Raw genomic sequence first — 57,671 nt, 5'->3', positions numbered from 1 at the left:
CACCCGCCGTACGAGCACCGTGTACGCGTCCATGTCCGGCTTCAGGCCCACCGCCGCGAGCAGCAGGAGCAGTCGATCCGCGGCTCCCACCTCGGCCTCGCGGCCGTACAGTCCTGCTCCCTGGCCGTCTCCGTCCCACAGCGGGCCCCCGGCGAACGCCTCCTCGCGCGCCTCCACGGGCGGGACGAGCAGGTGGCGGAAGAGCTCGGGCACCTCCTCGTCGTTGGCCGCCGCCGTGATCTGGGCGAGCGGGCCGATCATGTCGACCGCCTTCTCGATCTCGTTCTCGTGCCGGGCCAGCCACCACACCACCGCGCTGCCCGTGCTCTTGAGCACGTCGTCACCGAGATAGCGCCGCTTGTTGCGCTCGTACTGGCGCTCGTACTCCCAGATCTCCTCGTCCTTGCGGAGATCGTTCAGCTTCCGCAGGCGCTCGCGGTCGGCGGGGGCGAGGGTCAGCGTCACATCGGCGGCCATGGCCCGCACCCGCCCGCTCCGGTCCAGGAGCGGGACGCCCAGCTCTCCCTCCAGGAGGTACCGCGCGAAGCTCGCCCGGCCCGGCTCCTCGCCGTGGACGACCTCCAGCGCCCGGCTGACGACCGAGGACACGGCGAGGGCCGCGAAGGCGCCGTCGGGCCGCTCGGCGTGGTCGTGGCCCGGCTGCCACCACACGGTGGCGGAGAAGAGGAAGTCGTAGCCGTCCACCGCGCTCGGCAGCCCCGCGTCGACCACCCGGGTCTCCTGGTACGGCGGCTCCGCCGGTGCCTCGGGCGGCTCGGATTCCCCGGCCTCGTACGGATCGGCCGTCGCACGGCCACCGCTGAGGAGCGTCATCACGAGCAGCAGGGAGCCCGAGGCGGTGACCATGGACATGAAGCCCCACAGCCACGGCGACCAGCCCTGGAGGTTTCCGATCACAGCCGGGACGAGGCCGCAGAGGGCGACGAACAGCAGGCTGGGAAAGCGGTGTCGGTGTCTCATCGTGCCTCTTCCGTGGTCCGTGGGCCGCCGCCCGCACGCCTCGTGCGGGCGTACTGCGCGTGGTCGATGTGCTGCCAGAAGTGGGCGGCGACGGCCGCCCCGGACGGATCGCGCGTGGACCGCGCCCAGTCGCTGGCGATGACGTAGACGCGGTGGAGGGCCACCGTGCGGCCGAGGGTGGCGCGGACCATCACATCCAGCGCCAGCTCCCGCGTGCGGTCGGCCGCCACGGCGTCCAGCCAGCCGCGCACCAGGGGGTTCCAGAGCTCCGTCGGCGGCTGGGAGAAGACCGCCGTCCAGCCCTGGAAGAGATCCGGCCACGGCGGCGGGTCCGGTGCCCGGTCGCTCGCCAGTAGTTCGGTGAGGAGCCGGAGTCGAGCCTCCTCTCCCCGCGGCTCCCGGGGCGCCCGGCTCCGCAAGAGGCCGATCAGCAGCCGGTAGCGCCGACGGTCGTGGCGGGCGAGTTCGAGAAGCGCCTCCCGGGCCTCGCGCGCCGCCTCCCCGTCCCGTACGGCGAGGTGGCGGAGCCGTACCAGCGCCTGATCCGGGTGCGTCGCGCCGAGGCTGTGGAGACAGGCGGCGGTCAGGACGCGGACGAGACCGTCCGGTAAGCGGTCCGTTCTCACGCACTCGTCCATCCGCTCGCGGAACCATCCCCCGAACCTCTCGTGGCCGAGACCGAGTTCGAGGGCCGCCAGGGCCCGCGGATCGCAGGACGCCCCGGTCGCGCCGTCCGCCCAGCGGACCACGAGGTCGAAGAGGTGGTCGGGCCGTCCGGCGGCCAGGGACCGCTCGCCGAAGCGGACGACGACGTTCACCCGGTCGTCGGTGGTCAGACCGCCGAGCCCGGCGGCCCACCCGATCCAGTTCCTGAGGTCGTCGCGCATTCCGGGGAAGTTCGCCCAGAAGTACGTCCGTACCGCGTCGGCGTGGGCCGAATGCCCGAAACGGAGCCGCCCTTCGGGGTCCCGCTCGATCCCGAGCCCCGCCAGCCGCTCCCCGAAATCCGTCCGCGCGAGTTCGGTCGTCCCCTCCTCCTCGTACCCCACCGTTCTCATCAGGCCGCGCCACGCCTCGTGGACGGTGTCGGCGTGGGCCTCCTCGAACATCGCCGTCGCGAGCAGCAGCGCCCGCTCGGGCGCGGTACGGACCGTGGCCACCTGCCGGCCCACCTCACCGGCACGGTCGGTCACCGCGCGCATCGCCCGGTCGAGCCATTCCGCGAAGCCGCTGCCGGACCGGCCGCTGTCGCGGGCGGTCCTCACCAGCCCCGCGAGCCGCGCCAGTTCCCGCATCGGGGAGCGGTCGAACAGGAGCCGGAGGCCGACGCCCTCCAGGTCCGAGGGGCTGAAGACCATCCGGTCCATGCGGAGGTACCGGGTGACGACGGTGACGCCCCGGGGGCGCCCCAGCGTCACCGTGTGCGGTTCGAGCTCCGGCGCGTGGGCGTGCTCCATGCCGGACGGCAAGACGACGACCATGTGGGCCGCCGCCTCCTGGACCTGTGACCGGCGCACGGCCAGGAGGCGCTGGGCCTCGACGTACGCCTCCTCGTCGGCGATCCCGGAGAGGTCGAGGAGGAAGCGGTCGCCCTCGCCGGGGGCCAGGGGGGCCGCTTCTCCGCCGGTCGGGGGAAGGTCCTCGAACCGGACCTTCCCCTCGGTCGACTCCTCTTCACCGAGTCCGTGGAGCAGCATGATCGCCGCGGCGCGGCGACCGCTGCCGGGCCGGGCCCTCAGCAGCACCGTCGATCCCGGCTTCTCCAACAGGTCCGCGGCGACACGGTAGTTCTCGGGCGGAACGAACCGGTCGGCCAGGCGCAGCCGGTCCTCGCGGCCGATCCGGAGGGACCCGGCTCCTCTGCGGATCGGCCGGTCCGCGCCGACGCCGTAGGAGACGTACTGGGGCCCCGCGCCACTGTTCACCGGACCACGCGGATCGTTGACCGTGACGCAGACCTGTTCCGTTGTCCCCATCTCTGTCCCTGTCCCTGTCCCTGTCTCCGTCTCCGTTTCCGTCATCGTTCGCCGTCCGAACGCCGGTGCTCGCACTCGAAGCGTTCGAAGCGCTCGTGGACCGTGCCGCTGTCGTCGCCCTCGCGGTGGGGCGCGTTGTACTGGTGGCCCCGACCGGTGTTCACGGGCCCTCGCGGCTCGTTGAGGAAGGCACCGAGATCTCCGTTGAGGTTTCCGATGCCGCCGCGCACACGCTGCTCGACATCGCGCGCCCGCATCCGGGTGTGCCCGGCGTCCCGGGCCGACCTCTCACGGGGCTCCTCCTCCGCGCGGTCCCGCGCCGCACGGGCATCACGGTCCGTCGAGGCCAGCTCGGGCAACAGCCGGGCGAGTGTGTCGCCGAGCGCCGTCAGGTCCGACTCGGCGTTGCGGTGGTCGAACCGCTTGTACTGGCGGTCCGCCAGTTCCCGAAGGCCGTCGGGGAGGACCGTACGGTCGATCCGCGCGGCCTTTCCGACGAGCACGGGAATCACCAGGGCTCCGCGGTCGAGCGCGGTCCGGATCTCCCGACGGGTCCAGTCCTGCTCGGCTTCGAGGGCGGGACGGCCGTCGACCCCCCGTATCTCCGCCCAGCGCGGCCCGATCACGGCGAGGAGCGCCCCGCACTCCTCCACTGCCTTGACCAGCTCCACCGGGAAGTGGTGTCCGGGCTCGATCGAGCTGCTGGCGAAGAAGATCCGCTCGTCACCGAACCGCCGGGCGAGCTCCCGGGCGATCATGGTCGCTGCGGATTCCTCGTCGCCTGTGCGGTAGTTGACGAAGACGTCGGGCATGAAGGTTCCCTTCGTGGAAGGAGGACGGGGTGCGCGGGTACGAGTGTCGGGGTGCTGCTGTCCGGAGCCCCGAGGCCCGTCCCCCGAGGCCACGAGGTCCTGACCGTGCCGACGGCCCGGCGGGTGCACGAAGGGGTACGGACGGAGGCGCCGCCCGGCGCGGCACCTCCGTCGAGAACGGCTCCGGGGTACGGGAGAGCGCGCTGTGCCGCGTCAGACGGGGAACGGAAGGCCCGTCGGCGGCGCTGGGAGTGCGAGGGCCGGAGGGATCCGATGGTCCCTGCGAGCCGGGCGGCTCGATCCGTCGTCGCTCGTGAGTGCGTGCCCCTGCGCCTTCCGCTGGGCGGCGGGCCCCCGGATCCGCGAGGGAAGTCCGCTGCTCCGGGCCTCCTGGGTCATCCAGCCGGTGAACTCCGTGGACCGGGAGGCGGGCAGGGGCGCGGAGGCCCGCGTGGTGGACGGGGTATCGGCGGTCGGAGCGTCACCGTGCGCGTCTGCGCCTCCGGGAGGGTGGGCAGGGCCTTCGGTGCGGTGACCGTACGAGCCCGCTCATGCGGTGGACCGTACGAGCCCGCTCGACTGTCGGACCGGGGTCGGAAGGAGAGGAGGGGCAGGGGCGGAGGGGGAAGGAGAGGGGGAGGGGGAGGGGCGGCGTGTGGAGTGGCGCCTGCCCGCCGAGTTCCAGGCCGGGATGGACCAGCGGCCCTCCACGTGTTCTCCGGTCGGTGCGGGACCGGGGGCCCTGTGGGTCGTTCCGTTTCCGGAGCCCGTCCGGAGCCCGTCCGGAGCCCGTCCGGAGCCCGTCCGGAGCCCGTCCGGAGCCCGTCCGGAGCCCTTCCGGGGGCTGGCCGGGGGCTGTCGGTGGTGGGTGGGAGGATGCGCGGGACGTCGGAGGGGGCGGTGTGGGGCGCAAGGAGCGGGAGGTCGTCGTTCGGGCGGTGCGGCTGGGGGAGGGGGCGCGGGCGGTCGTCGGGGATCACGGGCGGGCCGTCGAGGTCGTACGGGAGGCGCTCCGGCCCCTCCGTGACGCCGCCGTCCGGCGGGAGCTGGACGCCATCCCCCTCGCCCGGCTCCAGGACGCCACCGGGGGGCGCCTCCGGGTGGGGAACGTCGAGAAGAGCGGTCTCCGCACGGTCGGTGACCTCCTCGACGAGCCGCCCCACCGGCTCCGGCGGATCCCCGGTGTCGGGCAGCGGACCGCCGACCAACTGGCAGCCGCCGCACGCCAGTTCTCCGACGCCGTGCACGAGACGGTCACCGTCCACATCGACGTGGACCGGCCCGGCCCCGGCACCACCGCGCTCGTCGCCGCCCTGCACGTCCTGGTCGAGGCCGGTCCCGACGCCCGGCGGGCGGTGGACCGGGCCGCCGCCCTGACCGGCCGTCTCGAACCCCTCCTCACCGCCGCCCGGCCCGTCGCCGGACCGTTCCGGATGCTCCTGGCCGGCCGGGAGGGGCGGGCCCGCGCGCTGGAGGCCGTAGCCGAGCTGCGTGTCCTGGCGGACGAGGCCGAGGAGTCCGGCCTGCCCGGTCTCTTCGCCCAGGCGTCCGTGGACCTGCTGCGCGGGCTCCCCTCCGACGCCGCCGCCCTGGTCGACTTCGAGCTGCGTTCCGCCGAGTACTACGGGCTCCTCGCGGAGGTCTCCAGCCGTCTGCCCGACCCGGCCGCCGCCGAGGGGTTCCTGCCGGAGGCGGTCGCCGGGCGGGTACGGGCCCAGCGGCTCGACGACACCCACCTCCGGGTCTCGCTGCGCGGCTACCAGTCCTTCGGCGCCCGCTTCGTCCTCGCCCAGCGCAAGGTGCTGCTCGGCGACGAGATGGGCCTCGGGAAGACCGTCCAGGCCATCGCCGTCCTCGCCCATCTGGCCGCCGAGGGGCAGAGCCACTTCATGGTCGTCTGCCCGGTCGGCGTCCTGGTGAACTGGACCCGGGAGATCGAGGCCCGCAGCACCCTGCGCGTCACGCTCCTCCACGGCCCCGACCGCCACCTGGCCTTCGCCGACTGGAAGGGGCGCGGCGGGGTCGGCGTGACCACCTTCGACGCGCTCCGGGGCTTCCCCGCCCCGGGTGGCGGCGAGGTCGGGCTGTTCGTCGTCGACGAGGCCCACTCCGTGAAGAACCCCGAGGCCAAACGCTCCCAGGCGGTCGCCCTGTGGACCGCGCGCTGCGAACGCGTCCTCTTCATGACGGGCACCCCGATGGAGAACCGCGTCGACGAGTTCCGCAGCCTCGTCCGGATGCTCGACGCGGAGGTCGCCGACTCCCTCGGCGGGCGCGACCCTCTCGGCAGGCAGGCCCCTCTTGGTAGGCGGGACCCTCTCGGCGGGCGGGACCCTCTGGGCGAGCAGGCCCCTCCGGGTGGGCGCGACGCCCTCGCCGACTCGGTCGCCTTCCGCCGGACCGTCGCCCCGGTCTATCTGCGGCGCAACCAGAAGGACGTGCTCACCGAACTGCCCAGCCTCCAGCGGACCGACGAGTGGGAGCGGCTGAGCGGCCCCGACGAGGAGGCCTACCGCGAGGCCGTCCGCGCGGGCGGCTTCATGGCCATGCGCCGGGCCGCGTACGCCCGTCCCGCGACCTCGGCCAAGCTGGACCGGCTCCGCGAGATCGTGCGGGAGGCCGGGGGGAACGGGCGGAAGACGGTGGTCTTCTCCTGCTTCAAGGACGTGCTCGACGCGGTCGGCGGGGTCCTCGCGGACGGCTCCGCCGACGGCTGCGGCGGTGGTCCCGGCGATGCTTCCGCCAGCGGCTCCGTCGACTGTTCCGCCGGTCGTTCCGCCCGTGGCGCCTCGGTGTCCGGTCCCGTGTTCGGTCCGCTCGACGGGAGCGTCTCCGGCACCCGGCGGCAGCGGCTCGTCGACGACTTCTCCGCCGTCCGGGGCCCCGCGGTGCTCCTCGCCCAGATCCAGGCGGGCGGTGTCGGCCTCAACCTCCAGGCCGCGTCCGTCGTCGTCCTCTGCGAGCCGCAGATCAAGCCGACCCTGGAGCACCAGGCGGTGGCCAGGGCCCATCGCATGGGGCAGGTCCGGCCCGTACGGGTGCACCGGCTGCTCGCCCTCGGGGGAGTCGACGAGCACATGGTGCGGATGCTGGAGGACAAGACCCGGCTGTTCGACGCGTACGCCCGGCGTTCCGCCGTGGCCGAGGCCACCCCGGACGCGCTCGACATCACCGACGTCGAGCTGGCCCGCCGGATCGTCGAGGACGAACAGGCCCGGCTGAGCGCGGAGACCGGCACCCCGGGAGCCTGAGGGCTGGAGCCCCGGGCCCGGTCTCCTCCCGTGCCCGGCCTCCTCCTCCCGGGCCTTCGGCTACCTCCGGGCCTTCGGCTCCTCCGGCCTCCGGCCTCCCAGAACCTCCGGCCTCCCCGGGCCTCCAACTTCCCCGGACCTCCGTCCTCCGGACCCTTGGCCCTGAGCACGCGAGTCCCTGAGTACTCCGGGACTCCGGGACTCCGGGCCCCTGACTCCGGGCCCCCGAATCCCCTGAATCCCGGAACCCTCAGCCCCTCGCCCCTCGCCCCTCAGCCTCCCCGCCCGTCCGCCGCGCCCCCGACTTCCCAGACTCTCGGGAACTCGGCCCCGGTCCCACCCCGGTCCCCGGGCCACCGGGACCCGTCCCCGCTCCCCTCCTCCAGAAGGCTCAAATCCCCCCGTACCGCCCCCATGTCGGCCCCCGTCCCCCACCCCGACCCCGGGCCGTGACCGTCCGGGAACGCAGCGGTACCGGGCGGGTCCGGCCGCTTCTTCCCGCCTTCGTTGTCTTTCGGCCGACGCGGGTCCGCCGGGGTCACCGGGGCGCGGGCGGGGCCCCTGTCCCACGTATCCTCGACTGCTGGGGAAGGGGACGGGGGAAAGACCGCGGAGGTGTATTGGTGGAGTTCCGGCTGCTCGGCTCCGTTGCGCTGGTGACGGAGGGCGGGGACGTGGCCCTGGGGCCCGCCAAGCGGTCCAGCCTCCTCGTGATGCTTCTGCTGCGCCCCAACAGTGCTGTGAACACACAGCAGTTGATCGACGCGCTGTGGGAGGAGGAGCCGCCCACCCACGCCAAGACCGTGCTCCAGGGGCATGTCTCGCGGCTGCGGGCACTGCTCGCCGAGCACGGCGCGGAGGCGTACGGGGTCGAGCTGGCCACCCAGGGTTCGGCGTACGTGCTGCGGATGCCTGAGTCGCTCGTCGACGCCCACCGGTTCGAGGAGCTCGTCGGGCTCGCCGGGGTGCAGCGCAGACCCGCCGACGCCGTACGGATGCTCCGCGAGGCCCTCTCGTACTGGCAGGGGCCCGCGCTCACCGGGACCGTGCACAGCCGTCCCCTCGAAGCCGCCGCCGGGGGTCTCGAAGAGCTGCGGCTGGCCTCGGTGGAGGCGCTGGCGGCGGCGTACGGGGAACTGGGCGAGCACGCCAGGGCCGCCGCCGTGCTGCGGACCGAGGCCGTCGCGCACCCCCTGCGGGAGTCCCTGGCCGCCGCGCTGATGCTGGCCCTCGGCCGCTCCGGGCGGCAGTCCGACGCGATCGACTGGTACCACAGGACCCGGCGGCTGCTCGCCGAGGAACTGGGCGTGGACCCCGGCGAGACCCTCAGCGAGGCGTACGCGACGCTGCTGAGGTCCGCCGAGCCGGTGCCCGCGCCGGGCCCCGCCGCCCCGGCCGAGGCCCCCGCGCCGGAGGGCCTGCCCCGGGCGCCGCGCGGTTTCACCGGGCGCGGCTCCGAACTGGCCGTGCTCGACCGGACCGTGCGCGGCGGCGACGGTCCGGTCTGCCTGGTCACCGGGCCCGCCGGGGTCGGCAAGACGGCGTTCGCGGTCCACTGGGCGTACGAGCGCCGCTCCGACTACCCCGACGGCCGGCTCTTCGCCGATCTGCGCGGCTTCAGCGACACCCCGGCGCCCGAGACCGCCGCCGTGCTGCGGGAGTTCCTGCTCGCCCTGGGGGTCCCGCCGCGCCGCATCCCGGAGGCCGTGGAGGCGCGGGGCGCGCTGTTCCGGTCCCTGACGGCGGGCCGCAGACTGCTCGTCCTGCTCGACAACGCCCGCTCGTCCGAGCAGGTCAGGCCGCTGCTGCCGGGCGGCGACCACTGCGCGACCCTGGTCACGAGCCGCGACCGGCTCGGCGGGCTCGTCGCCTCCGACGCGGCCCGGCCCGTACCCCTCGGGCTGCTGCCCCCGGCCGACTCCGCCGCGCTCCTGACCACGGTCCTCGGCGGGGAACGGGTCGCGGCCGAACCCGTCGCCGCCGCGCGGCTCGCCGGGCTCTGCGACGGGCTGCCGCTCGCGCTGCGGGTGACGGCGGCCCGGCTGGCCGAGCGACCGCGCTGGACGCTGGACGCGATGGTCGGCGAACTCGCCGACGAGCAGGGCCGGTTGATGCTGCTGGACATCGAGGACCGGGGAGTGTCGGCCGCGCTGCGGCTCACCGTCCAGCAGTTGCCGGAGTCCGCCGCCCGGCTGTTCCGGGCGATCGGTCTGCACACCGGGTCCGATCTGGACCGGTTCGCGGCGGGGGCGCTCGCCGGGACCTCGCCCGCGCAGGCGTCCGCCGATCTGGACCGGCTGGCCGCCGCCCATCTGCTCACCGAGTCGGTGCCCGGCCGCTGGATGCCGCACGACCTGGTGCGCCTGTACGCCCGGCACCTCGCGGGGGACGCCGACCCGGAGGGGCTGCCCCGGCTCTTCGACCACTACCTGTACACCGGGCTCGCGGCGGACGCCGCCGCCGAGCCGGGCTCCCAGCCCTGCTACTCGCTGCCCGCCGACGCCCGTCGGCCCGCCGCCACCCGCGAGTTCGAGGACCGTACGGCGGCCCTCGACTGGTACGTGGCGGAGCGCGTCGCCCTGGAGGGCGCGGTGACCGCCGCCGCGGCCCTCGGCCTGCACGACCGGGCCTGGCGGCTCGCCCTGCTGCAGTGGCCGCTGATGCTGATGCGGATAGGGGACGGCTGGACACCGCTCCTGGAGGCGGGGCTGGCCTCCGCCGAGCGCATCGCCGACCTGGACGCGCAGTCCCGGGTGCGGGCGCTGCTGGGCTGGATCCTGCACGCGGAGGGCCGGGACGCGGAGGCGCTCGTCCATCTGGAGAAGGCGCCCGGTCTCGCCGCCCGGGTCGGCGACACGATCAGCGAGACCATCGCGTACGTCAACTACGCCGCCGTCCTGGACGCGACGGGGGAGCACGAGCGGGCCGGGCTGCTGATGGTGCACGCCGTCTCCCTCGCCGACCGGATCGGGCACCCGTCCACCCAGGTGCTGTCCCTCCAGCACCTGGCGGCGCACTGCCTGAGGGCCGGGGACTTCGAGGCGGCGCTCGCGCACACCCTGCGCGCGGGGGAACTCGTCGCGCCGGAGTCGGTGGTCGTCCAGGCCCAGCTGCAGATCGTCAGGGGCGAGGCGCTGGCGGGCTCCGGCCGTCTCGAAGAGGCCGCCGACCAGTTGGAGCGGGCGATCGTGGCGTCCGAGGCGGCGGGTTTCCCGGAGGGGTCGGCGCGGGCGGCGGCGCATCTCTCGCGGCTGACAGCGGATCGTTAGCACCGCGCAAGCGGGACGGCAGCGCGGCGCCGGAAGCTGGACGAGGCCCGCCACCTGGAGAGGGCCCGTACCGCGTCACGGGGGAGAACCACCATGCGTCACCACCACAAGTCCGCCGTCCTGGCCGTCGCCGCCGCGGCCCTCTCGCTCGGTCTCACGGCCTGCGGCGGCGGGGACGGGGCGACCGGCGCCAAGGACGCGGGCAACGCGTCCGCGCAGGCGCCCGCCGCCACCGGCGACGGGACCGCCGCCGGTGCGACGGACCGGACCGCGGCGAAGAGCGGCGGCTCGGGCTCCACCGGCGCTTCGACGGGCGGCTCCACCGGTACCGGCGGCAGCGGCTCGAAGGACTCCACGGGCGGCTCCACCGGCGGCTCGTCCACCGGCTCGTCCGCCACCGGCTCCTCCACCGGCGGAGGTTCGTCCACCGGCAAGGCTCCCGCCTGCGCCTACGGCGACATCAAGGTCACGGCGGCGAAGGCCGACGAGGTCCCGACCGAGCACCTCGTGCTCACCGCCACCAACGTCTCGGGCCGCGCCTGCACCCTCCTGAAGTACCCGCTGCTCGCCTTCGGCCCGATCCAGACCGCGAAGGACGTTCCGGCGGTCGCCAAGAGCAGGCCCGCCGCCCCGGTCGTCCTGCGGCCCGGCGCCCCCGCGTACGCCAACGTCCGCGTCTCGCTCGGCGGGGTCCACGAGGACAACAAGGTCGTGAAGGAGTTCAACGTGAACCTCTTCGCCGCCGGTGGCCCGGCCGAGGGCAGCGTCGTGGTGAAGGCCCCGGGCGGCGGTGTGGCCGTCGACGAGGCCGCCGCGAAGACGGGTTACTGGACCGAGGAACTGCGCAACGGCGCCGACGAGTTCTGATCCGGCCGTTCTCGTACGGTCGGATCTCGGCCGCCGCGTCCGTACCGGCGTCCGGCCCGCGCGCGCTCCCGGCCCTCGCCCCCTTCTCCTCCCGCTCCTCGCCCCCGGGGCGCCCCAGGGCTCGCCCCCGCCCGCCCCGGATCCGCTTCCGCCCCGCCCAGGACCCCCTTCGGGTCCCGCGCGGGGCGGCGGCGCGTAACGCCCCCGTGAATTACCCCGTGACGCGTGGGACGGGAGGGGCGTCAGGGGGCTCGGTCGTGCCGGGTGTCCTGAGAGCGGTGCTGTCCGGTGAAGCGCCAGGTGAGCGCGTTCCCGATGGGGCCGGTACGGGGGCGGGGGCGCCCGTGGGCGACCGTGCGCAGCGTCATGTCCGGTGTGTGGCACGGGTGTTGCGGAATGCCGGACGCCCTTGTGGGTTTCCTATGGATCAGTCAATCTTTCGGTCATCAGCCGGTCAAGCGAGACGGTGCGAACCTCGCATCGCCTTGTCATGAGCCTGCTAAAAAGTCACCACCATGCCCGTGCGCACCTCTGGTTCCCCCCATCGCACGTCCTCATGGCGACACCCCCACAGAGGCACCCCCACAGCGACACCTCACAGCGACACCCGGCCCCACGCACCACAAGCACCTCCCCCCACAGCACCCCCACAGCGATGCCCCCACGGCAGAGCACCCCCACACGAGGAGGACACCTCACATGTCAGTGACGCGTGACGCACGTCGGAGAACCGCCACCGCAGCGGCCGTGGCAGCCGTGGCCCTCGCGCTCGGCTCGCTCGCCGCCTTCCCGGCCGCCGCCGCCCCGTCGGCCCCCCAGGGCGTCATCGAGAACGCCGGAGCGCCGGGAACGGTCGCGGGCAGCTACATCGTGACCCTCGAAGCGTCGGCACCCGCCGCGAGCGCCGAGGGCCGCGCGGTGGCAGCCAAGTTCGGCGCGAAGATCCAGCGCACGTACACCTCCGCGGTCAACGGGTACGCCGTCGAACTCTCCGAGGCGCAGGCGAAGAAGCTCGCGGCCGACCCGGCGGTGACGTCGGTGGTCCAGAACCGCGTCTTCACGGTCGAGGCCACGCAGCCGTCCCCGCCCTCCTGGGGACTCGACCGGATCGACCAGAAGGCCCTGCCGCTGAACCAGAGCTACAGCTACCCGGACAGCGCGGGCGAGGGCGTCACGGCGTACGTCATCGACACCGGCGTCCGGATCACCCACGCCGACTTCGGTGGGCGCGCCGCCAACGGCTACGACGCCATCGACAACGACAACGTCGCGCAGGACGGGCACGGCCACGGCACCCATGTCGCCGGTACGGTCGCCGGCACGGCGCACGGCGTCGCCAAGAAGGCGAAGATCGTCGGCGTCCGTGTCCTCAACAACTCCGGCTCGGGCACCACCGCCCAGGTCGTCGCGGGCATCGACTGGGTCACGCGGAACGCCGTCAAGCCCGCCGTCGCCAACCTGAGCCTCGGCGGCGGCGTGGACACCGTCCTCGACCAGGCCGTCCGCAACTCGATCGCCTCCGGCGTCACCTACGCGATCGCGGCGGGCAACTCCAACGCCGACGCGATCAACTTCTCGCCCGCCCGGGTCACCGAGGCGATCACGGTCGGCTCCACGACCAACACCGACGCCCGCTCCAGCTTCTCCAACTACGGCTCGGTCCTGGACCTCTTCGCGCCGGGCACCTCCATCACCTCGTCCTGGAACACCAGCGACTCCGCCACCAACACCATCTCCGGTACGTCGATGGCGGCCCCGCACGCGGCCGGTGCCGCCGCCGTCTACCTGGCGGGCAACCCGACCGCGTCCCCGGCGCAGGTCTCGGCCGCCCTCACGAGCGCGGCCACCCCGAACGTGGTCACCAACCCCGGCACCGGTTCCCCGAACCGGCTCCTGTACGTGGGCGGCGGCTCCACCAACCCGCCCACCGGCCCGAAGTTCGAGAACACCGCCGACTACGCGATAGCCGACAACGCGACCGCCGAGTCCCCGGTCACCGTCAGCGGTGTCGCGGGCAACGCCCCGGCCGCCCTCCAGGTCCCGGTGAACATCGTCCACACCTACATCGGTGACCTCCAGGTCCAGCTGATCGCCCCCGACGGCTCGGCGTACACGCTGAAGGCCTTCGGCACCGGCGGCAGCGCGGACAACATCAACACCACGTACACCGTGAACGCCTCCGCCGAGGCCGCGAACGGCACCTGGAAGCTCCAGGTCTCGGACAACGCCGCCGCCGACACCGGAAAGATCGACTCCTGGGCCCTGCAGTTCTGAGCCCGACCGGCTGAGGCTGAACGACGAAGCCTGAAGCCTGAAGCCTGAAGTACGAGGGGCGGTCGCCTACGGGTGGCCGCCCCTTCCGGCCGTCCTCCCCCTCCCCCTCCCTCTCCCCTCCTTTCGCCACCTTAGACCTCGCCCGAATGTCCCACCCGCCCCTTTCGCCCACCCCGCCCGTCCGTGTCCTCCCTCCGGCCGCGTACGATGCGCGCTCGATCGTTTGTTCGCGCCGACCGCCCCGAATCAGGAGCCCGCCCCCGTGGAGCCGACCCAGCCGACCCCACCGCCCCAGCAGCCCCAGCCGCCCAAGGAGGGCCCGCAGCAGGGGGGATGGCCCGCCCCGGCGCCGGGCCCGTACACCTCCCCGGGGATGCCGTACGCGGCGGGGCCCTACGGCGGTCCGCCCGGCACCGGCCCGTACGGGCAGCCCCGCCGGACCACCAACGGGCTCGCCATCGGCTCCCTCGTCTCCGGCATCGTCTGCTGCCTCCCGCCCCTCGGTCTGGTCCTCGGGCTCATCGCCCTCCCGCAGATCAAGAAGCGCGGGCAGGCGGGCAAGGGCCTCGCCGTCGCGGGCATCGCGCTCTCCGTCGTCAGCTGCCTGCTGGTCGTCGTCGGCTTCGCCACCGGCGGTTTCCGTACGGCGTGGGACGGTTTCAAGGAGGGGGTGGACGAGGCCTCCCGCTCGAAGTCGCCGATGGACCTGCGGACCGGACAGTGCTTCGACGACCGGAGCACGGAGACGGCCGAGTACACGACCGGCGTCACGCTGGTCGACTGCGCCCGGCCGCACGAGGGCGAGGTCACCGGTGACTTCAAGGTCACCGGCTTCGAGGCGTGGCCCGGCGAGGACGCCATCGACAAGATCGCGGAGAAGCGCTGCGAGAAGGTCAACGGCGCCTACGCGCTGGACACCTGGGCCGTGCCGCTCGACGCCTGGACGTACTACTACCTGCCGAGCAAGCAGAGCTGGCGGCTCGGCGACCGGACCGTGACCTGCGCGTACTTCGGTGACAAGAAGAAGCTCACCGGCTCGCTGCGCGCCGACGCGACCACGCTCGACGCCGACCAGCTGCACTTCCTGAAGACGGTCAACCCGATCGAGACGGTGTCCTACGCGGAGCCGGAGGCGGACCCGGACAAGGACCTCGCGGCCAACAAGAAGTGGGCCGGGGAGATGCTCGTCGCCATCGACGGGGCGCGGGCCGGTCTGCGGGGGCACGTCTGGCCGGGCACGGCCAGGGCCCAGGTCGACGCCCTCGGCCAGCAGCTCGCGAAGGCGTCCAAGGGGTGGGGCGAGCTGGCGGGCGCCGCCGACTCGGAGACGTACTGGCTGGGGTACGCCGAGGTCTGGGACTCCCTGCCCGAGGATCTGGGCGTGAAGGTGCGCACCGCGCTCCGCCTGACGGACGAGCCCCCGACGGACCCGGGCACGGACACCTCGGTCTGACCACGGGACCCACATACGAGAACGGGGCCGGGGTACGGGAACGGGGCCCGGGTACGGGAACGGGGCCGGGTCTCCTTTCGGAGGCCCGGCCCCGTCGTGCGCGGACCGAGACGGTGTCCCGGTGACGGCGGCCCGTGACCGACCGCCGTTCCGGTGCACCGCGTACGGCGGGACGCCGGTCCGCGGTTCAAGGGTCCGGCCGCCCGCGCGGGGCGGCCGGAGAGGGGGTCAGCGGCGGGTGAGACCCCGGTCGATGGCGGTGATCAGCTCGCCGTTCGCGGTGTCCCCGTCGAGCGACCAGATCATCGCGCCGCCGAGCCCGTTCTGGCGCACGTACTTCGCCTTGGCGCGCAGCACGGTCGGGTCGTCGTACGTCCACAGGGTGGTGCCGTCGAAGAGCCAGGCGTGCCCGTTGCGGTAGCCCCGGTAGATCTTGTACGTGCCCGAGTCGGCGAGGGTCTTCAGGTGCTTGTAGTCCTCCGAACCGGCCGTCCAGGTCGCGGGGGCGGGGCCTGCGGCGGGCTGGCCGAGGCCGTCGCCGCCGCCGGTGACGCCGGTCCAGCCCTGGCCGTAGAACGGCATTCCGACCACCAGCTTGTGGGCGGGGGCGCCGCGCCGGAGCCAGTCGTTGACGGTCTGGTCGACGCTGAAGTCGTTCCTGGCGTAGAGCGCGGACTGGTGGTTGGCGGTCGACTCGCCGGACACGTGGAAGTCGTAGCCCTGGAGGTTCACGAAGTCGAAGTCCCGCATGATCTTGGCGACCTCGAAGCCCGCGTCGATCTTGGCGGGGGCGGTGGGCACGTACGCGCTGAGGTCGTAGTGCTTGCGCTTCGGCAGCGAGCGCCCGTAGGTGTCGAGCTGGGTGCGGAACTCCCGTACGAGCTTGGTGAAGTTGGGCTTGTCCTCGGGACGGATCACGTTCCCGGGGGCGCCGTCGGAGCCCGGCCACTCCCAGTCGAGGTCGACGCCGTCGAAGACCCCGGCGGCGGCACCGGCGCCGCCGCGGGCGCCGTCGACGGGCAGGTTGCCCTTGATGTACGTGTCGATGCAGGAGGCGACGAGCTTCTTGCGTCCGGCGTCGGTGCGGACCGCGTCGGAGAAGTGGGCGGAGCCGCTCCAGCCGCCCAGCGAGATCATGACCTTGAGCCCGGGGTGCTTCGCCTTCAGCTCGCGCAGCTCGTTGAAGCTTCCGGCGAGCCGCTGGTCGGCGGTGTCCCCGACGCCGTCCACCGAGGAGGCGGCGTCGACCGGGCGCACGTAGTCCGCCCACGGGTCGGAGCCGGGGAGGTTGCCCATCTGGCACTTTCCGGCGGCGTCGACCACGCCGAAGGCATAGTTGATGTGGCTGAGCTTGGCGGCGGTGCCGCTCGTCTCCAGGTCCTTGACCTGGAAGTTCCGGCCGTAGATGCCCCACTGGGTGAAGTAGCCGATGCGCTTGAGCGCGGGCTTCTGCGAGGCGGGCTGATGGGCGTCGGCGGCGGGGGCCAGGGTGGCGAGGAGGCCGAGGGCTGCCGCGGCGGCGGTGCCGAGGGTCAGCTTGGTCATGACTCTGGGACGCATGGGCTCGTTCCTGTGCGAGGCGGGCTGGAGCGTGCGGCGTGCTGGCAGGAAAGTATTGGTCTGTACCAATCAGGTCAAGGGGTTCGGCGGCATTCGATCAAGTGGCTACGGCACCGATCGACCGGGCCAAGCCCCTTGAGGGCGGCGGAGGTTCGGCGGAACGGGGGTCGGCCGCGAGGGGCGGACCGGGGTGGACCGGCGGGTCCCGGCGGCGGGACCGGCCCGTGGTCGCGGGCACGTCCGGGCGCCCCGGGGCCGGTGGATTCGGCGCGGTCCGGCGGTGTCTAGCCCGACGGGTCCCCGGGGGCAAGGGGTCGGACCCCTGAGTCATCACTTCGAGTGAAACTCTGGCCCATGCTTGCGGACCGCGACCGACGGTTGCCACTCTGTAGCTGACAGTCAACCTGAGGGGAGCGTCCAGTGACGTTCGGTGAGCAGCCCGCCTATCTGCGCGTGGCGAGCGATCTGCGGGAGAAGATCGCCAACGGCTCGCTCCCGCCGCATACCCGCCTCCCCTCGCAGGCGCGCATCCGCGAGGAGTACGGGGTGTCGGACACCGTCGCGCTGGAGGCGCGCAAGGTGCTCATGGCCGAGGGGCTGGTGGAGGGCCGCTCCGGCTCGGGGACCTATGTGCGCGAGCGGCCGGTGCCGCGCCGGATCTCCCGCTCCGGATACCGCCCCGCGACCGGCGCCAACCCCTTCCGGCAGGAGCAGGCGGACGAGGGGGCCCGGGGCACCTGGGACTCGAACAGCGAGCAGGAGCCCGCCGCCCCCGAGGTGGCCGAGCGGCTCGGCATCGAGCCGGGGGAGCGGGTGATGCGCACGCGGTACGTGTACCGGGACGGCGGCGAGCCCATGATGGTCGCCACCTCCTGGGAGCCCCTCACGGTCACCGGCCGCACCCCGGTGATGCTGCCAGAGGAGGGGCCGCTCGGCGGCTGCGGTGTCGTCGAGCGGATGGCGGCCATCGACGTCGTGGTGGACAACGTGGTGGAGGAGGTCGGCGCCCGGCCGGGGCTCGCCGAGGAACTCCTGGCCCTGGGCGGGGTGCCGGGCCATGTGGTGATGGTCGTGGAGCGCACGTACTACGCCTCCGGGCGCGCCGTCGAGACCGCCGACGTGGTGGTCCCCGCCGACCGCTACCGCCTCTCGTACCACCTGCCGGTCCGATGAGAAGGGGCCCCGGGGCCCGCACGGGGAGCCGCTGACCGCCCGGCGGGCCCGCCCCCTGTGACTGCCGCCGGTGGGGACCTGGCGCCCGGTGGCCGACCGTGTCGTGACCGACCTCGGTCGGGCGCTCCGGCGCTCCGGCGCCTCATGGTCGGCCGGGTCGTGACCGGTCGTCGGCGGTCCGGCCGCCCGGCGACCGGCGCCCTCATGGCTGGCGCCCTCGCCCCCCCGGCGACCGGCGCCCTCGCTGTTGCTGGTCGGCGTCCTCGCGACCGGCGCCCACGCCCGCCCGGTGGCCGGCGTCCTCGCTGTCGCTGGTCGGCTGCCCCGCGACGGCCGGTCGCCTCGTCTCGGCTCGCGTCCGCCCGCCCGGGCGCCTCGCTCGCACTCGTGGGTCACCCGGCCCTGTCGGGGAACGTGCCATCCGTCCTCTCGCGTCCGCCCGCCGGAGGCTCGCTCGCGTCTGTGGGTCACTCGGTTCTGTCGGGAAACTTGCCGTCCGTCCTTTCGCGTCTGCCCGCCGGAGGCTCGCTCGCACCTGTGGGTCACCCGCCCCGTCGGGGAGCGCGCCGTCCGTCCTTTCGCGTCCGCCCGCCGGGCGCCTCGCGGCCCATGGCCACCCGATCCCGTCGGGGAACGCGCCACCCGTCCTTCGTGCGGAGGGTCGGGGCTTGCGTGGGCTTCCGGTGTGGGGGATCGGCTCGTGCGTCCCGGGGTCGGGCCCCGGGGTGGGGCGCTTCCGTGGTGTCATCTGCGGGGACGTCCGCCGTGAGGGGCCGGGGGTGCGGGCGGCGGGCCGTACCGGCTCCGGTGGCGGCGGTTCAGGGGGCGGTGCCCCTCGGCGGCACGGTCGGCCGCCCGCCGTCGGTTCCCGGCCGATCCGTATCTCTTCGTGTAATTCCGTATCCGCTGTGTGAAGGTCAGGCGTAAGCTCCGGCATATGCGGATAGAGGTTTCCCGGAGACCCTTGGCGGCGCCCGGACCGGCGGAGGGAGAAGTCCGATGACCGAAAGCGGCCCCGTCCTCGTCTGGCTCGTCGTCCGACAGGACGACAACGGCAACCGCTACCGGGTGGGGCGGTACGCGACCAAGGACGAAGCACAGAAGATCGCCGACAGCCTCGACGACCGGGGCCACAAGCAGCTCTACTGGGTCGAGCGCATCGGCAGCCCCGCCCTCTGAGCCGCCGGACCCCGCCCGGCCCCGGGACCTGACGGCCCGACCGCCGCGCCCCCGGCGAGCACGCTCCGGACGGGGCGACCGGCCCCGACGGCGCGCGCCGGGCGAGAGCGCCGGTGGCCGCCCGGCCCCGGGTCCCGACGGCCCCGCCGGGTGCCCCGCGGAGCACAGCCGCGCCCCGGGGCCCGGCTACGCTCGCGCCCATGACGGATCACACCTCCCGCCCCACCCCGCCCTCCGGGCCCGTCGTGGTCGTCGCGGGCGCCCTCTACGACCGGGGGCGGCTCCTCGCCGCCCGCCGCAGCGCCCCCGCCGAGCTGGCGGGCCGCTGGGAACTGCCCGGCGGCAAGCTCGAACCGGGCGAGACCCCCGAGGCGGCCCTCGTCCGCGAACTGCGCGAGGAACTCGGCGTCGAGGTCGAACCGGGGGAGCGCATCCCCGGCGAATGGCCGCTCAAACCCGGCTACGTCCTGCGGGTGTGGACCGCCCGGCTGCTCTCCGGCGAACCCCGCCCGCTGGAGGACCACGACGAACTCCGCTGGCTGACCCGGGCCGAACTGGACTCGGTCGACTGGCTCGACCAGGACCGGCCCGCCGTCGCGGAAGCCGCGCGCGGGCTCCCCGCGACCCCCGTGACCGGAGCACACGGCTGAGTCCCTACGCCGTTCGTGCCACCGTGCGCCCGCTGTTGCGCCCAGCGCGATATCTCGTACCAAATTACGGGTATGTCCTGAATGACCCGTTGGAAGAGGACGTGGGCCTTCCTGCTGACGCACGGCTGGGGAAGTGATCGGGTGTGATCGACACCGACGGCGACCGCGCCGAGTGGAACTTCCCGGCGGAGGCGAACGCCGTGCGCACGGCACGCCACGCCGTGCGCGAGACGCTGCGGGCCTGGGAGCTCGACTCGGAGCTCGGAGATCTGACCGTCCTGCTGGTCAGCGAGCTGGTGACCAACTCCCTGCGGTACGCGTCGGGGCCCATCGGAGTGCGTCTGGTCCGCCCCGACCCCGACCGGGCCGACCCGTCGCACCCGCCCGGGCTCCTGGTGGAGGTCTCCGATCCGCTTCCGGATCCGCCGACCGAACGCGCCCCCGGACCGGAGGACGAAGGGGGGCGCGGACTCGGTCTCGTGGCCTGTTCCGCACGCCGCTGGGGAACCCGTAAGGGAAGTAAGGGCAAAACCGTATGGTTCGAGCTGGCTCTGCCTGGTGAGTAAACAGGAAGGGACGACGATCACCGGTACTCGGCGTCAGGCGAACGAGACCACCCTGTGATCGTGAACGTCGTGCCGCCGGTGCCCGAGGTGCTGAATACTTCGGGCATGGCCGGTCCGGTGCGGTGAGCTGGAGGGGACGGTCGCGTGAGCGAGATACCTGAGACGGCGAGCGGCGGCGTCGTGTGGCACAGCAGCCCGCCCGGCTCCATCTACGACTACATCCGGGTGGCGTCCTTCTCGATCGGGCCCGACGGCCTCGTCGAGCAGTGGAGCCGACGGGCCGTCGACCTCTTCGGAGTCACCGCCGAAGAGGCCAGGGGCAAGGATCCGGTCGAAGCCTTCATGCCCGCCGACCTGCGCGAGCGCGGTCGGCGCAGGGTCCGGGAGATCCTCGACGGCAAGGAGTGGACGGGCCTCGTCCCGTTCCGCGTACCCGGCGAGGACCGGCCCCGAGGCGTCGCCGAGATGTACGTCATGCCCAGCGAGACCCCCAGCGGGGAGCGGGCCGCGCTCTGCATCGTCGTCGATGTGCGCGCCCTGCGCCGGATCGAGACCGACCTCGCCGCCTCACAAGCGATATTCGGTCAATCCCCCTTCGGTTTCCTCCTCTTCGGCACCGACCTCACCGTCAAGCGGGCCAACCGGCGGTTCGCCACCGTCTTCGGCGGCTCCGCCGACGACCACCGGGGCCGTACCGTCCACGACTACCTCGGCCGCGCCGAGGCCGACCGGCTGACCGCCGCCCTCCGTGGCGTCCTCGACACCGGCGAGTCCGTCACCGACTTCGAGATCGTCGGCGCCGCGCCCGGTGCCAGGGACCGCCGCCACTGGTCCGTCAACCTCTACCGGGTGCACAGCGGCTCGGGCCGCCCCATCGGCGTCGCGGGCCTCGGCATCGACGTCACCCGCCGCCACAGCACCGCCAGGGAAGCCGCCAGCGCCCGCCGCAACCTCGCCCTCCTCAACGAGGCGGGCGCCCGCATCGGCAACTCCCTCGACCTGGAGGCCACCGCCCGCGCCCTCCTCGACGTCGCCGTCCCCGGCTTCTGCGACCTGGCCTCCGTCGACCTCTACCAGGGCCTGCTCACCGGCGACGAGGCACCACCGGGCCGGTGGGGCAGTTCCCACGACATCGGCTACGGAGCGGGCAGCGCCGAACTGCGCAGGGTCGCCTTCGCCAGCGCCGTATCGGACGCCGCCCTGAGAACCGACGGCGGCCACGAACCCGGCGGCGGCTGTTGCGGACCCGAACCCATCGAGGTCGGCGCCGTCCACCGCTACCCCTTCAACTCGCCGTGCGCCGGAGCCCTGCGGACCGGCCGCCTCCGGACCGTGCCCGGCTCCGGGGGCGACCTCGTCCAGTCCACCCTGGTCGTCCCGATGACCGCCCACGACACCGTCGTCGGCCTCGTCCAGTTCTCCCGCACCAAGGGCAGCGAACCCTTCGGCGAGCGCGACCGGGCCCTCGCCGCCGAACTCGCCGCCCGCGCCGCCGTCTCCATCGACAACGCGCGCCTCTACCGCCGCGAGCACGAGCGCGCCCTCATCCTCCAGCGCAGCCTCCTGCCGCCCGGCGACCCCGAGGCGGCCGGACTCGACATCGCCTGCCGCTATCTGCCGGGGACCGCCGCCACCGAGGTCGGCGGCGACTGGTTCGACGTCATCGAACTCCCCGGACACCGCACCGCCCTCGTCATCGGGGACGTCATGGGCCGGGGACTGCGCGCCGCCGTCGCCATGGGCGAACTGCGCACCGCCGTCCGCACCCTCGCCCAGCTCGACCTGGAACCCGCCGAAGTCCTCTCCCACCTCGACGAGATCGCCCGGGGGCTCGGCGCCCCCATCGGCGCCCAGCAGTCCCGCGCCCACAAGGGCCGGGGCCCCGAACTCTCCGAGGTCTACCTCGCCACCTGCGTCTACGCCGTCTACGACCCGGTGACCCGCCGCTGCACCTTCGCCAACGCCGGGCACCTCCCGCCGGTCCTCGTCGAACCCGGCAAGGCCGCCGTCCTGCTCGACGTACCCCCCGGGATGCCGCTCGGCGTCGGCGGCGAACCCTTCGAGGAGGTCGAGGTCGAACTGCCCGAGGGCGCGCTCCTCGCCCTCTACACCGACGGCCTCGTCGAGTCCCGCGACCACCCCCTGGACGAGGGCCTGAGCGCCTTCCAGCGGGCCCTCACCGACCCCGTCCGCCCGCTGGAGGACGTCTGCGACCGGGTCCTCAGCACCCTGAACACCGGGCACGGCGAGGACGACATCGCCCTGCTCATGGCGAGGATCCAGGGACTGCCCGGCGAGGCGGTCGGCGACTGGCAGCTGCCCAGGGAGCCCCGCTCGGTCGGCCGCGCCCGGGAACTCGCCCGCGCGCAGCTCGGGTCCTGGGGCCTCGAAGGGCTCGTGGACACCGTCGAGCTCCTCGTCAGCGAACTCGTCACCAACGCGCTCCGGTACGGCGAGGGGGAGATCCGGCTGCGGATGCTCCGCGACCGCACCCTCGTGTGCGAGGTGTGGGACGCGGGGCTCGTCCAGCCGCGCCGCCGCCGCGCCAAGGACACCGACGAGGGCGGCCGGGGCCTCCAGCTCGTCGGGCTCCTCAGCTCCTCGTGGGGCGCGCGGCGGACCCCGCGCGGCAAGACCGTCTGGTTCGAACTGGACCTCCCGGACGGCGAGGGCACGGCGGAACCCACGGTGGAACAGCTCCTGAGCATGTTCTGACCCCCGGACCGGCGCCGCCCGGTCCTGCGGCGGCTCCGCCCGGTTCCCGCGCGGGCCTGCCCGGACCGGCGCCGCCCTGCCCGGTCCCGCGTGCTCCCGCCCGGCCTCGCCCGGGCCTGCCCGGCCACGCGCGGCCACGCGCGGCTCCGATGGTCCCGCCCGGTCCCGCGCGGCTCTCCGCCCGGCCATGCCCGACCACGCTCGTCCCACCGGTCCCACCGGTCCCACCGGATCCGGCCCGGCAGGCCCCGGCCCGGCCGGTCGGCGCCCGAGCCGTTCCGCCGCGCCCGGTCGTCGTCGTCCCGGTCCCGGTCCCGTCACTCCTTGAGCGCGGCCAGCCGGGCCTCGATCTCGGCGCTGTCGCCCAGCGCGTCCAGCTCCTCGAACTGCGCGTCCAGCGAAGAGGCCGCGAGTTCCTCCTTGCCCAGGGCCCGCGCCTCCTCCCGGCGCACCTTGTCCTCGAACCGGCTCAGTTCGCTGGTCGGGTCGAGGACGTCGATGTTCCGCACCGCGTCCGTCATCGTGTTCCGGGCCCGCGCCGAGCGGGCGCGGGCCACCAGTTCGTCCCGCTTGGCCGTCAGCTCGCCCAGCTTGGCCCGCATCTGGTCGAGGCCGGTCCGCAGCTTCGCCACCACCTCGGTCTGGGCGGCGATGACCGGCTCCGCCGTCCGCGCCTCCTTCTCCGACTGGAGCTGACGGCCGAGCGCCACCTTCGCCAGGCCGTCGAAGCGGTCCGCCTCCGCCGTCCGCCCGGCGCCGCGCAGCGCGTCGGCCTTCCGGCTGGCGGCGAGCGCCTTGCCGCCCCACTCCTTCGCCGCCGCCACGTCCTCCTGGTGGTCCTGCTCCATCAGCCGGAGGTTCCCGATGGTCGAGGCGACCGCCTCCTCCGCCTCCCCGATGTTGTCCGCGTACTCGCGGATCAGCTGGTCCAGCATCTTCTGCGGGTCCTCCGCCTGGTCGAGCAGGGCGTGGATGTTGGCCTTCGCCAGCTGGGTCACCCGGCCGAGGACGGTCTGCTTGCTCATGGCGCTTCTCCTTGTGGGGGACGGAACGGAGAGGAAGGGGCGGGGGTACGGGGGTGAGGTCGTCGTCCTGGTCGCCGCCGGGGCTCAGAAGCGTCCGCCACCGCCGAGCCGGCCGCGGGTGCCGCTGCCGCCGAAGCTGCCGGGCCCGCCGCCGGAGCCCCCGGACCGGCCGCCCGAGCCGCCGCCAGGCCCGCCGCCGGGACCCCGGCCGTATCCGCCGGACCCGCCGAACAGTCCGCCGAGGATGATGCCGCCGAGCACCGCGCCGCCGAGCCCGCCACCGGTCCCGGCCGTCCCGAACGGACCGCCGGGACCGCCCCCGGGACCGTCCCCGGGGCCGTTCGGGTTGCCGTAGGCCCGTACGTCCCGCTCGGCGAGGTCCTGGGCGCGGCGGGCGAGCGCGTCCGCCCGCTGGGCCTCGGCGAGGGCGGCGGCCGGTTCGTCGGCCCCGGCCAGGGCCGACGCCTCCGCCAGGTGCCGCTGGGCCTCGGCCAGCCGGGTCCTGGCCTCGGCCCCGACCGCGCCCCGGTGGGTGGTGACGTAGTCGGCGGCGGCGCCGACCGCCGAGCGGGCCGTCAGCGTCGCCTGGCCGAGGAGCGCGAGGGCGCGCCGGTCGCCCGAGGCCTGCTCCCTGGCCCCGGCCAGGGCCTCGTCGAGCGCGGTGTCGGCCTCCTCGATCCGGCGGAGCGCGTCGATCGGGTCGTACCGTCCGGCGTCCACGGTGCGCCGGACCTCGGCGAGCACCGACTCGGCGCGGGCGGTCCTGCCCCGGAGACCGGCGGTGGCCGCGCCGTCCCGGGCGCCCTCCAGCAGCCCCCTGGCCTCCGCGAGGTCGGCGTCGGTCTCGGCGAGGGCCCCGGGCAGCCGTCCTGCCGCCTCGGCCAGTTCCCGGGCCCGCCGGTCCACGGCCCCGATCAGCCGGGCCGCCTGGCCCACGGCTCCCTCGGCGGCCCGGATGTGGACGGCGGCCCCGCCGTTGTCCCCGGTGTCGATCCGCTGGCGGGCCTGGTTGACATGGGTCGTCGCGAAGACCAGCCGGTCCTTGGCCTGCTCGACGTCGCCGCCGACGGGCGCGGAGGCGGTGTCGGCGTACCGCTCGCGCAGGGCGGCCAGGGTCGCCTCGGCGGTGCCCGTCCGTCCGGTCTGCTCGCGGAAGGCGGTCTCGACGGCCACCAGTGCCTCGGGCGCGGTCCGTTCCAGGGCCCGGAGCCGGTCGAAGTCCTCGGTCTCGGCGTCGAGCCGGGCGTCGGCCTCGGCGCAGCCGCGCAGGATCTCCGCGAGCAGCTCCCGGCGGGTGGCGTCGTCCTCGGGGAAGGCGTCGTCGAGCCGCTGGCGCAGCCGGAAGGCGGCCGTCAGCCGTTCCTCGGCGAAGGCCACCGCCTCGGTGAAGGGGCGGACGGCCTCCTCGCCGAACTGGGCGGTGGCGAAGCCGAGTTCCTCCCGGCTGGTGCGGACGGCGTCGTCGGTGGCGACCAGGGCCCTGCGGGCCTCCCCGTCGAGCGCGTCGAGGGACGGCGGAACGGTTTCGGGGGGCGGGCCCCAGCCCCGGTCGCCGCCCGGGGTGGTGCGGGTCTCGGTCCTGCGGCGCCTCTTGACGTACGCGTACGCCGCCACGGCCCCGGCGCCGCCGACGAGCACCACGGGCAGTACGAGGTCGGTGGCGGAGCCGCCGTCGGTGGGAGCGGCACCGGGGTCGGCGGGTCCGGAGGTGACGGCGGGGACGGGCACCGGCAGGTCGGCGAGGACGGCCGTGTAGCCGTCGGCGGCGCCGATGGCGGCGCCCGCCCAGTCGTTCTGCCGGAGCGCGGGTTCGATCGCGGTGCGGGCGACGTCGTCGAGCTGGGCGCGGGTGAAGCGGGAGGCCGGATCGGCGGAGTAGCCGTACCGGCGGTCGTGGGTGGCGACGGCGAGGAGCACGTCGTCGGCGCCCAGACCGTTGCGCTGGGCGGTCGCGTCGGCCCAGTCCTGTCCGCCGCGCCCGGAGAAGTCGCGGACGTAGACGACGAAGAGCTGGACGCGCCGGGCGTCGTAGAGCCGCCCGAGGGCCTGGACCACGGCGGGACGGCGGTCGCCGAGGGCGTCCACCCGGTCGGTGATCTGGCCGTCCCGGGACAGGGTGACGGGGTCGTCGGCGCGCACCCCGTGGGCGGCGGGCACCAGGAGCCACCACGCCGCCGCCAGTACCGAGAGGAGGGCTCGGGCGGCTCGTCGCGGCACACGGGCGGCTTTTCGCGTCACAGAAGGGAGGCTATGTCCGCATATGGGGGGCCGCGACCGGGAGGCCGGGCCGGGGTCGGGGCCCTGAGCGGGGTCGGGGTCCGGGGTGGGGGAGGGGGCGTCGTCCGGGGTGGGGGAGAGGTCCCGGTTGGGCCGCATGAGTGGGATTTTCAGACATGGCGCCGTGTCGTGGGGGCCGGATCTCCATCGTCCTTTTCATTGGATGAGTCATAGGTGTGATCATCTCCAAATGTAATAAATCTGGACGAAGGGGTACATGTCATGTCCCAGATCGGCGCCCCTCGCGGGAGGACATGCTCCAGGAGCCCCCGCTCCCGCACGCTCCGCTCCGTCGCCACCCTCAGCAGCGCCGTCCTCGCCGTCACCGTCCTCGCCGGATGCAGCTCCGGCGACCCGGCCGACGAGATCCCCGGCGCGGCTCAGGACAACGCGCCCGCCACCCGCGACAGGGTCGCCGACGGAGGCACCCTGCGCTGGGCCGTCGACGCCCTGCCCACCACCCTGAACACCTTCCAGGCCGACGCCGACGGCACCACCAGCCGCATCGCCGGGGCGGTGCTCCCCTCCCTCTACACCCTCGACGCCCGGGGCAGGCCGCAGCTGAACCCCGACTACCTGGAGTCCGCGCAGGTCGTCGAGACGGAGCCCAAGCAGGTCGTCCTCTACAAGCTCGACCAGCAGGCCGTGTGGAGCGACGGGCGCGAGGTCGGCGCCCCCGACTTCGTCGCCCAGTGGCGGGCGCTGAGCGGCCGGGACACCGCGTACTGGACCGCCCGGAACTCCGGCTACGAGCGGATCGAGAAGATCGAGAAGGGCAAGAACGACCTGGAGGTCCGGGTCACCTTCGCCAAGCCGTACGCCGACTGGCAGTCCCTCTTCACCCCGCTCTACCCGAAGCAGGTGATGGGCTCCCCGAACGCGTTCAACGACGGGGCCCGCACCACGCTGAAGGCCACCGCAGGACCGTTCCTGCTGAAGTCGGTCGACCGGAAGAGCGGCGATGTCACCCTCGTCCGCAACCCCCGCTGGTGGGGACGGACCGCCAAGCTCGACAGCCTCGTCCTCAAGGCCGTGCCCCGCGCCGACCGCACCCAGGCCCTCGCCGACGGCACCCTCGACCTCGCCGAGATCGACCGCGCCACCGCCGACCGGATCTCCCTCGCGCTCCGCGACGCCCGCGCCGGACGCGGCGGCGCGCAGGCCGCCCTCGCCCACGGCCCCGGCTCCGGGATCACCCCCGGCAAGGCCCTGAGGTCCTGGGCCCTCGCGCACGGCTCCGACGAGGAGAAGGCCGAGGAGGTCCGGGCCGCCCGCGCCGAGAACCAGGAGGCCGTCGCCCGCTACGCGAGCGCCCAGACCACCCTCACCCGGTACGCCGTCCGCAAGTCCCTGGAACCCGCCTACACCCAGCTCTCCCTGAACGGCGAGTCCGGACCGCTCTCCGACGAGCGGGTGCGCCGGGCGGTGGCCCGCGCCCTCAACCGCCAGGAACTCGCCGACTCCGTCCTCAAGCCGCTCGGCCTCCCCGCGAACCCGCCCGGCAGCCACCTCGCCCTCGCGGGCCAGGCCGCCTACGCCGACAGCAGCGACGCGCTCGGCGGCCAGGACACCAAGGAGGCGCGCGCCCTGCTCGCCGACGCGGGCTGGATCCCCGGCGGCGCCACCCGGAAGCCCGCCGGGACCAAGGCGGGCAGCGAGGCCGACAAGCAGGCGAAGGAGGAGAAGGGGGAGAAGGCGGAGGGCGCCGGTGACTCCGGCGACGGCAAGAAGACCGGCGACTCCACCGACGCCGGGAAGGCCGGTGACTCCGCCGACACCAGGAAGAAGGGGAGCGACACCGCCTCCGACGAGGGCCTCTACATCGTCGGCGACGACAAGCCCGGCGACCGCCGGGTCGTCGCCCTCGGCGAGGACGGCCCCGGGAGCGGCACCGCCGTCCTCGCCCCGGCCCCCGCCGCCGCCCGCCAGAGCGCCGCCCTCCTCGCCCGCGCCGAGGCCCTCGACACCGGTACGGGCGCCGCCGCCCACGCCGCCCGGACCGTCGCCCGGACCGACAAGGGCGTCGCCGGGGCCTACGCCCCGCGCGGCTCCGCCGCACCCGCCGCCGTCCCCGTGGCCAACCAGGCCCTCGGCAAGGACGGCAAGCCGCTCGTCCTCCGCTTCGTCCTGCCGTCCGGCCCCGGCTCCGAGTCGCTGCGCGCGGTGGGCGACCGGATCGTCCGGATGCTCGACGCGGTCGGCATTCGCACCGCCGTCACCAAGGTCTCCGACGAGAGCTTCTTCAAGGACCACGTGGCCTCCGGCGACTACGACCTGGCCCTCTACTCCTGGCCCGCCTCCGCCTTCCCCGCGACCGACGCCCGGCCGATCTTCGCCAAGCCCGAGCCCGCCTCGGACGGCTCCCTCCTCGTCGAACAGAACTACTCGCGGGTCGGCACCGACCGCATCGACCAGCTCTTCGACCAGGCGGTGAGGACCCTCGACGAGGACGAGGCCCGCGACCTGGTCCGTCAGGCCGACGCCCGGATCTGGGCCGCCGCCGGATCGATTCCCCTCTACCAGCGCCCGCAGCTCGCCGCGGCCAGGGCCGAGCTGGTGAACGCCGGTGCCTGGGGCCTGGCCACTCCCCAGTACCAGGACATCGGCTTCAAGAAGCCCGAATCCCCCAAGAGCACGGAAAAGAACCAGTGAAACCCTGAAATCGCAGGTCAGAACCTCAGAAGCAGCTCAAGTTCCTTGCCCGCCGGTGATCCCGGCGGGCAGGATCGCGTCGGCCCCTTGACCCGGCCGCACGACCTCCCCCACACCCCCGGGCACCCCCGGCACCCTCTCCGCGATGCCTCTTCGATCTCTCCGTGGTCCCTCCGCGATCTCTACCGGGGAAGCCCCTTGCGCGGCAGCCCCGTACCATAGGACATAGCCGTGGCGCGTCCGCCCGGCGGGCGTACGAGGAACTGACGCCGCATCCCACGATCCGAGAGAAGCGCAAGCACCCATGCCCACGCGCCACGACATCCGTAACGTCGCCATCGTCGCCCACGTCGACCACGGCAAGACGACCATCGTCGACGCCATGCTCAAGCAGGCCGGTGCCTTCGCCGCCCACCAGCACCTCGACGACCGCATGATGGACTCGAACGACCTGGAGCGTGAGAAGGGCATCACGATCCTCGCCAAGAACACGGCGGTGAAGTATCACCCCAAGGACGGCGGGGCCCCGATCACGATCAACATCATCGACACCCCCGGCCACGCCGACTTCGGCGGCGAGGTCGAGCGCGGTCTGTCGATGGTGGACGCGGTCGTCCTCCTCGTGGACGCCTCCGAGGGCCCGCTCCCGCAGACCCGCTTCGTGCTGCGCAAGGCCCTCCAGCAGCGCCTGCCCGTCATCCTCTGCATCAACAAGACGGACCGCCCGGACTCCCGGATCGACGAGGTCGTCAACGAGACCTACGACCTCTTCCTCGACCTGGACGCGGACGAGGACCAGATCGAGTTCCCGATCGTCTACGCCTGCGGCCGTGACGGCGTCGCCTCGCTGACCAAGCCGGCGGACGGCACCGTCCCCGCCGACAGCGAGAACCTGGAGCCGTTCTTCTCCACCATCCTGGAGCACGTCCCGGCCCCCTCGTACGACGAGGAGGCACCCCTCCAGGCCCACGTCACCAACCTGGACGCCGACAACTTCCTCGGCCGCATCGCGCTGCTCCGCGTCGAGCAGGGCGAGCTGCGCAAGGGCCAGACGGTCGCGTGGATCAAGCGGGACGGCACGATCTCCAACGTCCGCATCACCGAGCTGATGATGACCGAGGCGCTCACCCGCAAGCCCGCCGAGGTCGCCGGTCCCGGTGACATCTGCGCCGTCGCCGGCATCCCCGACATCATGATCGGCGAGACCCTGGCCGACCCGGAGAACCCGATCGCGCTGCCGCTGATCACGGTCGACCAGCCGGCCATCTCCATGACCATCGGCACCAACACCTCGCCGCTCGTCGGCCGCGGTGGCACGGGCAAGGGCGCGGAGGCCAAGTCCGCGGTCAAGCAGCGCAAGGTCACCGCCCGCCAGGTCAAGGACCGCCTCGACCGCGAGCTGATCGGCAACGTCTCGCTCCGCGTGCTCGACACCGAGCGCCCGGACGCCTGGGAGGTCCAGGGCCGTGGTGAGCTGGCGCTCGCCATCCTGGTCGAGCAGATGCGCCGCGAGGGCTTCGAGCTGACCATCGGCAAGCCGCAGGTCGTCACCAAGGAGGTCGACGGCAAGACGCACGAGCCCGTCGAGCGCCTCACGGTGGACGTCCCCGAGGAGCACATGGGCGCGGTCACGCAGCTCATGGGCGTCCGCAAGGGCCGTATGGACAACATGTCGAACCACGGCTCCGGCTGGGTCCGCATGGAGTTCGTCGTCCCGTCCCGGGGCCTCATCGGCTTCCGTACGGAGTTCCTCACCAACACCCGCGGCACGGGCATCGCCCACTCCATCCACGAGGGTCACGAGCCGTGGTTCGGCACCCTGACCACCCGTAACAACGGCTCCCTGGTCGCCGACCGCGCCGGTGCCGTCACCGCCTTCGCGATGACGAACCTCCAGGAGCGCGGCGTCCTGTTCACCGACCCCGGCACCGAGGTGTACGAGGGCATGATCGTCGGCGAGAACTCGCGCTCCGACGACATGGACGTGAACATCACCAAGGAGAAGAAGCTCACCAACATGCGCTCCGCCTCCGCCGACTCCTTCGAGGCGATCGTCCCGCCGCGCAAGCTCTCCCTGGAGCAGTCCCTGGAGTTCTGCCGCGACGACGAGTGCGTCGAGGTCACCCCGGAGGCCGTGCGCATCCGCAAGGTGATCCTGGACCAGAACGCGCGCGGTCGCAGCGCCTCCCGCGCCAAGAACAACTGACCGAGCGAGATCGCCCGAGCGCGCCCGCATACGGCCGATGACGGCGGGGTAGATCACGGACCTGTGATCCACTCCGCTCTCGGCTGACATCGCGTCAGCGACAGAGCCCGGACCCCCACGGACACGGTGGGGGTCCGGGCTTTTCGTCAACTCCGGTCAACTCGATTTCGGAGGCCGGGTGTCCGCATATCGGCCATCGCTCTCCGGTACGTGTGTTAACGGTCCGTTTCGGGGGTGTCTGTCTGTGCTCACTTTGTCCGGATTTCGGTATCCGGACACATGGTGATGTTGTCAAAACGAGACCACTTAAGTGTGGTTTACAGCCCGGACGTACTTAATAGTTGGCTCCATTGAGCTCGGGTCAATGGGTCACGCACTGTGGGGAGTGCCGACTCACGAGCACACTCGGGGTACGTGAGTCCAAAGCCGTCAGGGGTGTCGGCTGAACTCGGAGTGCCCCTCTTGTAGTGACAAAGTGGACTCATGAGGAGGAACCCATGCGCGGTGCCAAGAGCGCCAAGTGGGTAACGGGCGCGATCATCGTTGCCCTTGCTGCGACCGCCTGTGGCGGGGGTAAGAGCGACGGCGGCAGTGACGCCAAGGGCGCTGTTGACCCGAACGGAATCTTCTCCATCGAGCTGGGCGAGCCTGAGAAGCCCCTGCTCACCGGTGACACGATGGAGTCCAACGGCTCCGCCGTGATGGCCGGCCTGTTCTCGACCCTGGTCGACTACAAGGCCGACGGCTCCCTGGAGATGATCAACGCCGAGTCGGTCACCACGACGGACTCGAAGACGTGGACGGTCAAGCTCAAGCCGGGCTGGACCTTCCACGACGGCACCCCGGTGACCTCCAAGTCCTACGTGGACGCGTGGAACTGGAACGCCAACGTCAAGAACGCCCAGGGTCTGTCCTCCTGGTTCGCGGAGATCAAGGGCTTCGAGAAGGTCCACCCCGAGGGTGAGGGCGCCAAGCCCACCTCGGACAAGCTCGACGGTCTGACCGTCGTCGACGAGAACACCTTCAAGATCGAGCTCTCGAAGGCCGTTCCGTACTTCGGTCACAAGCTGGCCTACATCGTCTTCGCCCCGCTCCCGGAGTCCTTCTACAAGGACCCGGTCGCCGGTGGCCAGAAGCCGGTCGGCAACGGTCCCTACAAGTTCAAGAGCTGGGACCACAAGAAGAAGATCGAGATCACTCGATTCGACGGTTACAAGGGCCCGAACAAGGCGAAGAACGGCGGTGTGGTCTTCAAGAACTACACCACCCTCGAGGCCGCGTACGAGGACCTGAAGTCGGGCAACGTCGACGTCCTGCGTCAGATCGCGCCGAAGGACCTCCCGGTCTACCGCCAGGACCTCGGCGACCGCGCCGTGGACCAGCCGTACTCCGCCGTCCAGACCATCGCCGTCGCCTTCTACGCGGACCAGTGGAAGAAGCCGAAGCCGATCGACCCGCGCGTCATCCAGGGTCTGTCGATGGCGATCGACCGCGCCACCATCACCAAGACGGTCCTCCAGGGCACCCGTGAGCCCGCGACCGGCTGGGTCGCCAAGGGCGTCCTGGGCTTCCAGGAGGACGGCGGCAACGGCGTCACCAAGTTCGACCCGGCGAAGGCCAAGGAACTGATCAAGGCCGGCGGCGGCGTCCCCGGCAACAAGATCTCGATCCAGTTCAACGCCGACGGTGGACACAAGGAGTGGGTGGACGCGGTCTGCAACTCCATCCAGCAGTCCACCAGCGTCCAGTGCGTCGGCGACGGCAAGCCGGACTTCCAGGCCGACCTGACCGCTCGCAAGGGCAAGCAGGTCAAGTCGCTGTACCGCTCCGGCTGGGTGCTCGACTACCCGGTGAACGCCAACTTCATCAAGGACCTGTTCCTCACGGGTGCGGCGGGCAACCAGGGCGACTTCTCCAACAAGGAGCTGGACGCCAAGATCTCCAAGGCTGACTCCGCGGCGACGCTGGACGACTCGGTGAAGCAGTTCCAGGCCATCGAGAAGGAACTGCTCAACTACATGCCGTCCATCCCGCTCTGGTACTACAAGGTCAACGCGGGCTACTCCGAGAAGGTTTCGGGCGTGGCGTACGGCCAGGACGGCGACCCGATCCTGACCGGCGTCGAGGTCAAGAAGTAATCACCCGAGCGTAGTCCGCACGCCGTCACGGGACTGACGGAAAGTCAGTCCCGTCTCGGTGCCTTACGCAGGTGGCTGGGGGGCCCTTCCACGACATTCGCGTACCCACAGGGGCGCGGACGTCGTGGGAGGGCCTGTCGCTGCTGCTGTCACATTTCAACGGAGGCATGATGGGGCGCTATGTCGCACGACGACTGCTCCAGATGATCCCGGTTTTCCTCGGGACCACCCTGCTGATCTTCCTCATGGTCTACAGCCTGCCCGGCGACCCCGTGGCGGGGATGTTCGGGGACAAGGGCGCTGACCCCGCGACCCTCGCGAAGATCAGACATGATCTGGGACTGGATCTGCCGCTCTGGCAGCAGTACTGGAACTACATGACCGACATCATCCTGCACTTCGACTTCGGGAACCAGATCCGCAACGGTCGCCCGATCACCGAGGTACTGGGTGCGGCGTTCCCCGTCACGCTCCAGCTCGCCGCCCTGGCGTTCGCCTTCGAGCTGATCTTCGGCCTCGGCCTCGGCGTCATCGCCGGTCTCAAGGCCGGCCGTCTCGCCGACAACGCGATCCTGATCTTCACGCTGCTGATCATCTCGATCCCGGTCTTCGTCCTCGGCTTCATCATCAAGATGGTGTTCGCCTTCGAACTGGACTGGATCGCGCCCAACGTCAGCAACGACCAGCTCTGGTCCGAGATGATCGCCCCGGCCATGGTGCTCGGCGGTCTCTCCCTCGCCTATGTGGCGCGCCTCACGCGCACCTCCATGGCCGAGAACCTGCGCGCCGACTACATGCGCACCGCCGTCGCCAAGGGCCTGCCCCGGCGCCGGATCATCGGCGTCCACCTCATGCGCAACTCGATGATCCCCGTGGTCACCTTCCTCGGCACCGACATCGGCGCCCTCATGGGCGGCGCGGTCGTCACCGAGCGGATCTTCAACATCAAGGGTGTCGGCGGTCTGATCGCCGAGTCGATCACCCGGCGCGAAGGATCCACCCTCGTGGGCCTGGTCACCATCCTGGTGATCATCTACCTCGTCACCAGCCTGCTCATCGACCTGCTGTACGCGGTCCTGGACCCGAGGATCCGTTATGCCTGACGTGACCAAGACCGCAGCCGCCGTCGAGGCCGCCGCGCTTCCCGCCGACGTCACTCCTCCGGCGAAGCAGGACAAGCCCCGCAGCCTCTGGGGCGACGCCTGGGTCGACCTGCGCCGGAACCCGTACTTCCTCGTGTCGACGGTGCTGATCTTCTTCCTGCTGCTGATCGCCGCCTTCCCCAGCCTCTTCACCAGCGCCTCGCCGACCACCGGTGACCTGGTCAAGCACTTCCTGGGCAAGCCGGAGCTCGGCAACATCGGCTCCGAGGGCTGGCTGGGCTACGACGGCCAGGGCCGCTCCGTGTACGCCCGACTGATCTACGGCACCCGTGCCTCGATCATCGTCGGCGTCTGCGTCACCGCGATCGTCACCGTTCTCGGCGGCATCATGGGAATGCTCGCCGGTTACTTCGGCGGCTGGATCGACGCGCTGCTCTCCCGCCTCACCGACATCTTCTTCGGCATCCCGTTCCTGCTCGGCGCCATGGTCGTCCTGCAGTCCTTCGTCGAGCGCACGGTCTGGGTGGTCGTCTTCGCCCTCGCGTTCCTCGGCTGGACCCAGATGTCCCGCGTCATGCGCGGTGCCGTGATCACCGTCAAGCAGGCCGACTACGTCCACGCAGCCAAGGCGCTGGGCGCGGGCACGGTCCGCATCCTGTTCCGGCACATCCTGCCGAACGCCATGGCTCCGGTGATCGTCGTCGCCACCATCGCCCTGGGCGGATACATCTCCGCCGAGGCCACCCTCTCGTACCTCGGCCTGGGCCTCGCCGCCCCGACCGTCTCGTGGGGCGTGGACATCTCCACCGGTGTCGACCAGATCCGAGTGGCCCAGCACATCCTGCTCTGGCCCTCGATCATGCTCAGCATCACCGTTCTGGCGTTCATCATGCTCGGCGAAGCCGTCCGCAACGCCCTCGACCCCAAGCTGCGCTGAGGAGGGCGTAAGAGATGACCATCATCGACAAGACCTCGGCCGTCCCCGCGCCCCGTGGCGGAGGCGACCACACCGGACCCCTGCTCGAAGTGCGCGACCTGCACGTCGAGTTCCACACCCGCGACGGTGTGGCCAAGGCGGTCAACGGCGTCAACTACTCGGTGAACGCCGGTGAGACGCTCGCCGTGCTCGGCGAGTCCGGCTCCGGCAAGTCCGTCACCGCGCAGGCCATCATGGGCATCCTCGACATGCCGCCGGGCAAGATCCCGCAGGGCGAGATCCTGTTCCGCGGCGAGGACATGCTGAAGATGCCCGAGGAGGAGCGGCGGAAGATCCGCGGCCGGAAGATCGCCATGATCTTCCAGGACGCGCTGTCCTCCCTGAACCCGGTCCTCAGCGTCGGCTACCAGCTCGGCGAGATGTTCCGCGTACACCAGGGCCTGTCCAAGAAGGACGCCAAGGTCAGGGCCATCGAGCTGATGGACAAGGTCAAGATCCCCGCCGCGAGCGCGCGGGTCTCCGACTACCCCCACCAGTTCTCCGGCGGTATGCGCCAGCGCATCATGATCGCCATGGCGCTGGCCCTGGAGCCCGACCTGATCATCGCCGACGAGCCCACCACGGCTCTCGACGTGACCGTCCAGGCCCAGGTCATGGACCTCCTCGCGGAGCTCCAGCAGGAATACAACATGGGCCTGATCCTGATCACCCACGACCTCGGCGTCGTCGCCGACGTCGCGGACAAGATCGCCGTGATGTACGCGGGCCGGATCGTCGAGCAGGCGCCGGTGCACGAGCTGTACGGCCGCCCCGCCCACCCGTACACCCGTGGCCTCCTGGACTCGATCCCGCGCCTGGACCAGAAGGGCCAGGAGCTCTACGCGATCAAGGGCCTGCCGCCCAACCTGCTCAAGGTGCCCACCGGCTGCGCCTTCAACCCGCGCTGCCCCAAGGCCGACGACATCTGCCGCACGGAGATCCCGGCCCTCGTGCCGGTCACCGAGCAGGACGGCGCGGACCTCCCGGGCCGTAAGAGCGCCTGCCACTTCTGGAAGGAGACGATCCATGGCTGACCTCAGCAAGAACGACGAGGCCGTGGCCGCCGCCCTCGACGCCCCCGTCGACCGTGGCGAGCCGATCCTCCAGGTGCGTGGCCTGAAGAAGCACTTCCCGCTGACGCAGGGCATCCTCTTCAAGAAGCAGGTCGGCGCGGTCAAGGCCGTGGACGGGGTCTCCTTCGACCTCTACCAGGGCGAGACCCTCGGCATCGTGGGCGAGTCCGGCTGTGGCAAGTCCACGGTCGCCAAGCTCCTGATGAACCTGGAGCAGGCCACCGCGGGCGAGGTCTTCTACAAGGGCCAGGACATCACCAAGCTGTCCGGCCGCGCGCTGAAGGCCGTGCGCCGCAACATCCAGATGGTGTTCCAGGACCCGTACACCTCGCTCAACCCGCGCATGACGGTCGGCGACATCATCGGCGAGCCCTTCGACATCCACCCCGAGGTGGCCCCGAAGGGCGACCGGCGCCGCAAGGTGCAGGAGCTGCTCGACGTCGTCGGTCTGAACCCGGAGTACATCCACCGGTACCCGCACCAGTTCTCCGGCGGTCAGCGCCAGCGCATCGGCATCGCCCGGGGCCTCGCGCTCAACCCGGAGATCATCATCTGCGACGAGCCGGTCTCGGCCCTGGACGTGTCCGTCCAGGCGCAGGTCATCAACCTGATGGGGAAGCTCCAGGACGAGTTCAACCTGTCCTACCTCTTCATCGCGCACGACCTGTCGATCGTCCGGCACATCTCCGACCGCGTCGGCGTCATGTACCTCGGCAAGATGGCCGAGATCGGTACGGACGAGCAGATCTACGAGCACCCGACGCACCCGTACACCCAGGCGCTGCTCTCCGCGGTGCCGGTGCCGGACCCGAAGGCCCGCGCGCACCGCGAGCGGATCATCCTCACCGGTGACGTGCCCTCGCCGGCGAACCCGCCGTCGGGCTGCAGCTTCCGCACCCGCTGCTGGAAGGCGCAGGACCGCTGCTCGCAGGAGACCCCGGTGCTCGCGATCCCGGAGCGCTTCCAGGGCCAGGACACCCCGGCGGCGCACTTCTCGGCGTGCCACTTCGCCGAGGAGAAGCAGGTCGTTCCGGTGCACTGACGCACCGAAGCCCCCAGAGGCCCCCGGCCACCCGTTCACGGGTGACCGGGGGCCTCCGGCGTTCTCCGGCACAGGCACAGGCACAGGCACAGGCACAGGCACAGGCGCAGGCGCAGGGGCCGGGAGGCGCCGGGAGGCACAGGGGAGGGGCCGGAGGAGGGGTGGCACAGGGGCAGGGGCCGGGGGCCGTCCCACGGAACGCCCCGCCGGGAGCCCCTTCCCGTCCCGCGTCCCCCCGCCCCGTCCCGCGCGCCCGACGGGATGTCCCCCTCGCCGGGCCCCCGCTCGGCCCCCGCCTGGCCGGTCGTGCCCGGCGCCGTACCGGCTCCCTCCCGCGGGACGACCGGACCCGTCGGGACACCCCCGGGACTGGCAGCGTGTGCCGCGGCGCAGCACGTCGAGCTGCGACCGCCACCCACCACGCCAGCACCAAGGGGCCGCCGTGAACACGCTCACCCGCAAACTCGCCACCGCCGGCTCGACCCTGGCGCTCGCCGCGTCCGGCCTGCTGTTCGCCTCCTCGCCCGCGTCGGCGGCGACGTCCTGCTACGCGGCGAGCTGCCAGGGCCTGGACCCGTCCACGACGATCTGCCAGAACGACGCGACCACCGTGCGGGACAGCTACTACCCCGGCGTGGAGCTGCGCTACAGCGCCACCTGCCGGGCCGCCTGGGCGCGTTACAGCGCCGGAGCGACCTTCGGCTTCACCGTCACGGTCGAGCGGGTGCACGCGAACGGCTCCCAGACGGCGTTCTACCCGGTCCACTACAGCGGCGACGGGGCCACCGTCTGGACGCGGATGATCAACGACGCGGGCCTCCTCGCGCGGGCCTGCGGCCGCGTCGCCAGCGACAACTGGGGCTGCACGGCCGCGTACTAGGACCGGAGAACCAAGGAAGGAATCCCTCGCGTGAACACGCTCACCCGCACACTCGCCACCGTGGCCTCGTCGTTGGCGCTCGCCGCGTCCGGCCTGCTGTTCGCCTCCTCCCCGGCGTCGGCGGCGACGTCCTGCTTCGGGGCCTCCTGCAACGGGCTCGACCCGGCCACCACGATCTGCCAGAACGACGCCCGCACGGTGCTCGTCGCGGGCTGGAACGAGGTGGAGCTGCGCTACAGCCCCACCTGCCGCGCCGCCTGGGCCCGCAAGTCGACCATCGGTGAGGCCACCGTCATCAACGTCACCAACACGGCCGGGAACTCGTACGCCGCGAACTACCCCGGTTCCGGAACCGTCTGGACCCGGATGGTCAACGACAAGGACATCCAGGCCTGGGCCTGCGGCTACTGGAACAACCTCAGCAGGTACGAGTGCACAGGAAGGTACTAGTCATGCCGCTCCTCACCCGCAGACTCGCCACCGTGGCCTCGTCGTTGGCGCTGGCCGCGTCCGGCCTGCTGTTCGCCTCCTCCCCGGCGTCGGCGGCGACGTCCTGCTCCGGGGCCTCCTGCGACGGGCTCGACCCGGCCGCCACCATCTGCCAGAACGACGCCCGGACCGTACGGACCAGCTCCTGGGGCGTGGAACTGCGCTACAGCCCCACCTGCCGCGCCGCCTGGGCCCGCAAGACGTCCGGCGGGTCCCTCGACACCTCCATCTACGTCCAGAACACCCAGGGGACCACCCACAGCACCTACTACGGCGGCTCGGGAAGCGTCTGGACCCGGATGGTCAACGACAAGGACATCCAGGCCTGGGCCTGCGAGGTGCGCGCCTACGAGACGCTCCAGACCCAGTGCACCGGCGGCTACTGAGCTGAGGACCCCGACATGACCCCGGTCTCCGAACCGAACCCGCGCCGCCGGGCCTTCCTCACCGGCGGGCTCGCGCTCGGCGCCTCGGCCGCACTGCCCCTGTGGGCGGCCGGCGGGGCGCACGCCCTGGACGGACCGGCCGTCGCGGACACCACCGTCTGGGGCGCCCGTCCGGCCGGCAGCCCCGTACGGCTGCTGCCGACCCCGCCGCAGAAGATCATCGTCCATCACACGGCCACCGCCAACGTCACCGACCACTCCCGCGACCAGGCCTTCCGGCTCGCCCGCGCCATGCAGGACTGGGCGATGGACGACCAGCGGTGGATCGACACGGGCCAGCACTTCACCGTCTCGCGCGGCGCCCACGTCCTGGAGGGCAGGCACAGCAGCCTGACCACGCTCCGGGGCGGCACGCAGCTGGTGGAGTCGGCGCACTGCACCGGACAGAACACCGTCGCCGTCGGCATCGAGAACGAGGGCACCTACACCACGGTCGACCCGCGGAGCGAGCAGTACGCGGCCCTCGTCGAGCTGTGCGCGTACATCTGCCGCCAGTACGGGCTGCGCGCCCACCAGATCTACGGGCACCGGGACTTCAACGCCACCCAGTGCCCCGGCGACCGGCTGTACGCGCTGCTCCCGCGGCTCCGGGGGGACGTCGCCGCCCGCGTCGGCGGGGACCCGACGGCCCCCGCGTGGCCGCTGCTGCGCTCCGGCGACACCGGCGACCGGGTCCGGGCCCTCCAGCACCTGCTGGTCCGGCGCGGCGCCACGATCACCGCGGACGGGAGCTTCGGCCCGGCCACCGAGCGGGCCGTACGGGACTTCCAGACGCTGACGACCGCGACCGCCGACGGCTGTGCGGGCAACCAGACCTGGCACCAGCTCGTCGGGCCCGTCCGGCAGGGCGACAGCGGCGAGGCCGTCAGGGCCGTACAGCTCCTGCTCACGGCCAAGGGCGTCCCGACCGGCCAGGACGGCGTCTTCGGGCCCGGCACCGCCGCCTCGGTGGCCGCCTTCCAGGGCACGGCCGGGCTGCCCGCCGACGGACTGGCCGACGCGCGCACCTTCAGCCGCCTCCTGACCTGACCTGACCTGACCTGACCTGGCACGGTCCACGCGCCCGGTCCCGCCCCCGGCCCGCTCCGCTCCGGCCAGCTCCGGAGCGGCCCGGAAGCCGCCCCATCCCCACTCGTCCCACCCGTCCTATCCGACCCACCCGTCAGAAGGAGAAGCCCACCGTCATGTCGCCGACCACACGGTCGCTCCGCCCCGCGCGCGGGGCGGTCCCGCTCGCGGCCCTCGCCGCCCTCGCCGCGCTGCTCGTGCTCATCGGTCTCGGCACGCCCGCGCACGCCTTCGGGGGCGCGTTCGTCCCCACCCAGAGCAAGGGCAACCGGGGCTCGGACGTCGTCGCCCTCCAGTACCTCCTCAACGGACAGGGCGCGCAGCTCACCGCCGACGGCGTCTTCGGCGCGGGCACCGACACCGCCGTCCGCTCCTTCCAGTCCTCGCACGGCCTCGGCCCGGACGGCATCGTCGGCCCCCAGACCTGGCGGGCGCTGACCACCACGGTCCGGGAGGGCGGCCAGGGCGAGGCCGTGAAGGCCGTCCAGCACCTGCTCAACGCCAAGCGCGGCGCGGGCCTCACCGTCGACGGCGCCTTCGGCGCGGGCACCGCGGCGGCCGTCCGCACCTTCCAGAGCCACGCGGGTCTGGGCGCGGACGGGGTCGTCGGCCCCGACACCTGGACCAACCTGCTCTGGCACTACGAGTACGCCGACTACAACTCCGGCACCCTCTGCAACCAGAGCCCCGACGGCAACGGCTCCGCCGACTGGGGCACCGGCGCCACCGTCGGCCAGCTGGAGGCGGGCGCCCGCGCCTTCGCCGCCCTCGGCCGGGGCAAGGTCCCGGTCGGTGACATCTCCTTCGAGCACGGCGGCTCGATCTACGGCCACGCCACCCACCAGGACGGCATGGACGTCGACTTCTGGCCCGTGCGCACCGACTCGGCGCAGTGCTCCGGCTCCCGGATCACCTGGCAGTCCGCCGCCTACGACCGGGGCGCCACCCGCGAGCTGGTCAAGGCCCTGCGCGCCGCCGCCCCCGGGCACGTGAAGCTGATCTTCTTCAACGACCCGCAGCTGATCGCGGAGGGCCTGACCGTCCAGTACCCCAACCACGACAACCACCTGCACATCCGTTACTGCGAGCCGGGCCACCCGGACACCGGCTACCAGTGCTGACACGAGAGTCCGAGGAACCGCCCATGACCCACGCGAGAAGACTGCCCGGCCTCGCGGCCTCGCTGCTCGCCGCCCTCGTCACCGCCCTGGTGGCCGCCGTCCTCCAGGCCGCCCCGGCCTTCGCCGCCGACTGGCCGCTGGTCAGGACCGGCAGCAGCGGCGCCCAGGTGACCACCGTCCAGCACCTGCTGACCTCCCGGGGGTACGCCACCTCCGCCGACGGCGCCTTCGGCGACGGCACCGCGGCCAAGGTCCGCTCCTTCCAGAGCGCCAGCGGCCTCTCGGCGGACGGCGCCGTCGGCGCCGACACCTGGTCCCGGCTGGTCGTCACCGTCCGCAAGGGCGACAACGGCTCCGGGGTGAAGGCCGCCCAGACACAGCTCAACCGGTACGGGGCGGGGCTCGCCGTCGACGGCGCGTTCGGCGACGGCACCGACGCCAAGATCCGCTCCTTCCAGTCCTCGCACGGTCTCGACGCGGACGGCATCGTCGGCCCGGACACCTGGCGCGCTCTGGTCACCGGTTCCTCCGGCGGCGGCGGTGGCGACAGCGGTCTGCTGACCCACACGCAGGCGACGGCCAAGTTCTCCGCCGCGGGCGTCACCTGGGCCTCCTCGGGCAACTGCTCCAACCGCAACAGCACGAGCTGCACCTCCTTCGACGGGCTGCGCCAGGCGTCCGCCGACGGCGCGGTCACGCTGCGCGGGGCGAGCGGCTGCGCGCTGACCATCACCGGCGGTACGGAGACGGGCCACGCCGGGGGCACGTACAGCCACTGGAACGGCTACAAGCTGGACTTCGCGATCACCGGCTGCCTCAGCAACTACGTCACCGGCACCTTCGCCTACTCCGGCACCCGGGGTGACGGCGCCGCCCTCTACACCGCTCCTTCGGGCAACGTCTACGCCAACGAGGGCAACCACTGGGACGTGACCTTCCTGAACTGACCCGCCGCCCGGAACCGCCCCCCGGCGCCCCGGCGCCCCCGGTGGTCCCGAGCGGGCCCGTCCACGATCCCCCCGCCGCGCCGACGCCCCCCGTCGGCGCGGCGGGGGGATCGCGCGCGTACGGGGGAGGGGGCGCGGGTTCCGGGGGTCCCGTCGCTCCGGGCGCACGCCCCCGGGTCCGCCCCGGGTCCGTCCCCCGGCGGGCAATCCCCCGGACAGGTGAGGCCGAGATGCGACTCCGTCCGGCTTGGGGTGATATGGGGGCCTAAGTCTCGGCAACACCAACGGGAGGCACTCCATGCGCGGAGCCACGCACGCCAAGTGGGCCGCACTGGCCACAGCCGTCGCCCTCGCGGCGACCGCCTGCGGCGGCGGCGACAGCGGCGGTGGTGGCGGAGGGGCCGACGGCATCGTGAGTTCCTCGTGGGGCGACCCGCAGAACCCGCTGGAACCCGCCAACACCAACGAGGTGCAGGGCGGCAAGGTCCTGTCCATGATCTTCCGCGGGCTCAAGCAGTACGACCCGAAGACCGGCGAGGCCAAGGACATGCTCGCCGAGAAGATCGAGACCACCGACTCGACCAACTTCGCCATCACCGTCAAGGACGGCTGGACCTTCTCCGACGGGGAGAAGGTCACCGCGAAGTCCTTCGTCGACGCCTGGAACTACGGCGCCAACCTGAAGAACAACCAGAAGAACGCCTACTTCTTCGGGCAGATCGAGGGCTACGACAAGGTCCACCCCGACAAGGGCGAACCGACCGCGGAGACCATGTCCGGACTCAAGGTCACCGGCGACCGCACCTTCACCGTCAAGCTCACCCAGAAGTTCTCCACCTGGCCCGTCACCCTGGGCTATGCGGCCTTCGCCCCGCTCCCCAAGACGTTCTACGACGACCACGCGGCCTGGCTCTCCAAGCCCGTCGGCAACGGCCCGTACACCGTCGACTCGTACTCCAAGGGCTCCCAGATGGCCCTCAAGCGCTGGGACGCGTACCCCGGCCCCGACAAGGCGAAGAACGGCGGCGTGACCCTCAAGGTCTACACCGACAACAACACCGCCTACACCGACCTGACGGCCGGGAACCTCGACCTCGTCGACGACATCCCCGCCTCCCAGCTCAAGAACGTCAAGGCCGACCTCGGCGACCGGTACATCAACGTCCCCGCCGGCATCATCCAGACCCTCTCCTTCCCGTTCTACGACCCGGCCTGGAACAAGCCGGGCCAGGAGAAGCTCCGGCAGGGCCTCTCCCGGGCGATCGACCGGAAGCAGATCACCGAGACGATCTTCCAGAAGACCCGGACCCCGGCCGTCGACTGGACCTCCCCGGTCCTCGGCGCGGAAGGCGGCTTCAAGGACGTCTGCGGCGACTACTGCACGTACGACGCGGCCGAGGCGAAGAAGCTCGTCGCGGAGGGCGGCGGCATCCCCGGCGGCACGATGACCATCTCGTACAACGCCGACACCGGCTCCCACAAGGAGTGGGTCGACGCCGTCTGCAACTCCATCAACCGCGCCCTCGGCAACGACCGCGCCTGCGTCGGCAACCCCGTCGGCACCTTCGCCGACTACCGCAACCAGGTCACCTCGCAGAAGCTCAAGGGCCCCTTCCGGGCGGGCTGGCAGATGGACTACCCGCTCATCCAGAACTTCCTCCAGCCGCTGTACTACACCAACGCCTCGTCCAACGACGGCAAGTGGAGCAACCCCGAGTTCGACAAGCTCGTCAACCAGGCCAACGCGGAGCCCGACACTGCGAAGGCCGTCGGGCTCTTCCAGCAGGCCGAAGGCGTCCTCCGCGACAACATGGGCGCCCTCCCGCTCTGGTACCAGAACGGCAGCGCGGGCTACTCGGACCGGATCGGCGACGTGTCCCTGAACCCCTTCAGCGTCCCGGTCTACGACCAGATCAAGGTCAAGTGAGGCCTAGGGCCTGTCGTCAAAGTGGCGTCTGCCTCGCGACGACGCCACTTTGACGACAGGCCCTAGCAGGCCGGAGGCGCACGGCCCGGCCCGCGGACCTCCGCGCCGCCGGGCCGTACGGCTTCCCCGCACCCCCACCCGGAGCCAACCCCCGGAGCCCCTCATGGGTCGATACGTGATCCGGCGACTGCTGCAGATGATCCCGGTCTTCTTCGGCGCCACGCTGCTGATCTTCCTGATGGTGAACGTGATGGGCGACCCCATCGCCGGACTGTGCGGCGACCGCCAGTGCGACCCGGCGACCGCGGCCCAGCTCAAGAAGGAGTTCGGTCTCGACAAGCCCGTCTGGCAGCAATACCTGACCTACATGGGCAACGTCTTCACCGGCGACTTCGGCACGGCCTTCAACGGCCAGGAGGTCACCGAGCTGATGGCGAACGCCTTCCCGGTCACCATCCGCCTCACCCTCGTCGCCATCTTCTTCGAGGTCGTCATCGGCATCAGCCTCGGCGTCCTCACCGGCCTCAAGCGCGGCCGGCCCGTCGACACCACCGTGCTGCTGCTGACCCTCGTCGTCATCTCCGTCCCGACCTTCGTCACCGGACTGCTGCTCCAGCTCCTCCTGGGCGTCAAATGGGGCTGGATCAAACCGGCCGTCTCCTCCGGAGCCCCGCTCGACGAACTGATCGTCCCCGGACTCGTCCTCGCCTCGGTCTCCCTCGCGTACGTCACCCGGCTCACCCGCACCTCGATCGCCGAGAACAAGCGCGCCGACTACGTCCGCACCGCCGTCGCCAAGGGCCTGCCACGCCACCGGGTCATCACCCGCCACCTGCTGCGCAACAGCCTCATCCCCGTGGTGACCTTCATCGGCACCGATGTCGGCGCGCTCATGGGCGGGGCCATCGTCACCGAACGGATCTTCAACATCCACGGCGTCGGCTACCAGCTCTACCAGGGCATCCTCCGCCAGAACACCCAGACCGTCGTGGGCTTCGTGACCGTCCTCGTCCTGGTCTTCCTGGTGGCGAACCTGCTCGTCGACCTCCTGTACGCCGTCCTTGACCCGAGGATCCGCTATGCCTGAGCAGCCTCAGCCGTTCGACGACGGCCGCGCGATCGACCACACCGGCGCCGGAGGAGCGTCCGACCTCGCGACGGCCGAAGGAGAGACACTGGAGAAGACCCCGGGCGGCCCCGAAGGGACCGGCCCCGACCGCACACCCCGCTCGCTCTGGTCCGACGCCTGGCACGACCTGCGCCGCAACCCCGTCTTCATCGTCTCCGGCCTGATCATCGTCTTCCTGGTCGTCATCGCGATCTGGCCGCAGCTCATCGCCGACGGCAACCCGCTCGACTGCGACCTCGCCAAGGCCCAGGAAGGCTCCCAGCCCGGCCACCCCTTCGGCTTCAACGGCCAGGGCTGCGACGTCTACACCCGCACGGTCTACGGGGCCAGGGCCTCCGTGCAGGTCGGCCTCTTCGCCACCCTCGGCGTCACCCTCCTCGGCTCCGTCCTCGGCGGCCTCGCCGGCTTCTACGGCGGCGGCTGGGACGGCGTCCTCTCCCGGATCACCGACGTCTTCTTCGCCATCCCCGTCGTCCTCGGCGGCCTCGTCCTCCTCTCCGTCGTCAGCGACAACAGCGTCTGGCCCGTCATCGGCTTCATGGTCCTGCTCGGCTGGCCGCAGCTCTCCCGCATCGCCCGCGGCTCCGTCATCACCGCCAAACAGAACGACTACGTCCAGGCCGCCCGCGCGCTCGGCGCCTCCAACTCCCGGATGCTGCTCCGGCACATCGCGCCCAACGCCCTCGCGCCCGTCATCGTCGTCGCGACCATCGCCCTCGGCACGTACATCGCGCTCGAAGCGACGCTCTCCTTCCTCGGCGTCGGCCTCAAGCCCCCCACCGTCTCCTGGGGCATCGACATCTCCTCGGCCGCCGCCTACGTGCGCAACGCACCGCACATGCTGCTCTGGCCCTCCGGCGCCCTCGCCATCACCGTGCTCGCCTTCATCATGCTCGGCGACGCCGTCCGCGACGCCCTCGACCCCAAGCTGAGGTAGGGACCCATGCTGCTCGAAGTGCGCGACCTGCACGTGGAGTTCCACACCCGGGACGGAGTCGCCAAGGCGGTCAACGGCGTCGACTACTCCGTCGACGCGGGGGAGACCCTCGCCGTGCTCGGCGAGTCCGGCTCCGGCAAGTCCGTCACCGCCCAGGCCGTCATGGGCATCCTCGACATCCCCCCGGGCCGGATCACCCGGGGCGAGATCCTCTTCCAGGGCCAGGACCTGCTGAAGCTCAAGGAGGAGGAGCGGCGCAGGATCAGGGGCGCCAAGATGGCGATGGTCTTCCAGGACGCGCTGTCCTCCCTCAACCCCGTCATCAGCGTCGGCGACCAGCTCGGCGAGATGTTCCAGGTCCACCGGGGCATGTCGCGCAAGGACTCCAGGGCCAGGGCGATCGAGCTGATGGACCGGGTCCGCATCCCCGCCGCCAAGGAACGCGTCGGCCAGTACCCCCACCAGTTCTCCGGCGGGATGCGCCAGCGCATCATGATCGCCATGGCGCTCGCCCTCGAACCCGAGCTGATCATCGCCGACGAGCCCACCACCGCCCTCGACGTCACCGTCCAGGCCCAGGTCATGGACCTGCTCGCCGAGCTCCAGCGCGAACTCAACATGGGCCTCATCCTCATCACCCACGACCTCGGCGTCGTCGCCGACGTCGCCGACAGGATCGCCGTCATGTACGCGGGCCGGATCGTCGAACGCGCCCCCGTCCACGAGATCTACAAGGCCCCCGCCCACCCCTACACCAAGGGCCTCCTCGAATCGATCCCCCGCCTCGACCAGAAGGGCCGGGAGCTCTACGCGATCAAGGGCCTGCCGCCCAACCTGCTGGACATCCCGCCCGGCTGCGCCTTCAACCCGCGCTGTCCGATGGCCCGGGACCGCTGCCGTACCGACGTGCCCCCGCTGTACGAGGTGACCGAGTCCCCCGTGCCGCGCGCCAGCGCCTGCCACTTCTGGAAGGAGTGCCTCCATGGCTGAGGCCATCCTCGAAGTCCGGGACCTCCACAAGCACTACCCGCTGACCCGGGGCATCCTCTTCAAGAAGCAGGTCGGCGCGGTCAAGGCCGTCGACGGCGTCGACTTCGACCTCGCCGCCGGAGAGACCCTCGGCATCGTCGGCGAGTCCGGCTGCGGGAAGTCGACCGTCGCGAAGATGCTGGTCAACCTGGAACAGCCGTCGTCCGGCACCATCCGCTACAAGGGCGAGGACCTCGCCACCCTCTCCCCGCGCGCCCTCAAGGCCGTCCGCCGCAACATCCAGATGGTCTTCCAGGACCCGTACACCTCGCTCAACCCGCGCATGACCGTCGGCGACATCATCGGCGAGCCGTACGAGATCCACCCCGAGGTCGCCCCCAAGGGGGACCGCCGCCGCAAGGTCCAGGACCTCCTCGACGTCGTCGGCCTCAACCCCGAGTACATCAACCGCTACCCGCACCAGTTCTCCGGCGGCCAGCGCCAGCGCATCGGCATCGCCCGGGGACTCGCGCTCCAGCCCGAGATCATCGTCGCCGACGAACCGGTCTCCGCCCTCGACGTCTCCGTCCAGGCCCAGGTCGTCAACCTCCTGGAGAAGCTCCAGTCCGAGTTCTCCCTCTCGTACGTGTTCATCGCCCACGACCTGTCGATCGTCCGGCACATCTCCGACCGCGTCGGCGTCATGTACCTCGGGCGGATCGTCGAGATCGGCAGCGACGCCCAGATCTACGACCACCCCACCCACCCCTACACCCAGGCGCTGCTCTCCGCCGTCCCCGTCCCCGACCCCGACGCCCGCGCCCACCGCGAACGCATCATCCTCAGCGGCGACGTCCCCTCCCCGGCGAACGTCCCCTCCGGCTGCCGCTTCCGCACCCGCTGCTGGAAGGCCCAGGAACGCTGCTCCCTGGAGATCCCCGAACTGGCCGTCCCCGCCGTCTTCCGCCTCGTCGACAGCCCGGCCAAGCACGACTCGGCCTGCCACTTCGCCGAGGAGAAGCAGGTCGTCCCGCCGGAGAACGGCACCACCGACGGCACGCCCCCCGACCCGGCCCGACCCCGGCCCGACCAGAGCGGACCGGCCCCGGAAACCGGCCCCGGCCCGACCTGACCCCGGCCCGACCGGGCCGGACCGGGGGCAGGAAACGGCCCCGGCCCGCCGGAGCGCGTACGGCCGTACGGGCGCCACGGGCCCGCCGGAACGGCCGTGCCGCACCGGCCGGCCACCCTTCGCGCACGGGTTCCCCGGAACCGCTTGTGCCCGGCCGTGGCAACCGTGAGTATCGGGTCCGTGACTGTGACACGCCCGGCACGCCTCACCGGCGCCGCGCTCTGCGCCGCCCTCACCCTCCTCGCCACCATATGGGTGCTCAAGGACCTCGCCGCCCTCGGTTCCCCCGCCGACCTGGCGTGGTACTGGGCCGGGGACCACCACTTCCTCATCCGGGGACGCTCCGCCACCTCCCTCGCCGACCCCGTCCTCCTCCTCGTCTCCGCCGTCACCGCCGTCGCCTCGATCCGCTCCCGGCACGCCGCCTCCGCCCTCGCCGCGACCGGCTCCGCCACCCTCGCCGTACGGCTCCCCGGCCTCTGGTCGCACGACAGCGGCGTCCTCGTCACCGCCCTGCTCGCCCTCGCCCTCGCCGCCGGACTCCTCGCCGTCGCCACCGTCGGCCGCCGCCGGGCCGCCGGGCACGAGCAGCTCCCCACCCGCCCCCGCACCGGCCCCGCCGTCGCCGCCGGAACCCTCCTCGCCGTCGCCGCGCTCGCCCTGGCCGCCTGGGAGCTGTACTGGGCCTCCCAACTGCCCCTGGAGATCACCGTCGACCGGTTCACCGGCGGCCGGTCCGTCCTCAAGGCGGCCCTCGCCCCGCCGCCCGCCTGGCTCTCCCTCGTCCTCGTCGCCCTCTACGGCACGGCCGCCGTCGCCGCCCTCACCCGCGCCCGGCACGCCCGCGCCCTCGGGCTGCTCGCCGGGACGTTCCTCGCCCTCGGCGGCCTCGCCGAGACCGCCAGGACCGTCCGCTACGAACTCGTCGGCCACTTCGCCGACATCCCCACCGCCGACCGCCTCGCCGTCCTCACCGCCGCCTACGGGCTGCTCGCCGGAGCCGCCGTCCTCGCCCTCCTCGCCGGGCGCGGCGCCCCCGCCCCGCCGCCCGCACCCCACCCCTCGTACCGGACCGCGCCCCCGGCCCCGCCGTACCCCCCGCCGCCCGGCTGGTGAAGCGGACCGCGCGACGAGCGGCCGGTCCGCGTCGGGAGGCCACCGGAAACCCGCTCCCGTCCCCTCTTTCCGGGGGCGATGAATTCGGCCAATCCCCAGGAGCCGTACGGGGCTTCCGGAACGGCCGGTTCCCGGTCGCGGGAACCGGCCGCCCCGACCGCCCGAGGGGTCCCCTCCGTCACGCGCGCCGCAGGACGTGCGCCACCGGCCGCCCGTCCGGCGGGGGACGGGGGGCCACCACCGGACGAGGACCCGGAGCCGGTGGGACCGGTCGGCGCCCGGACCGGACCGGACGAGGACCACGCGCTCCCCGCCGGGCGCGACCGGGGAACCGCGCGGAACCCCCCGCGCGAAGCGCCGGGTCCTGGTGTGCCGACGGGGGAGGAAGAGCCCGTCGGGGGAGTCGGCGGGCGGCTGCGGAGGCACGGTCGAACGGCCGAAAGTAGCGCTGTGCGCCCCCCTCGTGCCTCCGTCCGCCGACCGATGCGATGGCACGGATAGTTATGATCCGTAGCGCTAGGTGGGTATGTACCCGGCTGGCACATGCGCCTGGCCCGAACCGTTCGAATACTCAAACGTCTGACCGAAGAAGTGTGGAGGTGAACCGCCGTGGCACTCTCGATCTCCGTGGTGGTGCTGATGGCGATCGTCGTCTTCCTTCTGATCCGGAAATCCGGGCTGAAGGCCGGACACGCGGCGGTCTGCGCACTCCTGGGTTTCTACCTGGCCAGCTCGTCCCTCGCTCCTTCCATCAGCACCCTCACCACCAATGTGGCGGGCATGATCGGGGGCCTCAAGTTCTGAGCCGACCCACGTCCTGACCTTTCTCCGGCCCGGACCTCGTAGGGTGGGGACATGTCCGATCTCCCCGCCCGCCGTCTGCTGCTCGTGCACGCGCACCCGGACGACGAGTCGATCAACAACGGCGTCACCATGGCCAGGTACGCGGCCGAGGGCGCCCTCGTCACCCTCGTCACCTGCACCCTCGGCGAGGAGGGCGAGGTCATCCCGCCCGGTCTCGCCCATCTGGCGCCCGACCGGGAGGACCGGCTCGGTCCGCACCGCGCCGACGAACTGGCCGACGCGATGAAGGAACTGGGCGTCACCGACCACCGGTTCCTCGGCGGCCCCGGCCGCTTCCGCGACTCCGGGATGATGGGCGCCGAACAGAACCGGCGCGCCCACGCGTTCTGGAACACCGACGTCGACACCGCCGCCCCCCACCTCGTCGAGGTGATCAGGGAGACCCGCCCGCAGGTCCTCGTCACCTACGACCCCGACGGCGGCTACGGCCACCCCGACCACATCCAGGCGCACCGGGTCGCCACCCGCGCCGCCGAACTCGCCGCCGACCCGGCCTTCCGCCCCGACCTCGGCCCGGCCCACGCCATCGCCAAGATCTACTGGAACCGCGTCCCGCGCCCGGTCGCCGAGGCGGGGTTCGCCCGGCTGCGCGCCGAGGGCTCCGTCTTCCCCGCCGACGCCACGATCGGCGACGTGCCCGGAGTCGTCGAGGACGACCGGATCACCGCCGCGATCGGGGCGGGCCCCGAGCTGACCGCCCGCAAGAGCGCGGCGATGGCCGCGCACCTCACCCAAGTCGCCGTGGACGGGCCGTTCTTCGCCCTCTCCAACGACCTGGGCCAGCCCCTCTTCACCACCGAGTACTACGAACTGGCGCACGGTGTCCCCGGGGCCCCCGCCGGAACCCGCGAGACGGACCTCTTCGCGGGGGTGACCGCGTGAACGCCCCCGTCGCCTCCCCGGTCTCCCGCAACGCCCGGTTCGCCTGGTACGCGGGCCTCGCCGTCCTCGGACTGCTCGTCGGCGCGGCGGGCGCGCTCGTCCAGGCCGCCTGGTTCCCCGGCGGTCTGCTCCTCGGCCTCCTCGCCACCGCCGGTCTCTTCTACGGCGGGCTGCGCGCCACCGGCACCCAGACCGGCGTCGCCGCGGGCGGCGCCGGCTGGCTCGTCGCGGTGATCCTGCTCAGCTTCGGACGCCCCGAGGGCGACGGGGTGTTCGGCGGCGGAGTCGGCGAGCTGCTGTTCCTCTTCGGGGGCATGGCCGTCGCTGTGATGTGCACCACGCTGTCCCGGCTGCCGCGTCCGACGGCGTGAACAGGCCGACTTGACCCCCTGACCGCCTGACTTCGGCCGGATTGACCGTCGTACGTCCCCCAGGGGTCGGGTATGTGACGGCGGCGGCCAGTATGGTGGTGCGCGCCGCCGAACCGCCCGGGACAACACGAGCATCAGCAAGAGCGGGCGGTGGAGCCAACCGGGAGATCCTGCTTTGAGTCGTGAAACTGGTCGAGAGACTGACAGCCCGTCCTCCGGCGCCCAGGGGCGCGGTGGAGCCGCGTACCCCTCGGGTACCCCGCCGTACGGATCCCGTCAGTATCCGTCGCTCCATCCCACGCAGGACGCGGCGGAGGAGACCGCCGCGTCCGCGCCGCCCGAGGAGCCCAAGACCGAGACGACCTTGACGACCCGCATCCGGATCAACATCCCGGGGTCGCGTCCGATCCCGCCGGTCGTGGTCCGCAAGACGGTCAACGAGGCGCCCGCGCCGGAACCGGCGGCCGAGCCCGCTCCCGCCGTGGAGCCGGAGCCCGAGCCGACGGCGGCCCCCGAGCCGCCGCGCGCCGAGGAACCGAAGGCCAAGGAGCCCAGCGACTGGTTCGCCCCCCGCAAGGCGGCGCCCCAGGCCCCGGCCGCCACCCCGGCAGCCGCTCCCGCCGCTCCCGCCCCGGCCCAGGCCCCGAGGCCCGCTCCGGGCCCCCTCGGGCCAGACACCCAAGGCACGGGCTTCGCGGGCTCGGCGACCTCCGGCGTCCCGACGGTCGGCAGCACCCCGTCGAGCCGCCCGGTCACCTCCGGCCTCCCGACCCCGGGCAACCCGCTGTACGACAGCGGCACCCCGGCCGGGGGAACCCCGCTGTACGACGGCACCCCGGCCGGAGGCACCCCCGTGTACGGCGGGACCCCGCCGGGGGGCACGCCCCTGTACGACGGGACCCCGGCGGGCGGTACGCCGCTGTACGACGGCGCTCCCGCGTACGAGGGCGTCCCCGCGTACGACGGGACCCCGGCCGGAGGCACCCCCGTGTATGGGGGCACTCCGGCGGGAGGGACCCCGACGTACGACGGGACCCCGCCGGGCGGTACGCCGATGTACGACGGCACCCCCGCGTACGACGGCACCCCCGCGGGGGGAACCCCGGTGTACGGCGGGACGCCCGCGCAGTCCGGTCCCGCGGCCCCCACCGGCCCCACCACCGGGCCGGTCACCGGTACCGCCTCGCTGGGCGTCCCCGGCACCGCCCCCTTCCCGGGCGGCCAGGGCCAGGGCGCGGCCTCCCCGTTCCCCACCGCCCCCGGCGGCACCGCCCCGCGCCTCTCCGACGACACCGCGATCCTGACCCCGCAGATCCCCGCACCGGTGCCGGGCACCGGCCAGGGCACCGGCCCCGGCCAGGGCGGCGGCGCGGGCCGGGTCTCCGGGGACACGCTCACCAGCGGCATCCCGGTCGTCCCGCCGAAGGCGGCCCGGCCGAACCTCACCCCGCGCATCGAGGAGACGGCGGCCCCCGCCCCCGCCCCGGCCCCCGCGCCCGCCCCGCGCCCGGCGGCGTCCGCCGCACCGGCGAAGAAGGGCCGCTCCAAGCTGGTCCTCCTCGCCGTCGCCGCCCTCGGCCTCGCGGGGGTCGCCTACGGCGCCGGACTGCTGCTCAACCACTCCGACGTGCCCAAGGGCACCACGGTCCTCGGGGTGGACATCGGCGGCGGTACGAAGGAGGAGGCCGTCAACACGCTGGAGGCGGCCCTGGGCAAGCGGGCCCGCACCCCGCTCCAGCTCGACATCGGCGGCAGCAAGGTCCAGCTCGCCCCGGACAAGGCGGGCCTGGCGCTGGACAGCCAGGAGACCGTCAGGGGCGCCGCGGGCAGCGACTACAACCCGGTGTCGGTGATCGGCTCCCTCTTCGGCGGCGAGCGGGTCGCCAGCCCGGTCCTCCCCGTCGACGAGGAGAAGCTCGCGGTCGCGCTGACCGACCTCGCGGGCTCGGCCGCCTCGGCGACCGACGGCACGATCCTCTTCTCCCCCGGCAAGGTCACCCCGGTCGAGGGCAAGCCCGGCAAGGGCCTCGACGTGCGGCTCTCGATGATCTCTGTGAGGGACGCGTTCCGCGCCCAGGTGGAGACCGGCCGGTCCACGGTGGTCGTGCTGCCGGTCACGGTCCGTCAGCCGAGCATCTCCAAGGCGGAGCTGGACCGGGCCATGCGGGAGTTCGCCGAGCCCGCCATGTCCGACCGCATCACGATCATCGCGGGCGGCAAGCAGATCCAGTTCGGCCCGACGCGCTCGCTGCCGCAGATCCTCTCGATGAAGGCCATCGAGGGGCGTCTGGTCGAGGTCTACGACAAGAAGGCGATCGAGCGGCTCCTCGACGGCGCCTTCGACGGGGTCATGATCACCAAGGGCGACGGGACCAAGCACCAGGTGTCCGCCGACGACGTGGCCTTCGTGATGCGGGACGCCCTCCTCGGCAGGACGAAGGCGGAGCGGACGAAGACGATCGACCTCAGCGGCGAGGGCTGACGGTCCCTCCGTGAGCCGCCCCCGAGTCCCCGTCCGACCCCTGTCGGCCGGGGACTCGGCGCGTACGGCCCGGGGGCCTTCAGTTGAGCCGGGCGCGGGCCGCGCGGGCGCGCAGCCGGATCGTGGCGGCGGCCTCGGGGTCGACCGCGTCCATCACTCGCGCGTACGTCTCCATCTCGGCCGCCCCGGTGAGGAAGTCGCCGCGCCGGACGAGCAGCTCGGCGCGTTCCTGACGGAGGCGGGCCGGGTGGGAGGGCAGCAGCAGGGCGAGCTCCACCGCCCACAGGGCGACGTCGGAGCGTTCGGGGCGGGGGGCCGCCCAGGCGCGGATGTTGTTGAGGACGCGCAGCGCGATCGCGCCGGGTTCGGCGGGCCGCAGCATCGAGCGGTCGAGGGCCTCGCCGGTCGCACCGGCCACCAGGAGTTCGGCGTCGGTCCCGGTCATGGCCCGGCCGCCCGCGAACGGGTCGGCGAGGTCCAGATCGGCCGGGTCGCCGAAGCCCACCACGAAGTGGCCGGGAAGCCCGAGCCCGTACACGGGGGCACCGGCCCGCCGGGCGACCTCCATCCAGACCACGGACAGCAGGATCGGCAGTCCGCGGTGGCGCCGGAGCACCTCGTGGAGCAGGGAGGACTCCAGCCGCTGGTAGTCGGCGGGGACGCCGACGAAGCCCTCGCGTCCGCCGAGGAGCCCGGCGAGGGTGCCGGTCCAGTCGCCGGTGACCCGGGTCGCGTACGGGACGAGCCCGGCGAGGCGGTCGAGTTCGATCTCGGCCTCGTTCAGGTCGTGCCGGGTCACGGAGGGGTCGGCGACCGCCCCGATCAGCAGGCAGAGCCGGGCCAGGTCGGGCCGTTCGGAGCGGGCCTCCTCGGCGAACTCCCGCCGCCAGTCCGGCGGGTCCTGCGGGGACGCGTCCGGCGTCACGCCGCCGCCCACCGGTAGTGGTGGTAGTGGTGGTGGGGGGCGAAGCCGAGCCCGTCGTAGAGGGCGCGCGCCCCGTCGTTGTCCGCCTCCACCTGGAGCCAGGCGGCCGACGCGCCCTCGTCGAGGGCCTGTCGGGCGAGGGCGGCCATGACGGCGGTCGCCAGCCCCCGGCGCCGCTGCTCCGGATCGACCTCGACGGCCATGAACCCGGCCCAGCGTCCGTCGACGACGCACCGGCCGATGGCCGCGGGCACCTCGCCGGGGCCGGGCACGGACGCGAACCAGGTGCTGGGGCCCGAGGCGAGGACCGCGCGCACCGCGGGCCCCGGCTCGCCGGAGCGCTGGTAACGGCGGAGCCAGGGGTCGTCGACGGCGCGGGAGAGACGGACGGCGGAGACGTCGGCGTCGAGGTCGCCGATCGGGGCGAGGGCCCCGGTCCGCACCTCGGCGGAGACCTCGCGGCGCCAGCCGAGCCGGTCGAGTGCGGCGCAGAGCATCTCCTGGGTGCCCTCGGCGCCGGTGGCGGTCTGGACGTACGCGGGGAGCTCCCGGGCCGCGTACCAGGCGCGTGCGTGCTCCAGGGCCTCCTCCACGGGCCGCCCGGGGTCGCCCAGCGGGAGCAGGGAGTTGGCGCGGCGGGTGAATCCGTCGGCGGCCCGCAGGGTCCACTCGCCGAGGGCCTCGCTCTCGACCGGCTGCCAGGCGCGCGCGGTGGCCCGCGCGAGTTCGGCGAAGGTGGCGGAGGGGCCCCGGCGGCGGGCCGGGGCGGCGGGGACGAGCTTCCCGGCGACCAGCGAGGATTCCGCGATCCGGACGCTCTCGCCGCTCTTTCGTGTGACCAGCAGCACAGCGTCGTCCCATGATGTGAGAACCCCGACCGCGTCGGTGAACCTGGCGCCCGCCTCGGGCTCCTCCGTCACGTACCGAACGGAGACACGTTTTCCCACGTCAATGCTGGTAATTCGGACCTCTAGACGTCCACCGCCGGTGAATTCCACAGCTTCTCCGCCCCTCCTGTTCGGATCGCCCCCGAGAACGGAGATACTAGGTGCGGGCATCGACGACGCCGCGCTCCCGCGCAGACCAGCCCTATCGAGGAGGAACGACAGCGTGACCTACGTCATCGCGCAGCCTTGTGTCGACGTGAAGGACAAGGCGTGCATCGAGGAGTGCCCCGTCGACTGCATCTACGAGGGCAAGCGGTCCTTGTACATCCACCCGGACGAATGCGTCGACTGCGGGGCCTGTGAGCCGGTCTGCCCGGTCGAGGCGATCTTCTACGAGGACGACACCCCGGAGGAGTGGAAGGAGTACTACAAGGCGAACGTCGAGTTCTTCGACGAGCTCGGTTCGCCCGGTGGCGCCTCCAAGCTCGGTGAGATCGAGCGGGACCACCCCTTCATCGCCGCCCTGCCGCCGCAGAACGGCTGATCGACCGCATCCGGTCCCGTACGGCGTCGGCCGCCGTGCGGGACCGAGGCGTTTCTCCGTACGTACAGGAAGTGAGAGCGAACCCGTGAGCGCAGTCTCTTCGCGCCTGCCCGTCTTCCCCTGGGACAAGCTGGAGCCGTACAAGAAGACGGCCCTGGCGCACCCGGACGGGATCGTGGACCTGTCGGTGGGCACACCCGTCGACCCGGTTCCCGCGCTGATCCAGGAGGCTCTGGTGGCGGCGGCGGACTCGCCGGGCTATCCGACGGTGTGGGGCACGAAGGAGCTGCGGGACGCGCTGACCGGCTGGTGCGGCCGTCGGCTCGGCGCGGTGGGCCTCGTCCACGAGAACGTGCTGCCGGTGGTCGGCTCCAAGGAACTGGTGGCGTGGCTGCCGACGCAGCTGGGACTCGGTGCCGGGGACGAGGTCGCGTACCCGCGCCTCGCCTACCCGACGTACGAGGTCGGCGCGCGGCTCTGCGGCGCGACGCCCGTCGTCTACGACGACCCGGTGGCCGATCTGGACCCGGCCCGGGTCAGGCTGCTCTGGCTCAACTCCCCGTCCAACCCGACCGGGAAGGTCCTCGGCAAGGAGGAGCTGACCCGGATCGTGGCCTGGGCGCGCGAGCACGGCGTGCTGGTCTTCTCCGACGAGTGCTACCTGGAACTGGGCTGGGAGGCCGAGCCGGTCTCCGTCCTGCACCCGGACGTCTGCGGTGGCTCGTACGAGGGGATCGTCGCCGTCCACTCGCTGTCCAAGCGCTCCAACCTGGCCGGATACCGGGCGGCGTTCGCCGCCGGTGACGCGGCGGTGCTCGGCGAGCTGCTCCAGATCCGCAAGCACGGCGGCATGATGACGGCGGCCCCGGTGCAGGCGGCGACGGTGGCGGCGCTCGGTGACGACGCGCACGTGGCCGAGCAGCGGGAGCGGTACGCGGCCCGGCGGGCGGCGCTGCGGACGGCGCTTGAGGCGCACGGCTTCCGGATCGAGCACAGCGAGGCGAGCCTGTACCTGTGGGCGAGCCGGGACGAGCCGTGCTGGGACACCGTGGCGTACCTGGCGGAGAAGGGCGTCCTGGTGGCGCCCGGCGACTTCTACGGCGAGGCGGGGGAGCGGTTCGTGCGGGTCGCGTTCACGGCGACGGACGAGCGGGTGGCGGCGGCCGTCGAGCGGCTGGGCTGACCCGGGGGGACACCGCGCGCCGCCGGGCCCCCCGGAGGCGCCGGTCCTCCGGAATGCCGAGGCCCGAGGGCCCGGTCTTCCTCCGACCAGGAGACCTCGTCCACCAGAGCACGTCCGTCGCGGACCACGGATACGTCCACCAGCTCCAGTACAT

At 72.6% G+C, this 57,671-nt stretch carries 44 protein-coding genes and 2 pseudogenes (1 of these 46 running past the window's edge); 36 read left to right on the top strand and 10 right to left on the bottom strand.

The genetic code is table 11. The annotated features are described in order from the left end of the window. The 3 genes in view from ACFXGN_RS23455 to ACFXGN_RS23445 are tightly spaced (at most 41 nt apart) and all read right to left on the bottom strand, a layout consistent with a single transcriptional unit that may run on beyond the window. Window positions 1–981: the 5' portion of a hypothetical protein gene (locus tag ACFXGN_RS23455; protein WP_384862462.1), read on the bottom strand. The gene continues 477 nt to the left of window position 1, outside the view; only the first 981 of its 1,458 coding nucleotides appear in the window; its start codon is at window positions 979–981; its stop codon lies off the left edge, out of view. Further along, entirely contained in the window at window positions 978–2,957 is a 1,980-nt protein-coding gene (locus ACFXGN_RS23450; protein WP_384862459.1) for a hypothetical protein, read from the bottom strand. Before ACFXGN_RS23450 ends, ACFXGN_RS23455 begins: the two co-directional genes overlap by 4 nt. 41 nt (window positions 2,958–2,998) lie before the next feature. Further along, a complete protein-coding gene (locus ACFXGN_RS23445) occupies window positions 2,999–3,769 on the bottom strand; it encodes a toll/interleukin-1 receptor domain-containing protein (RefSeq protein ID WP_384862456.1) in 771 nt (256 codons plus the stop codon). 902 nt (window positions 3,770–4,671) lie between these two features. Between ACFXGN_RS23445 and ACFXGN_RS23440 the strand changes: the two genes are divergently transcribed. The 3 genes from ACFXGN_RS23440 (at window position 4,672) to ACFXGN_RS23430 (ending at window position 11,156) form a co-directional block, all read left to right on the top strand. Then, window positions 4,672–7,020, top strand: a complete 2,349-nt coding sequence (locus tag ACFXGN_RS23440) for a DEAD/DEAH box helicase (protein ID WP_384862453.1) — start codon at window positions 4,672–4,674, stop codon at window positions 7,018–7,020. Between the two features lie 623 nt (window positions 7,021–7,643). Continuing rightward, window positions 7,644–10,289: a BTAD domain-containing putative transcriptional regulator gene (locus ACFXGN_RS23435; protein WP_384862450.1), complete on the top strand. Its 2,646-nt coding sequence runs from the start codon at window positions 7,644–7,646 to the stop codon at window positions 10,287–10,289. 93 nt (window positions 10,290–10,382) lie between these two features. Then, window positions 10,383–11,156: a DUF4232 domain-containing protein gene (locus ACFXGN_RS23430; RefSeq protein WP_384862447.1), complete on the top strand. Its 774-nt coding sequence runs from the start codon at window positions 10,383–10,385 to the stop codon at window positions 11,154–11,156. 242 nt (window positions 11,157–11,398) lie between these two features. Here ACFXGN_RS23430 and ACFXGN_RS23425 read toward each other — a convergent pair whose 3' ends face one another. Continuing rightward, entirely contained in the window at window positions 11,399–11,524 is a 126-nt protein-coding gene (locus tag ACFXGN_RS23425; RefSeq protein WP_384862444.1) for a hypothetical protein, read from the bottom strand. Between the two features lie 331 nt (window positions 11,525–11,855). Here ACFXGN_RS23425 and ACFXGN_RS23420 point away from each other — a divergent pair, with 331 nt between their 5' ends. Further along, window positions 11,856–13,430 carry a S8 family serine peptidase gene (locus ACFXGN_RS23420; RefSeq protein WP_384862441.1) on the top strand — a complete coding sequence of 525 codons (1,575 nt, stop codon included), beginning with the start codon at window positions 11,856–11,858 and terminating at the stop codon, window positions 13,428–13,430. 262 nt (window positions 13,431–13,692) lie between these two features. Then, window positions 13,693–14,883, top strand: coding sequence for a DUF4190 domain-containing protein (locus ACFXGN_RS23415; RefSeq protein WP_384862438.1), 1,191 nt, complete (start codon window positions 13,693–13,695; stop codon window positions 14,881–14,883). Window positions 14,884–15,111: 228 nt separating this feature from the next. On the opposite strand, the gene ACFXGN_RS23410 is transcribed toward ACFXGN_RS23415, so the two are convergent. Beyond that, window positions 15,112–16,443, bottom strand: coding sequence for a glycoside hydrolase family 18 protein (locus ACFXGN_RS23410; protein WP_384862435.1), 1,332 nt, complete (start codon window positions 16,441–16,443; stop codon window positions 15,112–15,114). Window positions 16,444–16,863: 420 nt separating this feature from the next. Between ACFXGN_RS23410 and ACFXGN_RS23405 the strand changes: the two genes are divergently transcribed. From ACFXGN_RS23405 to ACFXGN_RS23385, 5 genes are all read left to right on the top strand, one after another. Beyond that, on the top strand, window positions 16,864–17,616 hold the full coding sequence (locus ACFXGN_RS23405) for a GntR family transcriptional regulator (RefSeq protein ID WP_384862432.1): 753 nt from the start codon (window positions 16,864–16,866) through the stop codon (window positions 17,614–17,616). 999 nt (window positions 17,617–18,615) lie between these two features. Beyond that, entirely contained in the window at window positions 18,616–18,795 is a 180-nt protein-coding gene (locus ACFXGN_RS23400; RefSeq protein ID WP_384862431.1) for an SPOR domain-containing protein, read from the top strand. Window positions 18,796–18,995: 200 nt separating this feature from the next. Then, window positions 18,996–19,445: a (deoxy)nucleoside triphosphate pyrophosphohydrolase gene (locus tag ACFXGN_RS23395; protein WP_384862429.1), complete on the top strand. Its 450-nt coding sequence runs from the start codon at window positions 18,996–18,998 to the stop codon at window positions 19,443–19,445. Window positions 19,446–19,588: 143 nt separating this feature from the next. Continuing rightward, on the top strand, window positions 19,589–20,011 hold the full coding sequence (locus ACFXGN_RS23390; RefSeq protein WP_384862426.1) for an ATP-binding protein: 423 nt from the start codon (window positions 19,589–19,591) through the stop codon (window positions 20,009–20,011). A gap of 144 nt (window positions 20,012–20,155) precedes the next feature. After that, window positions 20,156–22,726, top strand: coding sequence for a SpoIIE family protein phosphatase (locus tag ACFXGN_RS23385; protein ID WP_384862423.1), 2,571 nt, complete (start codon window positions 20,156–20,158; stop codon window positions 22,724–22,726). Between the two features lie 317 nt (window positions 22,727–23,043). Here the strand turns inward: ACFXGN_RS23385 and ACFXGN_RS23380 are convergent, their stop codons facing one another. Together ACFXGN_RS23380 and ACFXGN_RS23375 are read right to left on the bottom strand one after the other, a co-directional pair. Beyond that, a complete protein-coding gene (locus ACFXGN_RS23380; protein ID WP_384862420.1) occupies window positions 23,044–23,751 on the bottom strand; it encodes a PspA/IM30 family protein in 708 nt (235 codons plus the stop codon). Between the two features lie 84 nt (window positions 23,752–23,835). After that, window positions 23,836–25,989, bottom strand: a complete 2,154-nt coding sequence (locus tag ACFXGN_RS23375; RefSeq protein ID WP_384862417.1) for a TPM domain-containing protein — start codon at window positions 25,987–25,989, stop codon at window positions 23,836–23,838. Window positions 25,990–26,250: 261 nt separating this feature from the next. Here ACFXGN_RS23375 and ACFXGN_RS23370 point away from each other — a divergent pair, with 261 nt between their 5' ends. From ACFXGN_RS23370 to ACFXGN_RS23255, 24 genes and pseudogenes are all read left to right on the top strand, one after another. Further along, entirely contained in the window at window positions 26,251–28,680 is a 2,430-nt protein-coding gene (locus tag ACFXGN_RS23370) for an ABC transporter family substrate-binding protein (protein WP_384862414.1), read from the top strand. Between the two features lie 304 nt (window positions 28,681–28,984). Beyond that, window positions 28,985–30,886: a translational GTPase TypA gene (gene typA, locus ACFXGN_RS23365; protein ID WP_384862411.1), complete on the top strand. Its 1,902-nt coding sequence runs from the start codon at window positions 28,985–28,987 to the stop codon at window positions 30,884–30,886. Between the two features lie 497 nt (window positions 30,887–31,383). Beyond that, the gene (locus ACFXGN_RS23360) at window positions 31,384–33,024 is read left to right on the top strand and encodes an ABC transporter substrate-binding protein (RefSeq protein ID WP_384862408.1); all 1,641 of its coding nucleotides are present in this window, start codon (window positions 31,384–31,386) and stop codon (window positions 33,022–33,024) included. 170 nt (window positions 33,025–33,194) lie between these two features. Continuing rightward, window positions 33,195–34,127 carry an ABC transporter permease gene (locus tag ACFXGN_RS23355; RefSeq protein WP_384862719.1) on the top strand — a complete coding sequence of 311 codons (933 nt, stop codon included), beginning with the start codon at window positions 33,195–33,197 and terminating at the stop codon, window positions 34,125–34,127. Beyond that, window positions 34,120–35,064 carry an ABC transporter permease gene (locus tag ACFXGN_RS23350; RefSeq protein WP_384862405.1) on the top strand — a complete coding sequence of 315 codons (945 nt, stop codon included), beginning with the start codon at window positions 34,120–34,122 and terminating at the stop codon, window positions 35,062–35,064. The genes ACFXGN_RS23355 and ACFXGN_RS23350 overlap by 8 nt, the downstream gene beginning before the upstream one ends. A gap of 14 nt (window positions 35,065–35,078) precedes the next feature. Then, a complete protein-coding gene (locus ACFXGN_RS23345) occupies window positions 35,079–36,137 on the top strand; it encodes an ABC transporter ATP-binding protein (protein WP_384862402.1) in 1,059 nt (352 codons plus the stop codon). Continuing rightward, window positions 36,130–37,218 carry an ABC transporter ATP-binding protein gene (locus ACFXGN_RS23340; protein WP_384862399.1) on the top strand — a complete coding sequence of 363 codons (1,089 nt, stop codon included), beginning with the start codon at window positions 36,130–36,132 and terminating at the stop codon, window positions 37,216–37,218. Before ACFXGN_RS23345 ends, ACFXGN_RS23340 begins: the two co-directional genes overlap by 8 nt. Window positions 37,219–37,660: 442 nt before the next feature. Beyond that, window positions 37,661–38,098 (top strand): DUF2690 domain-containing protein, encoded by a 438-nt coding sequence (locus tag ACFXGN_RS23335; RefSeq protein WP_384862397.1) that lies wholly within the window; start codon window positions 37,661–37,663, stop codon window positions 38,096–38,098. 30 nt (window positions 38,099–38,128) lie between these two features. Then, complete coding sequence (locus ACFXGN_RS23330; RefSeq protein WP_384862395.1) at window positions 38,129–38,548, top strand: DUF2690 domain-containing protein; 420 nt, start codon at window positions 38,129–38,131, stop codon at window positions 38,546–38,548. 2 nt (window positions 38,549–38,550) lie between these two features. Beyond that, window positions 38,551–38,973: a DUF2690 domain-containing protein gene (locus ACFXGN_RS23325; protein WP_384862392.1), complete on the top strand. Its 423-nt coding sequence runs from the start codon at window positions 38,551–38,553 to the stop codon at window positions 38,971–38,973. Between the two features lie 15 nt (window positions 38,974–38,988). Beyond that, the gene (locus tag ACFXGN_RS23320) at window positions 38,989–40,062 is read left to right on the top strand and encodes an N-acetylmuramoyl-L-alanine amidase (RefSeq protein WP_384862389.1); all 1,074 of its coding nucleotides are present in this window, start codon (window positions 38,989–38,991) and stop codon (window positions 40,060–40,062) included. Window positions 40,063–40,217: 155 nt separating this feature from the next. After that, window positions 40,218–41,222 carry a penicillin-insensitive murein endopeptidase gene (locus ACFXGN_RS23315; RefSeq protein ID WP_384862386.1) on the top strand — a complete coding sequence of 335 codons (1,005 nt, stop codon included), beginning with the start codon at window positions 40,218–40,220 and terminating at the stop codon, window positions 41,220–41,222. Window positions 41,223–41,245: 23 nt separating this feature from the next. Next, window positions 41,246–41,533, top strand: a pseudogene (locus ACFXGN_RS23310) (peptidoglycan-binding protein); the annotation flags it as partial. A 48-nt stretch (window positions 41,534–41,581) separates the two neighbouring features. Beyond that, window positions 41,582–42,169 (top strand): peptidoglycan-binding protein, encoded by a 588-nt coding sequence (locus ACFXGN_RS23305; RefSeq protein WP_384862717.1) that lies wholly within the window; start codon window positions 41,582–41,584, stop codon window positions 42,167–42,169. A 298-nt stretch (window positions 42,170–42,467) separates the two neighbouring features. After that, the gene (locus ACFXGN_RS23300; protein ID WP_384862383.1) at window positions 42,468–44,096 is read left to right on the top strand and encodes an ABC transporter substrate-binding protein; all 1,629 of its coding nucleotides are present in this window, start codon (window positions 42,468–42,470) and stop codon (window positions 44,094–44,096) included. 163 nt (window positions 44,097–44,259) lie between these two features. Further along, window positions 44,260–45,183: an ABC transporter permease gene (locus tag ACFXGN_RS23295; RefSeq protein WP_384862380.1), complete on the top strand. Its 924-nt coding sequence runs from the start codon at window positions 44,260–44,262 to the stop codon at window positions 45,181–45,183. Beyond that, on the top strand, window positions 45,176–46,162 hold the full coding sequence (locus ACFXGN_RS23290) for an ABC transporter permease (RefSeq protein WP_384862377.1): 987 nt from the start codon (window positions 45,176–45,178) through the stop codon (window positions 46,160–46,162). Before ACFXGN_RS23295 ends, ACFXGN_RS23290 begins: the two co-directional genes overlap by 8 nt. A 6-nt stretch (window positions 46,163–46,168) precedes the next feature. Next, entirely contained in the window at window positions 46,169–47,152 is a 984-nt protein-coding gene (locus tag ACFXGN_RS23285) for an ABC transporter ATP-binding protein (RefSeq protein ID WP_384862375.1), read from the top strand. After that, window positions 47,145–48,263, top strand: a complete 1,119-nt coding sequence (locus ACFXGN_RS23280; RefSeq protein WP_384862372.1) for an ABC transporter ATP-binding protein — start codon at window positions 47,145–47,147, stop codon at window positions 48,261–48,263. The genes ACFXGN_RS23285 and ACFXGN_RS23280 overlap by 8 nt, the downstream gene beginning before the upstream one ends. 180 nt (window positions 48,264–48,443) lie before the next feature. Then, a complete protein-coding gene (locus ACFXGN_RS23275) occupies window positions 48,444–49,379 on the top strand; it encodes a hypothetical protein (RefSeq protein WP_384862369.1) in 936 nt (311 codons plus the stop codon). Window positions 49,380–49,988: 609 nt separating this feature from the next. Next, window positions 49,989–50,183 carry a hypothetical protein gene (locus ACFXGN_RS23270; protein WP_188270068.1) on the top strand — a complete coding sequence of 65 codons (195 nt, stop codon included), beginning with the start codon at window positions 49,989–49,991 and terminating at the stop codon, window positions 50,181–50,183. 51 nt (window positions 50,184–50,234) lie between these two features. Then, window positions 50,235–51,125 (top strand): N-acetyl-1-D-myo-inositol-2-amino-2-deoxy-alpha-D-glucopyranoside deacetylase, encoded by an 891-nt coding sequence (mshB, locus tag ACFXGN_RS23265; RefSeq protein ID WP_384862366.1) that lies wholly within the window; start codon window positions 50,235–50,237, stop codon window positions 51,123–51,125. Then, window positions 51,122–51,496, top strand: a complete 375-nt coding sequence (locus ACFXGN_RS23260) for a DUF6113 family protein (RefSeq protein WP_384862364.1) — start codon at window positions 51,122–51,124, stop codon at window positions 51,494–51,496. The genes mshB and ACFXGN_RS23260 overlap by 4 nt, the downstream gene beginning before the upstream one ends. Window positions 51,497–51,860: 364 nt before the next feature. Next, a complete protein-coding gene (locus ACFXGN_RS23255; RefSeq protein ID WP_384862361.1) occupies window positions 51,861–53,978 on the top strand; it encodes a hypothetical protein in 2,118 nt (705 codons plus the stop codon). A gap of 79 nt (window positions 53,979–54,057) precedes the next feature. Here ACFXGN_RS23255 and ACFXGN_RS23250 read toward each other — a convergent pair whose 3' ends face one another. Next, the gene (locus ACFXGN_RS23250; protein ID WP_384862358.1) at window positions 54,058–54,903 is read right to left on the bottom strand and encodes a tetratricopeptide repeat protein; all 846 of its coding nucleotides are present in this window, start codon (window positions 54,901–54,903) and stop codon (window positions 54,058–54,060) included. Continuing rightward, entirely contained in the window at window positions 54,900–55,901 is a 1,002-nt protein-coding gene (locus ACFXGN_RS23245) for a GNAT family N-acetyltransferase (protein ID WP_384862355.1), read from the bottom strand. Before ACFXGN_RS23245 ends, ACFXGN_RS23250 begins: the two co-directional genes overlap by 4 nt. Before the next feature lie 112 nt (window positions 55,902–56,013). Between ACFXGN_RS23245 and fdxA the strand changes: the two genes are divergently transcribed. Together fdxA and dapC are read left to right on the top strand one after the other, a co-directional pair. Continuing rightward, window positions 56,014–56,334 carry a ferredoxin gene (gene fdxA / locus ACFXGN_RS23240; protein ID WP_351792596.1) on the top strand — a complete coding sequence of 107 codons (321 nt, stop codon included), beginning with the start codon at window positions 56,014–56,016 and terminating at the stop codon, window positions 56,332–56,334. Window positions 56,335–56,419: 85 nt separating this feature from the next. After that, window positions 56,420–57,517, top strand: a complete 1,098-nt coding sequence (gene dapC, locus ACFXGN_RS23235) for a succinyldiaminopimelate transaminase (RefSeq protein ID WP_384862352.1) — start codon at window positions 56,420–56,422, stop codon at window positions 57,515–57,517. A 47-nt stretch (window positions 57,518–57,564) separates the two neighbouring features. Here the strand turns inward: dapC and ACFXGN_RS23230 are convergent. Further along, window positions 57,565–57,671: pseudogene (locus ACFXGN_RS23230) on the bottom strand (ABC transporter ATP-binding protein); the annotation flags it as partial.

The organism is Streptomyces sp. NPDC059247, from assembly GCF_042754005.1.
Lineage (GTDB): Bacteria > Actinomycetota > Actinomycetes > Streptomycetales > Streptomycetaceae > Streptomyces.
This window is presented reverse-complemented; position numbering and strand designations above follow the sequence as displayed.

What these genes read in the sequence shown, in the direction of transcription:
- ACFXGN_RS23450 (WP_384862459.1), bottom strand. Translation starts at nt 2,957, where the DNA reads ATGGGGACAACGGAACAGGTCTGCGTCACGGTCAACGATCCGCGTGGT.
- ACFXGN_RS23445 (WP_384862456.1), bottom strand. Translation starts at nt 3,769, where the DNA reads ATGCCCGACGTCTTCGTCAACTACCGCACAGGCGACGAGGAATCCGCA.
- ACFXGN_RS23430 (WP_384862447.1), top strand. Translation starts at nt 10,383, where the DNA reads ATGCGTCACCACCACAAGTCCGCCGTCCTGGCCGTCGCCGCCGCGGCC.
- ACFXGN_RS23425 (WP_384862444.1), bottom strand. Translation starts at nt 11,524, where the DNA reads ATGACGCTGCGCACGGTCGCCCACGGGCGCCCCCGCCCCCGTACCGGC.
- ACFXGN_RS23420 (WP_384862441.1), top strand. Translation starts at nt 11,856, where the DNA reads ATGTCAGTGACGCGTGACGCACGTCGGAGAACCGCCACCGCAGCGGCC.
- ACFXGN_RS23410 (WP_384862435.1), bottom strand. Translation starts at nt 16,443, where the DNA reads ATGCGTCCCAGAGTCATGACCAAGCTGACCCTCGGCACCGCCGCCGCG.
- ACFXGN_RS23400 (WP_384862431.1), top strand. Translation starts at nt 18,616, where the DNA reads ATGACCGAAAGCGGCCCCGTCCTCGTCTGGCTCGTCGTCCGACAGGAC.
- ACFXGN_RS23395 (WP_384862429.1), top strand. Translation starts at nt 18,996, where the DNA reads ATGACGGATCACACCTCCCGCCCCACCCCGCCCTCCGGGCCCGTCGTG.
- ACFXGN_RS23380 (WP_384862420.1), bottom strand. Translation starts at nt 23,751, where the DNA reads ATGAGCAAGCAGACCGTCCTCGGCCGGGTGACCCAGCTGGCGAAGGCC.
- ACFXGN_RS23370 (WP_384862414.1), top strand. Translation starts at nt 26,251, where the DNA reads ATGTCCCAGATCGGCGCCCCTCGCGGGAGGACATGCTCCAGGAGCCCC.
- typA (WP_384862411.1), top strand. Translation starts at nt 28,985, where the DNA reads ATGCCCACGCGCCACGACATCCGTAACGTCGCCATCGTCGCCCACGTC.
- ACFXGN_RS23360 (WP_384862408.1), top strand. Translation starts at nt 31,384, where the DNA reads ATGCGCGGTGCCAAGAGCGCCAAGTGGGTAACGGGCGCGATCATCGTT.
- ACFXGN_RS23355 (WP_384862719.1), top strand. Translation starts at nt 33,195, where the DNA reads ATGGGGCGCTATGTCGCACGACGACTGCTCCAGATGATCCCGGTTTTC.
- ACFXGN_RS23350 (WP_384862405.1), top strand. Translation starts at nt 34,120, where the DNA reads ATGCCTGACGTGACCAAGACCGCAGCCGCCGTCGAGGCCGCCGCGCTT.
- ACFXGN_RS23345 (WP_384862402.1), top strand. Translation starts at nt 35,079, where the DNA reads ATGACCATCATCGACAAGACCTCGGCCGTCCCCGCGCCCCGTGGCGGA.
- ACFXGN_RS23340 (WP_384862399.1), top strand. Translation starts at nt 36,130, where the DNA reads ATGGCTGACCTCAGCAAGAACGACGAGGCCGTGGCCGCCGCCCTCGAC.
- ACFXGN_RS23325 (WP_384862392.1), top strand. Translation starts at nt 38,551, where the DNA reads ATGCCGCTCCTCACCCGCAGACTCGCCACCGTGGCCTCGTCGTTGGCG.
- ACFXGN_RS23320 (WP_384862389.1), top strand. Translation starts at nt 38,989, where the DNA reads ATGACCCCGGTCTCCGAACCGAACCCGCGCCGCCGGGCCTTCCTCACC.
- ACFXGN_RS23315 (WP_384862386.1), top strand. Translation starts at nt 40,218, where the DNA reads ATGTCGCCGACCACACGGTCGCTCCGCCCCGCGCGCGGGGCGGTCCCG.
- ACFXGN_RS23300 (WP_384862383.1), top strand. Translation starts at nt 42,468, where the DNA reads ATGCGCGGAGCCACGCACGCCAAGTGGGCCGCACTGGCCACAGCCGTC.
- ACFXGN_RS23295 (WP_384862380.1), top strand. Translation starts at nt 44,260, where the DNA reads ATGGGTCGATACGTGATCCGGCGACTGCTGCAGATGATCCCGGTCTTC.
- ACFXGN_RS23290 (WP_384862377.1), top strand. Translation starts at nt 45,176, where the DNA reads ATGCCTGAGCAGCCTCAGCCGTTCGACGACGGCCGCGCGATCGACCAC.
- ACFXGN_RS23285 (WP_384862375.1), top strand. Translation starts at nt 46,169, where the DNA reads ATGCTGCTCGAAGTGCGCGACCTGCACGTGGAGTTCCACACCCGGGAC.
- ACFXGN_RS23280 (WP_384862372.1), top strand. Translation starts at nt 47,145, where the DNA reads ATGGCTGAGGCCATCCTCGAAGTCCGGGACCTCCACAAGCACTACCCG.
- mshB (WP_384862366.1), top strand. Translation starts at nt 50,235, where the DNA reads ATGTCCGATCTCCCCGCCCGCCGTCTGCTGCTCGTGCACGCGCACCCG.